Raw genomic sequence first — 55636 nt, forward strand, 5'->3', positions numbered from 1 at the left:
GAGATCATGACCGATCCCTCCTACGCGGGCCAGATCGTCACCTTCACCTTCCCCCATGTCGGCAACGTGGGCGTGAACCCCGAGGACGACGAGACGGCGGACCCGGTCGCCGACGGCATGGTGGTGAAGTGGGACCCGACCGAGCCCTCGAACTGGCGCTCGGCCGGTGAGCTCTCGGACTGGCTCGCCTCGCGCGGGCGCATCGCCATCGGCGGCGTCGACACCCGGCGCCTGACGCGGGCGATCCGCCAGCAGGGCGCGCCCCACGCGGCGCTGGCCCATGACCCCGAAGGCAATTTCGACATCGCCGCCATGGTCGCACGCGCCCGCGCCTTCCCGGGCCTCGTCGGCAAGGACCTCGCACGCGACGTGACCTGCGCCCAGAGCTACCGCTGGGACGAGATGAGATGGGCCTGGCCGCAGGGCTATGCCCGGCAGGAGAACGCGCGCCACAAGGTCGTCGCGATCGACTACGGCGCCAAGCGCAACATCCTGCGCTGCCTTGCCTCCGCGGGCTGCGACGTGACCGTCCTGCCCGCCTCGGCCACCGCCGAGGAGATCCTGGCGCATGATCCCGCGGGCGTGTTCCTGTCGAACGGCCCGGGCGATCCGGCGGCCACGGGGGCCTATGCCGTGCCGATGATCCGCGAGGTGCTCGAAAAGCGCGCCGACCTGCCGGTCTTCGGCATCTGCCTCGGCCACCAGATGCTGGCGCTGGCCCTTGGCGCGACCACGGTCAAGATGAACCACGGCCATCACGGCGCGAACCATCCCGTCAAGGACATCGAGACCGGCAAGGTCGAGATCACCTCGATGAACCACGGTTTCGCGGTGGACAGCCAGACCCTGCCCGCGGGCGTGATGGAGACCCATGTCTCGCTCTTCGACGGGTCGAACTGCGGCATCCGGATGACCGACCGGCCCGTCTTCTCGGTGCAGTATCACCCCGAGGCGAGCCCGGGCCCGCAGGACAGCTTCTACCTCTTCGAGCGTTTCGTCGCCTCGATGGACGCCGCCTGAGCCTGTCTACCTTCATAAGCGTTAACCGCCTTCTGCGGCGGTTAACGCTTTGTTAGGACGTCATTAGTCCAACGTATACCTTCCTTCGACAAGGTCGCCCCGAGCCGTTCACACGCCTGGGGGCATGATGTCATCCGCCGAAAGCCGCAGTTTCTTTTCACACGAGGCCGCTAGGGCCGCGCCCCGCGCACTGGCCGAGGCGGCGGCGCCCTTCGTGCTGCCGGCCGGGACCGCAGGGCGGACCGCCCCCCTGCCCTCCGCGCTCTTCGACGAGATGGTCGGGTCCGGTCGGCTGACCGAGGATCAGGCGCTCGAGATCCTGGCGCGCAGGATCGGCGCGCCGCGCGTGTCGCTCGCCCTCTGGCCACCGGACCCGGCGCTGTCCGACCTGCTGCCCGCGGCGCTCTGCCTGCGCCACGCGATGGTCCCGTGGCTGCGGGAGGAGGACGGGATCGTCCTTGCCACCGCCCGGCCCGAGGTTGCCGCCGACCCTGATCTCTACCTGCCCGCGGGGCTGCCGCCGGCCCGTGTCGTGCTCGCGTCGCTGGCCGAGGTTCAGGACCACCTCGCCGCCACGCACCGCGCCGCCCTCACCCGCCGGATGTCTGCCCGCCCCCGGTCGCAGGACAGCTTCCGCGGCTACGTCCCGACCCGGCGCCTCAAGGTGGTGCTGGGGCTGGCCGCGCTTGCCGGCATGTCGGTTGCCGCGCTTGCACCCGGGGCGGCCTTCCTCGCGCTGCTGGTGCTGGCGGCGGCGACGCTGTGCCTGGCCTTCACCTTCAAGACCCTCGCCATGATCGCCTGCCTCCGCGCACCCGGCGGCGCGGCGCCGCCCGAGGTGCCCGCCGTCACCGACCTGCCGGTGATCTCGATCCTCGTGCCGCTCTTCCGCGAAAAGGACATCGCCGGCACGCTGGTCCGCCGGCTGCAGCGGCTGGATTACCCGCGCGGGCGGCTCGAGGTGCTTCTGGTGCTCGAGGAAAGCGACGCCCTGACCGCCGAGGTGCTGAACCGGACCGAGCTGCCCCCCTGGGTGCGGATCGTGACGGTCCCCGAGGGCCAGCCGAGGACCAAGCCGCGGGCGATGAACTACGCGCTCGATTTCTGCCGGGGCGAGATCATCGGGGTCTACGACGCCGAGGACGCGCCGGCGCCCGACCAGCTGCTCGCGGTCGCCGCCCGTTTCGCTTCGGCCCCGGGCCGGCTCGCCTGCCTGCAGGGGGCGCTTGATTACTACAACCCGCGGGACGGCTGGATCGCGCGCTGCTTCACCCTCGAATACAACACCTGGTTCCGGCTCTACCTGCGCGGCATGGCGCGGCTCGGCCTGCCGGTGCCGCTTGGCGGAACGACGCTCTTCGTGCGCCGCGCCGCGCTCGAGGCCGTCGGCGCCTGGGATGCGCACAACGTGACCGAGGATGCCGATCTCGGGCTCCGCCTCGCGCGCTACGGCTGGCGGACCGAGGTCATCGACAGCACGACCGGCGAAGAGGCGATCAGCCGCGCGGTGCCGTGGATTCGCCAGAGGTCGCGCTGGCTGAAGGGCTACATGGTCACCTACATGGTCCAGATGCGCCGCCCCCGGGCGCTCTGGCGCCGGCTGGGGCCGCTCGCCTTCATCGGCATGCAGGCACATTTCGTCACGGCGCTCATGCAATACGTGCTGGGCCCGCTGCTCGGCTGTTTCTGGCTGGTCGCGCTCGGTCTGGTCCGGCCCTTCCCCGACATCGTGCCGGACGCCGCGATCACGCTTTTCGGGCTGCTCTTCGCGTTGTCGGCGATCGGAGAGGCGACCTATTGCATGATCGCCACCCGGGCCCCCCGGCACCGACATCTCTGGCCGTGGGTGCCGATGCTCCTGCTCTATTATCCGATGGCGTGGATCGCGGCCTACAAGGCGCTGTTCGAGCTGCTGGTCGTGCCGTTCTACTGGGACAAGACCCCGCACGGGCTGACCGGCACCGGACCGGCGGAGGAGCCCACACCCCCCGGCCCGCGCTGAACCGGCGTGGCCCGGGCCGTCATCGGCCCGGGCCCCTGTCTCAGGCCATCGAGGGCAGCCAGAGCACGATCTGCGGGAAGGCCACCAGAAGGGCGATGGTGATCGCGTCCGCGATGAAGAAGGGCGTCACGCCCCGGAACACGTCCTGCACGGACAGGTCCGGCCGCACGCCCGCCACCACGAAGCAGTTCAGCCCGATCGGCGGGGTGATGAGACAGAACTCCGCCATCTTCACCACGAGGATCCCGAACCAGATCGCGCACATCGGCCCCGACATCCCGAAGGCCGAATCCGCGGCCGAGACGAACTCGCCCCCGTTCAGCGCCATCACCGCCGGGTAGACCACCGGCAGGGTCAAGAGCAGCATCCCGATCGCATCCATGAACATGCCGAGCACCGCGTAGGCCAGCAGGATCATGATCAGCGTGATCATCGGCGAATGCTCGAGCGAGGTGATCCAGTCCGAGAACGCCCCCGGCAGGTCCGCGAAGCCAAGGAAGCGGACATAGATCAGCACCCCCCAGATGATCGTGAAGATCATCGTGGCGAGTTTCGCCGTCTCGAGAAGCGCGTCCTTCAGCTGGTGCCACTTCATCCCGTGCACCAGCGCCATCACGAAGACCACCGCCGCGCCGAGCGCCCCGCCCTCGGTCGGCGTGCCGAAGGGATCGCCGCCGAACGGGTTGTAGACGAAGAAGATGATGATGAAGATCACGAAGAAGATCGGCAGCGCCTTGGGCAGCGAGGCGAAGCGCTCGCCCCATGTGAAGCCGCCGACGGGCGGGCCGAACCTGGGCATCACCATCGCGAGGATGACGATGAGGCTCGCGTAGACCACCGCCGAGAAGGCGCCCGGGATGAAGCCCGCGAGCAGCAGCTTGCCGACGTCCTGTTCGACGATGATCGCGTAGATCACGAGGATCGCCGAGGGCGGGATCAGCGAGGCGAGCGTGCCGCCCGCCGCCACGACGCCCGCCGCGAAGCGCTTGTCGTAGCCGACCTTCAGCATCTCGGGGATGGCGATGCGCGCGAAGACCGCCGAGGTCGCCACGCTCGCGCCCGAGACGGCCGCGAAACCGGCCGTCGCGAAGACGGTGGCCACCGCCATGCCGCCCGGCAGCCAGCCGACCCAGCGTTTGGCGGCCTCGAACAGCGCCTTCGTGAGCCCGGCGTAATAGGCGAGATAGCCGATCAGGATGAAGGTCGGGATCAGCGACAGCTCCTGGCTCGCGATCTTGGAATGGGGCACCTGCCCCGCCGTCTTCACCGCGACGGTGATCGCCTGCATGAAGCGGTCGGGCGCGTAGCCGAACTTGGCCCAGAAGATCCAGACGAGGCCGACGAGCCCCGCGACACCCGCCGCGAAGGCCACGCGCATGCCGAGCAGCACGAGGACGAAGAGGAAGCCGGTGGTCCAGAGACCGATCTCGATGGGTGTCATCGCGTGGTCTCCCCGTCATCCGCGCCCTGAACGTGTTCGGCCTCTTCCGCGGCCAGTTCCGCCGCGCTCTTCACCAGCGGCACGGCGATCGGCTGATCGGTGCCCTCCGCGAAGGCCCTTGCATAGCCCCAGAGCTGGAGCACGAGGCGCAGGGCGAGAACCGAGAAGCAGATCGGCACGATGATCTTGGCGGGCCAGAGCGGCATGCCGATGTCGATCGTGCTGTCGGCCGAGCAGAGCGGACGCGCGCAGTCGAAGCTGCGGTCGAAATGCGCCCAGCTTCCCCAGATCAGCAGGGCGATCAGCGCGAGCGTCACCAGCGTGGTGACGAATTCCGCCGCCCAGAGCGGGCGGCCCCGCAGCTGGCCGATCAGGATGTCCATCCGGATGTGCCCGCCGTCCCGCATCGCGTAGGAGATGCCGAGGAAGGCGATGAGCGGCATCGTCAGCTCCATCCAGTCGACATAGCCCGGCAGCGGCGCGTTGAAGAGGTTGCGCCCCCCGACCGAAATGACGGCGAGGAACATCAGCCCCAGCACCGCGGCCCCGGCCACGAAGGCCATCACCTTTTCAAGACCATACAACCGCCGGTCGATCCTGCTGAGCAGGCTCTCGTCCGACAGGACGGATAGCGATCCCGCCATGCGGTGTCCCCCTGTTACCCGACTTCTTTACGAGAGCAGGCGGTAGGGGCCCGTTCCGACCCCCGCCGCCTGCATGCGTGATGTGGTGGGACCCGGCAGCACGTCTGCCGGGCCCTGAGATCAGTTGGACGCGCGCTCTTCTTCCAGCGCGTCCTTGATCGTGGTCAGCAGCTCCTGGCCCGGGATGCCCTGCGCATCCATCTTGGCGATCCATTCGTCCTGGATCCCCTGGGTGGCGTCCCGGAACTTGGCGAGCTCCTCTTCGGAGAACTCGACCTTCTGGATGTTCTTCTCCTCGAGGACGTCTTCCCAGCGTTCCATCAGCTTGCCGTAGGTCTCGATGTAGTAGTCGATGGCCTCGTCGACCGACCCTTCCAGCGCCTCGCGCTCCGCGTCGGACAGGGCCGCGTAGGCGTCCTTGTTCACGACGATCGGGCAGTTGACCGTGCCGGGGTTCAGGTTCTCGGTCCACCAGTCGGCCTGGTCGATGGTGCGGAACGACAGGTGCGCGTGCGGCGCGAAGGCGACCGTGTCGACCACGCCCGATTCCATCGCGTTGTAGGCCTCGTTCGAGGCGACCGAGGTCGGCACGGCGCCGACCGCCTTGAACGCGTCGCCCAGACCGCCCGTCGCGCGGACACGCATGCCGTTGAAGGCGTCCACGGTCGAACGCGGATCACCCCGGCCGACGAGGTTGTACTGCGGCATCGGCGAGGACATCAGCAGCTGCGCGTTCCAGCGCTCGAGGTCCTTCTGCACGGCCGGGTGCGCGTAGAGCGCATCGCTGATCGCCACTTCCTCGCGGAGGTTCTTCACGCCGAGGAACGGCAGCTCCGCCGCGGTCAGCGTCGGGTTCTTGTCCTCGTGGTAGCCGGCGCAGATCTGTGCCATCTCGAAGGCCCCGATGGAGATCCCGTCGAGGTTCTCGGTCGGCTTGGAGAGGCCGCCGTAGCTGACGTTGATGGTGAATTCGCCGTCGGTCTTTTCCTTCACCAGCTCGGCGATCTTCTCGACATGCTCGGTGAATTCGCGGCGCTTGCCCCAGACGGAGGCGTTCCATTCGGTGGCCATCGCCGGGGCGGCGATGCCGAAGATGACGGCCGTGGCGGCGGCCCTGGTCACGAAAGTTGTCATGATAGTCTCCCTGCTTGCGACCTCTCCCCGGCCGCTTGAGGGGGTAAGCTATCCGACGCCCCCGTGGATGCAAGCAGAATCCTGCCGCCCGTCGGGCAGTCTTTCGGGCAAAAACATGACATTAGCATGCAATCAGGCCGCACGCCCCGCGCTCTCGCACCCGTCGTGACGCGGCGCTCAGGCGCGCGGGACAGGTGTTTGGCTCTGGCTTTTTCTGCAGATGCAGTATAGGCGGGCGCGAAATCCCGAAAGAGAGCTCCATGGACCTGCGCAACATCGCCATCATCGCCCACGTCGACCACGGCAAGACGACACTCGTGGACGAGCTGCTGAAACAATCCGGCGCCTTCCGCGCCAACCAGGCCGTGGCCGAACGCGCGATGGACAGCAACGACCTCGAACGCGAGCGCGGGATCACCATCCTCGCCAAGGCGACGAGCGTCGAATGGAAGGGCACGCGGATCAACATCGTCGACACCCCCGGCCACGCCGATTTCGGCGGCGAGGTCGAGCGGATCCTCTCGATGGTCGACGGCGTGGTCCTGCTGGTCGACGCGGCCGAGGGGCCGATGCCGCAGACCAAGTTCGTGACCTCCAAGGCGCTCGCCCTCGGCCTGCGGCCCATCGTGGTGCTGAACAAGGTCGACAAGCCGGATGCCGAACCCGACCGCGCGCTCGACGAATGTTTCGACCTCTTCGCCAACCTCGGTGCCGATGACGACCAGCTCGACTTCCCCCACATGTACGCCTCGGGCCGTTCCGGCTGGGCGGATGCCGAGCTCGACGGCCCGCGCAAGGATCTCTCGGCGCTGTTCCAGCTGATCGTCAACCACGTGCCGAAGCCGAAGCAGCTGAAACACATCGACGACGATTTCCGGATGCTCGCCACCACGCTCGGCGCGGATCCCTTCGTCGGCCGCATCCTGACCGGCCGGGTCGAGTCCGGCCGCCTCAAGGTCGGCGCCACGGTGCAGGCGCTCTCGCGCATCGGCCAGAAGATCGAACAGTTCCGCGTGACCAAGATCACCGCCTTCCGCGGCCTCGGCCAGCAGGACATCGAGGAAGCCTCGGCCGGCGACATCGTCTCGATCGCCGGCATGTCGAAGGCGACGGTGGCCGACACGATCTGCGCGCTGGCCGTGGACGAGCCGCTGGAAGCCCAGCCGATCGACCCGCCGACCATCACCGTGACCTTCGGCATCAACGACAGCCCGCTTGCGGGCCGCGACGGCAAGAAGGTCCAGTCCCGCGTCATCCGCGAGCGGCTGATGAAGGAAGCCGAGACCAACGTCGCCATCAAGATCAAGGACACCCCCGGCGGCGAGGCCTTCGAGGTCTCGGGCCGCGGCGAGCTCCAGATGGGCGTGCTGATCGAGAACATGCGCCGCGAGGGTTTCGAGCTCTCGATCTCGCGCCCGCAGGTGATCATGAAGGAGATCGACGGCGAGACGATGGAGCCCATCGAGGAGGCCACCATCGACGTCGACGACGAATATTCCGGCGCGGTGATCGAGAAGATCACCGGCGCGCGCAAGGGCGAGCTGGTCGAGATGAAACCGGCCGGCGCCGGCAAGACCCGCATCGTCGCCCATGTCCCCTCGCGCGGCCTGATCGGCTACCACGGCGAATTCCTGACCGACACCCGCGGCACCGGCGTGCTGAACCGCGTGTTCCACGGCTGGGCGCCCCACAAGGGGTCGATCCCCGGCCGCCGCGCGGGCGTGCTGATCTCGATGGAGAACGGCGAGGCCGTGGCCTACGCGCTCTGGAACCTCGAGGATCGCGGCAGGATGTTCCTCGGCGCCCAGGCCCCGGTCTACACCGGCATGATCATCGGCGAGCATTCGCGCGAGAACGACCTCGAGGTGAACCCGCTCAAGGGCAAGAAGCTGACCAACGTCCGCGCGTCCGGCACCGACGAGGCGGTCCGCCTGACGACGCCCATCACGCTGACGCTCGAAGAGGCCATCGCCTACATCAACGACGACGAGCTGGTCGAGGTCACCCCGAACGCGATCCGCCTGCGCAAGCGCTACCTCGACCCGCACGAGCGGAAACGGCAGGCGCGCTCTTCCTGAGCGCGTGACGGGGGTCCGGACCCTCTGTCAGTTGCAGTGCCACCGCCTGCGCGACGCTGCTGCTCGGGGCTTGATCTGCCTTCGATGCCCGACGGCGATACAAATAGCGGCGCTTGGACAGGGGGCTCTGCCCCCGCCGGGCCTCCGGCCCGACTCCCCCGGGATACATTGACCAGAGGAAAGCAGAAGCGCGGGTCTCCCCTTTCCTCTGGTCAATGTATCCTGGGGGGAGCTCGAGGGGGGCAAAGCCCCCCTCGTCAGCAACAAATGGATAGAATGCGCCGCAGGCGCTCCGTCAGGTCAGGCCACGCGCGCGCCCTGGACCCAGAGGCCGCGCGTCACCGGCACGTTGCTCACCAGCCGGAACCGCAGCAGGTCCGCCCGCAGCCCTTCCGCGATCTCGCCGCGGTCGTCGAGCCCCGTGGCCCGCGCCGGCGCCCGAGTGACCGTGCCGAGCCCGCGAGCCATGTCGTCCCAGGCCTCTCCGAGCTGCACCGCGGCGAGCAGCAGCGCGCCCGGCACGTAATCCGAGGACAGGATGTCGAGCAGATCGCGCTCCGCGAGGTCCATCGCCGAGACATTGCCCGAATGCGAGCCGCCCCGCACCACGTTGGGCGCGCCCATGATCACCGCGATCCCCGCCTCCCGGCAGGCGGCCGCTGCCTCGATCGTGGTCGGAAACTCCGCCAGCCGTGCGCCGTGGCCATGCGATACCGCGACCTGATCCGCCGTGCTGTCGTCGTGGCTCGCCAGCACCGCGCCGAAGCGACGGGCGGCGGAGACGGCGCCCGCCTCGTGGCGCGCGCCGAAACGCTCGTAGAGGCCCGCGAGGAAGACGACGTAATCGTCGAACGCCTCCTTCCCGATGCCGTGCTTCGAGCGCACGTAGGTCTCGAACTTCGAGATGTCAGTGAATTGCCGCTGCCCGGGCGTGTGGTCCATCAGGCTGACGATACCCACCCGGTCCTGCGCGCCGAACTCCGCCAGCTCCTCGAGCAGCGTCTCGGAGCAGGTCTCGGCCCTGAGATGCAGGTGGTGGCTGATCTTCAGGGCGCCCGCCGCCCGCATGGCGAGGATCTCGTCCGCCATCGAGCGCGCGTAGCGGCGATAGCCCACACCGGCATTCGACACGATGGAGCCGACACGGATCGCGTCGAAAACGGTGGAGATGCCGCAGCCCGCAAGCTCCGCGTCATGGGCGACGATGGCGGCGTGGTGCGGCCAGGCCACCTTGGGACGCGGGGTGATGTGGCGCTCGATATTGTCGGTGTGAAGCTCGATCAGCCCGGCGCAGAGGAAATCGCCCTCGCAATCCTCGGCCCCCGCGGGCAGCGCGCCGGTGCCGATCTCGGCGATATGTCCATCGCGGATCACCAGATGGCCCGTCACCACCTCGTCGGCGAGCACCATCCGGGCGTTCCCGAGGATCGTCTCGGCGTGGCTTGTGTCCTTGGGCATGGGTCAGACCTTCGCGGGCTGGAGGTGGGAGAGGATCTCGGCGACGGTCGCGTCGAGCGATCCGGTGTTGTCGACGGGGATCGCCGCGATGCCTGCGGGCATGGCGTGATCGGCCCGGGCCAGACGGCGGGCGATCTCGTCAGGGTCCTCCCGGCCCCGCGCCGCGAGGCGGCGGGCGAGCGTCCCGGGATCCGCGGTGAGCTGGAAGACCACCAGCCCGGGGAAACGGGCCGCCGCCTCCGGCAGGACCGCGCGGGAGAGGTTCACAACCGCGTCGCGGCCCTGTGCCAGCACCGCCTCGACCGGGCGCGGGATGCCGTAGGAGAGCCCGTGCGCCTGCCAGGAGAGCGCGAAGGCGCCCTGCCGCTCGCGGGCCGCGAAGGTCTGCTCGGTCACGCCCTCGAAGTCCTCGCCGCCCGCCTCCTCCGGCCGGGTGATGACCCGCCGCACCGGCGCGATCCCGGGCGCGGCGGCCACCAGCGCGGCCATCACGCTGTCCTTGCCGACCCCCGAGGGCCCGACCACCGCGATCAGCCGTCCGCTCATGCCGCGCGCTCCGGGCGGAAGGCGGTCACGTCGACCTCGCGGTCGCAGAGCCTCTCGCGCGCGGCCTCGTCGTGGAAGATGCCGACGATGGCGGCGCCGCGGTCCCTGGCCTCCTCGATCAGCCGCAGCACCGTCTCGCGGTTCTGCGCGTCGAGGCTCGCGGTCGGCTCGTCCAGAAGCAGCGCCGGGTAGTCGTAGGCGAAGCCGCGCGCGATGTTGACCCGCTGCTGTTCGCCGCCCGAGAAGGTCGTCGGGCTGAGCGACCAGAGCCGCTCGGGGATGTTCAGCCGCGCGAGCAGGCTCTCGGCGCGTGCGAAGGCGTCCTGCCGGCCCGTGCCGGTCACGAGCAGCGGCTCGGCCACCACCTCGCGGGTCGGCACGCGGGGCACGACACGCAGGAACTGCGAGACATAGCCGAGCGTGTGCCGCCTGAGCCGCAGGATCTCGCGCGGGGTGGCGGTGACGATGTCGGTCTCGCCGATATGGATCGACCCGGCGGCGGCGAGGTAATTGCCGTAGATCATCCGCATCAGCGTGGACTTGCCCGCCCCGCTGGAGCCGGTGAGCGCCACGCATTCGCCCGGCGCGACCGAGAGATGGGCCTTCGCCATCACCGGGATCACCGCGCTTCCCTGGTTGTGGAGCGTGAAGGTCTTGGAGAGGTTCTCGATACGGATCATGTCACTGTCCCCTTCACACCTGCAGCACGGAGCTGACGAGGAGTTGCGTGTAGCCGTGCTGCGGATCGTCGAGCACCTGGTCGGTGAGCCCGGTCTCGACCACATGGCCGTCCTTCATCACCATCAGCCGGTCCGCGAGCAGCCGCACCACGGCGAGGTCATGGGTGACGATGATCGCCGAGAGCCCCATCTCGCGGACCAGCCCGCGCAGGAGATCGAGCAGCCGCGCCTGCACGCTGACATCGAGGCCGCCGGTCGGTTCGTCCATGAACACGAGCCGCGGCCCGGTCACGAGGTTCCGCGCGATCTGGAGCCGCTGGCGCATGCCGCCCGAGAAGGCCGTCGGCCGGTCGTCGATCCGGTCGCCCGGGATCTCCACCCGCTCGATCCAGTCGAGCGCACTTGCGCGGATGTCGCCGTAATGCCGGGCGCCCACGGCCATCAGCCGCTCGCCCACGTTGCCCCCGGCGCTGACATTCATCCGCAGCCCGTCGGCGGCGTGCTGGTGCACGAAGGCCCAGTCGGTCCGGCCGAGCTTCCGCCGGGCCGGCTCGCTCATCGTCACGGTGTCCACGGCCTCACCGTCGAGATCGAAGAGCACCCGGCCCGCATCGGGTGCCAGATGCCCCGCGAGGCAGTTGAGCAGGGTCGTCTTGCCCGACCCGCTCTCACCCACGATCCCCATCACCTCGCCCGGCCAGAGGTCGAAGCCCACGCCCTCGCAGCCGATCCGGCCGCCGTAGAACTTCGTCAGCCCCTCGACCCGCAGCAGCGGCCGGTCCTGAACGCTCATGTCCTTCATGCGAAGGCCTCCCCTTCCCCGGCCATGGCACCCCTGTGCCCGGCCTCGCGCCGCGCGCGGCAGTAATCGGTGTCGGAGCAGACGAACATCCGGGCGCCCGCGTCATCCATGATGACCTCGTCGAGATAGCTGTCCCCGGCGCCGCAGAGCCCGCAATCCTCCTGCGCCCGGGTGCGTTCGAACGGGTGATCCTCGAAATCGAGCGACACGACCCTGGTATAGGGCGGCAGCGCGTAGATCCGCTGTTCGCGGCCCGCGCCGAAAAGCTGGATCCCCGCCATCTCGAGCTTGGGGTTGTCGAACTTCGGGATCGGCGAGGGGTCCATGACGTAGCGGTCCTCGACCTTCACCGGGTAGGCGTAGGCGGTGGAGATCTCGCCGTGCCGCGCGATGTCCTCGTAGAGCTTCACGTGCATCAGCCCGTATTCCTCGAGGGCGTGCATCTTCCGGGTTTCGACCTCGGACGGCTCCAGGAACCGCAGCGGCTCGGGGATCGGCACCTGGTAGACGAGGATCTGATCCTCGGTCAGGTCCTCTTCGGGGATCCGGTGGCGGGTCTGGATGATCGTCGCCTCCGCCGTCCGCTCGGTGACGGCCACCTTGGCCGTCTTTTCGAAGAACTTTCTGATCGAGACCGCGTTGGTCGTATCATCGGCCCCCTGGTCGATGACCTTCAGCGTGTCATCTGGCGTCAGCGTCGCGGCCGAAACCTGGACCCCGCCCGTGCCCCAGCCGTAGGGCATCGGCATCTCGCGGCTCGCGAAGGGCACCTGGTAGCCGGGGATCGCGAGGCCCTTCAGGATGGCCCGGCGGATCATCCGCTTGGTCTGTTCGTCGAGATAGGCGAAGTTATAGTCGGACATGATGGCCTCCGGGCCGGGAAACGGGAGTGCGGAGATGGGTTTCGTGATCGTGGCGGTCTTCGTCGTGGCGCTGGTCCTGGTCCTGTCGGGGCGGCTCGGCCCCGCGCGGAAGTCGCGTCTGAACCAGCGGCCGCCGGACGATCCGCATGGCGACGGGGACAGCTAGCGCGCTCACCCGCCCGCCCCCTTCGAGAGTTTCAGCAGCGCCGCGCCCAGCACGGTGGTCACGGTCGAGGCGACCTTGGCGAGGCTGAGGCGCTCGTGCAGCACGCCCACGCCGATCAGCAGCGCGAAGATGATCGAGGTCTCGCGCAGCGCCGTGACCAGCGCGATCGGGGCCAGCGTGAAGGCATGGACGACGAGCGCGTAGGCCGCGAAGCTGGCGCCGCCCCCGATCAGGATCTCGCGTTTCAGGCGGAGTGCCCTGCGGAAGGCCTGCGGCGCGGCGATCGCGACGAGGCCCGGAAAGACCAGCCCCTCGACCACCGCGAGCGCGGCGTAGAAGCCGAGGCCGGTGCCCGCCACCCGCGCGCCGATGCCGTCGTTCAGCGAATAGGCCGCGATGAAGCCGCCGGTGCAGAGCGCCAGGACCGCCGCCTTGCCCTGGAAGATGCCGTCCGCGCGCCGGACGAGGCTGATCGAGCCGATGCCGATGGCGATCAGGAGGATGCCGAGCGTCTGGACCTCTCCGTAATGCTCGCCGAGGAAAAGGACGCTTGCGCCCGCGACGAGCAGCGGCGAGACGCCCCGCGCGATCGGGTAGACCTGCGTGAGGTCTCCGATCCGGTAGGCCGAGACGAGGAACAGCTGGTAGCCCGCGTGCAGCGCCACGCCGCCGAGGAACCACGGCCAGGCCTCCCAGGCCGGGAACGGCGCGAAGGCGAGCGCGACGAGGCCGAAGAGCCCCTGTCCCAGCACCACCGCCGTCATCGCGGAGACCTTGTCGGCCCCGCTTTTCACCAGCGCGTTCCAGCCTGCGTGAAGGGCGGCGGCGAGAAGGACGATGAGGAAGACGCCGAGGCTCATTCCGCGGCTTCCTGCCGGGTGGCCTGCCCGGCCTCGCGGCGGAGCTTGCGTATCAGTTCAAGTTCGGACTGGAAGTCCACGTAATGCGGGAGTTTTATGTGCTCGAGGAAGCCCGACGCCTGGATGTTGTCACTGTGGTAGAGAACGAATTCCTCGTCCTGCGCGGGGGCGCCCACATTGTCCTCGCCCAGTTCCGCCCAACGGAGGGCCCGGTCGACCAGCGCCATGGAGATCGCCTTGCGCTCGGTCTGCCCGAAGACCAGCCCGTAACCCCTTGTGAACTGGGGCGGTTCGGTCTTCGAGCCGGTGAACTGGTTGACCGTCTCGCATTCGGTGACGGTGACCTCTCCGATCTCGACCGCGAAGCCGAGCTCGGGCACCTCCATCTCGACCGCGACCTTGCCGATCCGCAGCTCGCCCACGAAGGGGTGGTTGCGGCCATAGCCGCGCTGCGTCGAATAGGCCATGCCGAGCACGAAGCCCTCGTCCCCCCGGCTCAGCGCCTGCAACCGCAGCGGACGCCCGGCCGGCAGCTTCAGCGGCTCGCGGGTGAGGTCCGGCGGCGTCGCGTCGCTCTCCGCCTCGGGCTGGATCAGCCCCTCCCGGTCGAGGAATTCGGTGACGTGCGGAACCGGCTCCTCGCGCGGCGTGCCCTCGGGCGCCGCCGCCGGCTCCAGCCCCTCGGCGGCGAGCGCGAAGTCCAGCAGGCGGTGCGTATAATCGAAGGTCGGCCCCAGCACCTGCCCGCCGGGCAGATCCTTGAACGTGGCCGAGACGCGGCGGTCGACGGCCATGGCGCCGGTGTCCACGGGCTCGGAGAGCCCCAGCCGGGGCAAGGTCGTGCGGTAGGCGCGGATCAGGAAGATCGCCTCGATCAGGTCGCCGCGGGACTGCTTGATCGCCAATGCGGCGAGGTCGGGATCGTAGAGCGAGCCCTCGGCCATCACCCGGTTGACCGCGAGGGCGAGCTGTTCGCGGATCTGCGCGACCGTCAGCTCGGCGACGGAGACATCCCCCCGCCGCTCCTCGGCCAGCCAGTCGTGGGCGTTCTCGATGGCGCGCTCGCCACCCTTCACCGCGACATACATCAGCCGATCCTCGTGCTGCGCGGCAGGGCGGCGATGCGGCCCGCCTGGGTGAAATAGCAATCGACGCCGAGCGGGAAGAGCGCGGCATTGCGGCGGAACGCCTCGACGTCCGGAAGATCGAGGAAGGCCTCGTCCTTCACCCCCGGGCCGGTCAGCCGCGCGCCTTGGTTGGAGAGGGCCTCCACCTCGACGATCAGCGTGGCCGAACGGTCGGGATATTCCGGCTCGCCCTGCGGGTAGTCGGTGAGCGCGCCGAGCGCCTCCCAGGTCCCCAGGGCGAACATCGCGTCGCCGCGCCCGACCAGCGGGCTGCCGAGGTGGAAGGCGATCCAGTCGCGCACCGCGGCGCAGTCATGCGCCCCGGCAAGGTGCAGCGGCGTCTCGCGGTCGCAGAGCGTCAGCAGCAGCGAGGCCGCAGCGCCCGAGACCGGCGCGGGCGCCCTGCCCCCGCCGATGTCGTGGACCCGCCCCGGCCGGGCCATCGCGTTCATCGCGGCGCGGAAGGCGTGGGATGCCTCGACCGCCGCATCGGCGAAGCCGCCTTCCAGCACATCCGTCCCGGTCATGCGTTCTCTCCCCGCACCATGGTGAAGAATTCGACCCTGGTCGCCGCGGCCTTGGCCGCCCGCGCCCTGGCCCTGTCGGCCAACCCGGCCTCCAGCGGATCCAGCACGGCGGCGCGCAGGGCCGCGGCCCCGCCCGTCTGCATCAGCGCATCGACCAGCGCGGCGATCCGGGCCTTCTCCTTGTCGCGCCCCTGCACATAGGCGTGCCCGACCGCGCCATCCTCGAGCCGGAGAGAGCAGCGCGTGACGCTCATCTCGCCGAGGTTGAAGGGCGCGCCGACGGCGCCCGCGCGGCCGCGGACCATCACCGCGCCCACCTCGGGCGCGCGCAGCCAGCGGAAGGCCGGTGCGGCGCCGTGCGCCTCCCACAGGCGGAAGAGCTCGGCCGCCGGCGCCTTGGCCAGCAGCGACATCCACGCCTTGCGGTCGGTCTGGTCGGGGGAGAGCTCGGTCATGCGACACCTTGCGGATTTGTCTATTTTACTATACAACTAGACAAATCCATAGCGACAACCGCCGAGTCGCACAAGGCCCAGGGGAGTGAAGATTTCATGACAGGGACGGAGGCACCTGCCGGAGCGAAGAAGACACCGCTCTGGCGCTCCATCGCGCAGGCGCTGACCGCGGACATCGCCGAGGGCCGCTATGCGCCGGGCGACAAGCTGCCCACGGAGGCCGAGCTTTCGGCCCGGTTCGGCGTCAACCGCCACACCGTGCGGCGTGCCCTGGGCGAGATGGCCGCGCAGGGCCTGACCCATGCCCGCCGCGGTGCCGGCGTCTTCGTCACGCAGGCGCCCACCGATTATCCGATCGGGCGGCGGGTCCGCTTCCACCAGAACCTGCGCGCCGCCGGACGGCTTCCGAGCCGCGAGATCCTGTCGGGCGAGACCCGGGCCGCCGCCCCGCGCGAGGCCGAGGCGCTGCACCTGCCGCCCGGCGCGCCGGTCCATGTCAGCGAGGGGCGGTCGCTGGCGGACGGCCAGCCGATGGCGCTCTTCCGGTCGGTCTTTCCGGCGGAGCGCTTTCCCGAACTCCTGTCGCTGCTGGCCGAGAGCGGCTCGGTCTCGGCGGCGCTGGCGCATTACGGTGTCGGCGACTTCATCCGCGCCTCGACCCGGCTCACCGCGAAGCAGGCGACGGCGACACAGGCGCTCCATCTCAGGCTGCGCGAGGGCGATCCGATTCTGCGCACGGTCGGGATCAACGTGGACAGCGACGGCCGCCCGGTCGAATACGGCCACACCTGGTTCGCGGGCGACCGTGTGACGCTGGTTCTGGATGCCGGGTGAACGCGGATTTCACGAGGGTTAAACCGCCCTGTCACGGCGGCGATACATATTCAGGTTATCCACAGGCCCAGACCGAGGAGCAGATCCCATGCATCGCACCCTGCCCGCCCTGCGCCTGACCGGCGCCGAGACGTTGCGCGACGGACGCCTGCAGTGCCGCCCGATCGGGCTGGCCGGCGGGCGCCTGACCGACCACCCCCTGCTGCCCGAGGTCGACCTGAGCGGATACCTCGTCCTGCCGGGGATCATCGACCTGCACGGCGACGCCTTCGAACGCAACATCGCGCCCCGCCCCTCGGCCCCCTTCCCGCTGCAGAGCGCGCTGGTCGCCACCGACCGCGACGCCGCCGCCAACGGCGTGACCACCGCGTGGATGGCCCAGGGCTGGTCATGGGAGGGCGGCATGCGCGGGCCCGAGTTTGCCTGCGCCCTGCTGGCCGCGCTCGAAGGCTACCGGGCGCGGATGCTGACCGACCTGCGGGTGCAGATCCGCTGCGAGACGCATACCGTGGGCACCGGCGACGCGCTTCTCGCCGCCATCGCCGCGCATGGCATCGACTACGTCGTCTTCAACGACCATCTGGACGAGGCCTTCGTCACCGCCTCGACCCGGCCCGCCGTCTTCGCGAACTGGGCCGCGCGCGCCGGGCGCAGCGTCGAGATGCACCTTGCGACCGCCACCGCCGCCCGGCGGCAGGCCCGCGACGTGCCCCGCCACCTCTGCCGCCTGGCCGACCGTTTCGACGCCCTCGGGGTGATCTACGGCAGCCATGACGATTGCGATGGCGAGACGCGGGAGCGCTATTCGATGATCGGCGCGAAGATCTGCGAATTCCCCACCTCGCGCGCCGCGGCCGCGCTGGCCAAGGCGGTCGGCGACCCGGTCCTGATGGGCGCGCCGAACGTGGTGCGCGGCGGGTCGCAGGCGGGCAACATCGCGGCCGTCGACCTGATCGCCGACGGGCTCTGCGATGCGCTGGTCTCGGATTACCACTACCCCGCGCTTGCGGCCGCCGCGTTCCGGCTGGTGCAGGACGGGATCATGGACCTGCCGCGGGCCTGGGCGATGATCTCGGAGACGCCCGCCCGGATTCTGCGCCTGGCCGACAGGGGCCGGCTGGAGCCCGGCCTGCGCGCGGATCTCACCGTGATCGACCCCGCCACGCATTGCGTCGAGGCGACGATCTCGGGCGGGCGCATCGCGCATCTGTCGGGCGCCGTGGCCGACCGCTTCCTCGCCGCCACCGGCGGGGCGATCGCCGCGGAATAGGCCGGGCGGCAGGCGGTCAGAGCCGGGAGGACACGATGCCGGTGTTGAAGCCGCCCATCCTCAGTTCGCCGAACAGCCGCTGGTACTCGATCTTCGGGCAACGGTTCATGATGACGTCGACCCCCCGCGCGCGCGCCTTCTCGGCCGCCTCGGCATGCTCGACGCCGATCTGCATCCAGATCGTCCTGAGCTCCGGGAAGGCCTCCAGCGCCTCGTCGACCACTTCGGGCACGTGTTCGGACCGGCGGAAGATGTCCACCATGTCGACGGGCGCGTCGATCTCGGAGAGGTCGGCGCGGACGGTCTCTCCCAGCAGGACCTTGCCGGCATGGACGGGATTGACCGGGATCACCCGGAACCCCTTGAGCCCGAGGTAGCGGGCCACGTAGTAGCTCGGGCGGGTCTCGTTCGGGGACACGCCCACGACCGCGATGACCCGGGTCCGGCCCAGCACGTCGCGCAGGAAGGCGTCTGAATAGATTTCGCTCATGTCGCCGAGACTAGCCGCGGCGCCGGGTGCGGCAAGGGAAATCCGCCGGACGGAGCGCCAAAAAAAAAAGCGCCCGGCAACCCGGGCGCAGTCACGGAACGAGGGACAGTGATAGAAGCGCTGATGTTCCGGATCGGCGCCTCGCTTACTCACTTAGGAGTGCGGGGCAGCCTAGGAAGACCTTGTAAAACGAATGTGAATGGGGAGTCGCGCCCGATCACGCCGACGTGCGCGTCGCGTAGAGCGCCACCGCCGCCGCGTTCGACACGTTGAGCGATCCGAAATCGCCCGCGGCGGGGATCTTCACCAGCGCATCGCAGGTCTCGCGCGTGCGCTCGCGCAGCCCCGGCCCCTCGGCACCAAGCACCAGCGCCACCGCCCGGCCGCCCTGCCCGGAGAGCGCCTCGCCCACCGTCTGATCCGCCTCGCCGTCGAGACCGAGCGCGAGATAGCCCATGCCCTTCAGCTCTTCCAGCGTGTCGGCGAGGTTGCGGACCCTGAGATAGGGCTGCCGTTCCAGCGCGCCGCTCGCGGTCTTGGCGAGCGCCCCGGTCTCGGGCGCCGCGTGGTGACGCATGCCGATGACGGCGAGCGCCCCGAACACCTCGGCCGAGCGCAGGATGGCGCCCACGTTGTGCGGGTCGGTCACCCGGTCGAGCAGCACCACCAGCGGCGGGTTCTTCCCGTCCCCGAGGCAACGGTCGGCCACCGTGCCCCAGTCGAGCGGCTTCACCTCGAGCGCCGCGCCCTGGTGCACCGAGCCGGGATCGAGCGGTGCGGTGAACTTGCGCGGATCCGCCATCTCGGGCTCGATCCCGCCCGCGGCGATCGCCTCGGCCAGCTTGTCGGCGGCGTTCTTGGTGACGATCAGGCGCAGCTTCTCGCGGGCCGGGTTCTCCAGCGCATCGCGCACGGCGTGCAGACCGAAGAGCCACACGGTCTCCGCGCTCGCGACCTTTTTCGACCGCTCCTTCTCGACCACCCATTTCGGCTTCTTCATCGCGTATCCATCCGGCTGATCCCCCGCATGTGGCACCCCCGCGGCGACGGCGCAAGGCCCATGCGTCAAGGTCGGATTTTCCTGTTGACCCTCCGCGGGGCCGCAAGTATTCAGCGCCTCACGATCCGCGGGGCTCTTCGCTCCGGCCGATCGGGGCGACGAGCTGCAAGGTGCGGCAGCGGACTGTAACTCCGCCGGGGAGACCCATGCCTGGTTCGATTCCAGGGTCGCCCACCACTTCCCCCTCCGACATCGCAGGTCTGGAACGTGGCGGGCCCGTCGGCTCAGCCCTTGCCCGTCAGCGCCTTTTCCGACCCGGCGCGGGCGCGGGCCATCGAGCCCAGGCGGATGGTCGAGCTCGACTTCGCGAGGACCTGGCCGTCGACGGTCTTCAGCTGGCCCTCGGCGAAGCATGTCGTGCGGCCAGAGCGTTCGATCCAGGCCTCGGCCAGCAGCGTGCCGGGGCGCGCGGGGGCGAAGTAGCTGACCTTGATCTCGAGCGTCAGCGGAACCACGTCCTCCATCCCGAGCGAGCGGACCGCCCGGGCCATCGCCGCGTCGATCCAGGCGGTCACGAAACCGCCCTGCACGATGCCGCCGGAATGGCACATGTGCATCCCGGCCTCGTATTCCTGCACCGCCCGGCCCGCGCCGACCTCCACGTCGCGCCGGAAGCCCAGGGTTTCGCCAAGGGCGGTCGGGGGCGTGGTCTCGATCCGGGGGTCCAGGGTCATGGCGGTCCTCTCTCTGGTAGGTGGTCCGGGACAGCTTTCCGCGGGCCGCGCCATCCGGGCAAGCGCGGCGCGCATTCCTGCAGAAGTGCAGAGAGATTTGCCCCCCGCCCTGCCGCCGGTCAGAGGCCGGCGAGGAAGCCGGTCATCTCCTCCTCGATGAAATCGAGCACCGCCTCGTCCGCGAGCCGGCCGTCCTTCACCTTGGCATTGGCCTGCCCGACGATGATCTCCTTGCCGATATGCACCCGGGCGAGCATCCCGTTCAGGACGTATTTCAGGTGCGCCTGCGCGCGCACGCCGCCCATCACCCCGCCCGAGGTCGTGACCACGAAGCAGGGCTTGCCCTTGAAGACCGAGGCATAGGCGGGGCGCGAGGCCCAGTCGATCGCGTTCTTCAGCACGCCGGGGATGGAGTAATTGTATTCCGGCGTCACGAAGACCACGCCGTCCGCCGCCTCGACCTGCGCGATGAACGCGGCCACCGCCGGGTCATCGGTGGTGTCGGCGTTGTAATGCGGCAGGCGGCCCACGTCGGCGGTGACGCAGCTGGCCCGGTCGCCGATCCGCGCCTCCATGGCGCGCACGGTGGCGCGGGACGAGGAGGCCTCGCGCAGGCTTCCGGGGATCATCAGGAGTTGGGGCATGGGGTGTCCTCAGATACGGGCAAGCCAGGTGGCTATCGAGGGGAATAGGATGATCACGGCCAGCGTCGCAAGCATCGCGAGGATGAAAGGCACCGCGCCGCGGAAGATCTCGCCCACCCGGAGCGTGGGGTCGTCCATCGCCGACTTGATCGTGTAGACCGAGAGGCCGAAGGGCGGGGTCAGCAGGCCGATTTCGGTCGCGATGACGGTGATGACGCCGAACCAGATCAGGTCGAAGCCCGCCGCGTCCGCCACGGGCAGCGCGATCGGCAGGACGATCAGCATGATCGAGATCGAATCGATCAGGCAGCCGAGCGCGATGATCAGCAGGATGAAGACGCAGAGGAATCCGTAGGGGCCGATCCGGTCCGACAGGAAGAACTCGGCCAGCTCGCGGGGGACGCCGGTCAGGGCCAGCATCCGGCTGAAGAAGGTCGCCGCGAGGATCAGGAACAGGACCGAGACGGTGATGAGCCCGGTCTCGACGAGGATCCGCCAGAAGGTGACCCGGTCGAGGGACCGCCGCATGAGCGCGATGACGAGCGCGCCGAAGGCGCCGGCCGCGCCCGCCTCGGTCGGGTTCAGGAAGCCGCCGTAGAGCCCGCCGAGCACCACGGTGACAAGGGCGAGGATCGGGATCGACTTGCGGAGCACGTCGCGGCCGCGGATGTCGTCGTAGCCGGTGGCGTCGTCGGTCCGCTCGAAGACGAAGCTCTTCCGCGTGGTGGCGAGGATCCAGATCGTGAGCGTGAAGGCCAGCGCGAGCACGAGGCCCGGGCCGACACCCGCAAGGAACATCCGGCCCACGGATTGCTCGGCCAGCACGGCATAGACGATCATCAGCAGCGAGGGCGGGATCAGCATGCCCAGCACCGAGGAGCCCGCGACGACGCCCGTCGCGAAGCGGTTGGTGTATCCGTGGCGGCGCATCTCGGGCACCGCGATCCGGCTGAAGACGGTGGCCGAGGCGATGGAGATGCCGGTGATCGCCGCGAAGACCGCGTTGGCGAAGACGGTGGCGACGCCGAGGCCCGCGGTCACCCGCTTCAGGAGCTTCTGGAACACGTCGAACGTGTCCTTGCCCACCCCCGAGACGGTCACCAGCAGCCCCATCAGCACGAAGAGCGGGACGACCGCGAAGAGGTATTCCTCGAGGCTGTCGTTGGCGACCTGCGTCATCATCCGGATCGCGACGGTCTCGTTCCGCAGCAGCGCGACGGCGCCGACCGAGACGGCGAGCATCCCGATCCCGATGGGCATCCCGATGAGGATGAGCGCGACGAGCAGCATGACCGCCCCGCCGCCGATCTCGAACGGGCTCATGCGCGGCCTCCCATGCTGCGGAAGGCGCCGATCAGGCGGACCGCGAATTCGACGGCGGCCACCGCGAAGCCGGCCAGGATCAGCGCCCGGAAGGGCCAGGTCGGCAGGGTCGCGATGCCGGTGATGCCGATGAACTCGGCCGCGTTCAGATCCTTTTCGATGACCCGGAGGCTGGCCCATGCGATCATGCCCAGAACCACGGCGCCGGTCAGGTCGAACAGCCCCTCGAGCGCGGCACCCGCGCGGGGGTGGCGTTCGGTGAAGGGCAGGATGAAGACCTCGGTCCGGGCCAGCCGCCCGGCCCGCACGGTCGCGCCCAGTTGCAGCGCGACGAGGGTCACGACCAGCAGCGCGCCGCCTTCCGAGACCAGCGGCAGCGAGGCCCCCCAGATGTTCCGCGCCAGGATGTCGGCGCAGATGATGAGCATCAGGACACCGATCAGGACGGTGCCGACGGCGGCGAAGGTCTCGACCAGCCGGTGCCATGCGCGCAGCGGCGCCGGCTCGTCCGCCCTCCCCGTCGCGGGGAGGGCGGCGTCTGTGTTCTGCGCGTCCAAGGGATGGGCCTTACTTGTCCCAGTCCCGCGCCGGGGTTTCGCCCGCGGCCCGGAGCCCTTCCATGTAATCGGCAAGGAAGGCCTTCGCGGGGATCCCGCGCTCTTCCAGCGGGGCCGCCCAGTCACCGGCCACGTCGGGCAGCATGCCGACCCATTTCTCGGTCTCGCCGTCCGGCATCTCGATGATCTCGGCGCCAAGCTCGACCATCTTGTTCAGCGCCATCTCGTGCCGGTCGACAAGGTCCTGTCCGTGGCTCTCGGTGTAGTACTTCCCGGCCTCGACCATCGCGTTCTGCACCTCTTCGGGCAGCGCGTCCCAGCTGTCGCGGTTGATCGCAACCGCGCCCGAGAAGACCGCGCCCCCGTCGAAGCGCGCGATATAGGGCGCGACCTCGTAGAGCTTGATCGGCAGCGCGCCGAGCGCGAGCGACAGGACGCCATCCGACACCCCGGTCTGCACGTCGGTGTAGTAGGAGGTCAGCGAGCCATCCACCGCGTTCGCCCCGGTCCCGCGCAGCCAGTTGCCGAGCACGCCCGGGGCCGAGATCTTGCGGCCGTCGAGATCCGAGATCCCCTCGATCGGTTCCTTCAGGTAGAAGTCGTAGAGGTCGGTGGCGGTGAGTCCGAGGACCTTGAGGTTATGGCTCTCCCACTCCTCGCGGAAGGCCTCGTTGGTCTCAAGCAGATCCTCCATCACGTCGAGCAGGACCGGCGGATTCGACGTCGCGAAGGGCGCGTTCGAGGACCCCTGGCTCAGCGGCAGTTTCGCCTGTTCGAGGAACGAGAAGACCCAGCCCACGTCGGTCACGCCTTCCTCGACCGACGACAGCGTGGCGTTCGCCTTGTATAGCTGCCCGCCGAACGCCTCGTTCCAGTCGATCTTGTAGGTCCCGGTCTCGGCCAGGATCTCGTCGGTCTTGGCCATGAAATGCGTCTGGATCATGCCGACCCAGGGCACGACGGTCGGATGGCTCGAGGCCACGGTGAGGTTGATCGTCTCCTGCGCGTGGACAGGGACGGCCAGCATCGCGCCGAAAAGCGCGCCTTGAATGATCTTCATTGTCTTCCTCCCTAAGCGCGGCCTCCCCCGGCCGCTTCGTGTCGGTCTCTAGCCGACCTTTTTCCGCGCCAGCTCGGCGCGGATATCGTCTCCGTGTTCATCAAGCACCGGCGGAGCGGTCACGTCCAGTTCCGGTTTCCCGTCGAAATTGTAGGGCGGCCGCACGGTCGTGAAGGTCCCGAGCTCGCGCGAGGGCGCCTCCACCTTGATCTTCAGGTGCTGCGCCTGCGGGTCCTCCAGCGCCTCGTCGGAATCGTAGGCCGGCGAATAGGGGACCTCGTGCTCCTCCAGCAGGTCACACCATGCGTCGCGGCTCTTCTCGCGGAAGACCGGGGTGAAGATCCCGATCAGCTCGTCCTGATGCCGGATGCGTTCCAGCCGCTCGTTGAAGCGGGGATCGTCGTTCAGCTGCTCCTGCCCGGTCGCGGCCAGCAGCCCCTCCCAGAATTTCGTGGGCGAGGACATGTGGATCGCGATCCATTTCCCGTCGGCGCATTCGAAGGTGTAGGATTGCGACACCACGGGCCGCGAGAGCGGGCCCATGACCTCGCCCACGGAATAGTAGTGGGTGAAGCTGTCGAGGTTGAAATGGCACATCGCCTCGAGCATCGAGATGTCGATGCGGCGGCCCTCGCCGGTCTGCGTCCGCTCCATCAGCGCCGCGAGGCAGGCCATCGCCGCGTATTGCCCGGTGACGGAATCCGCGATGGCGGGGCCGATGACGCGCGGGTTTTCGGGCGGGGTCAGCAGGCGGAGATAGCCGCTCGCCGCCTGCGCCACGGTGTCGTAGGCGGGGCGGTCGCGGGCGGGGCCGGAGGGGCCGAAGCCCGAGATCGCGCAATAGATCAGGTCGGGGCGGTGCTTGCGCAGCTCCTCCTCCCCTGCCCCCAGCTTCTCGGCCACGCCCGGGCGGAAGTTCTGGATGAAGACGTCGGCCGTCGCGATCAGCGCGTGGAAGGTGGCAAGGTCCTCGGGGTCCTTGGTATCGAGCGCGATGGAGCGCTTGTTCCGGTTGTAGGTCTGGTAATGCGGCGAATAGAGCCCGCCCTTGAAGGCGCGGAACGGATCGCCGGTGCCGGGGCGCTCGACCTTGATGACCTCGGCGCCCAGATCGGCAAGGTGCATCCCCGCGGCCGGTCCGGTGATGTAGGTGCCAAGCTCGACGACACGGATATGGCTGAGGGGTTTCGGCATCTTACTCGGCCGCCTTCGCCCTGGAGGAGATCTTGCCGTCGTAGGAGATCGCCTCGTCCCCCACGTTCGACATGATGAAGCCGATGGAGCGCGTCGCCTCCTCGAAGAGATGCGCAGAGAGCCCCGCCGCGCGCGCCACCAGCGGCACCGCCTTCAGCGCGTCGAGCGGCCAGCCCGCGTCGAGGATCACCGCCGGGATCGCGCCCGAGACGTTGATCGGCAGCGGGCGCTCGATGATGTCGGTCGCGTGCTTGTCGAGGATCCGCAGCGTCTCGACATACTTGCCCGAGACGCCCAGCTCGTCGGCGATGGCGAGCAGCCGGTCCGCGCGCGGATCGCCGCCCGAATGTTGCGGATGGCCCAGACCCGCCACCTTCCGGCGCTGCGCCTTGTGGTCCTTGAGGCTCGCGATGGCCGCTGATTCCACGTCGGTCCCGTCAGCCTCGGCCTTCGCCAGCACCTCGGCCAGATACCGCCCGGCGCTCTCGGTGCTGCCGGCGACCACGCTGCCCATTCCGAGGAGCCCCGCCGCCATCGCGCCCTGCCACGCCTCCGGCCCTGCCGCGAGCGTCATCCGCGCGGCCTGGACGGAAGGCACCAGCCCGTGTTCGGCAATCGCCACGAGGCAGGCGTCGAGCACCTGGCGCTGCGTCTCGTCGGGCTTTTCGCCCAGCACCAGCAGCCAGAGATAATCCGTGAAGCCGATCCTGCCGATCAGCTCGTCGCAGAGGTCGTAGCCGCGGACCGTGATGCTCTCGGCATCCGAGGTCGCGATGGCGGTGTACGCTTGATCCTGTTTGCCGATCCGCATGAGGTCCTCCCAGACTTTTCGCTGTGCGAAACTTTTTCCTCTTGTCGAAAAGTAGAGAGCAGCGTAGCGTCCCGTCAAGAGGAATTGTCGCGGGTGCCGCGGCAGCGCAGGGATCAGGGAGGGAAACCATGCGTGATATCAACCAGTTCACCATCACGCAGGCGGTGAAGGATACGTTCAAGACCGAGCCGGGCAGCCGGTTCGAGACGCTGCTGCACGGGCTCATCGAGCACCTGCACGACTATACCCGCGAGCATAACCTGACCCACGAAGAGTGGATGGGCGTGCTGAATTTCCTGTACGATTGCGGGCAGATCTCGACGCCCGAACGGCATGAGTTCATCCTGCTTTCGGACGTCCTCGGGTTCTCGGCGCTGGTCGACATGATCAACACCAAGGGCGGCGCGACCGAAGGCTCCAACCTCGGGCCGTTCTACCTGGACAACGCGCCGCGCAAGGCGCTCGGCTCGGACATCTCGGACGGGCGCGACGGGGTGACGGTGCTGGTCCACGGCCGCGTCATGGACACGCTGAAGAACCCGCTGCCCGGCGCGGTCCTCGACACCTGGCAGGCGGATTCGGCCGGCACCTATCCGATCCAGGAACAGGCGTCGGGCCAGGACAAGTTCGACCTGCGCGCGATCTTCGAGGCCGACGATCAGGGCCGCTATTACTACACGACCGTGCTGCCGAAACCCTACACGGTGCCCTATGACGGCCCCGTCGGGGTGCTGCTGCGGGCGGGCGACCGTCATGCCTGGCGGCCGGCGCACCTGCATTACATCGTGCGGCACCCGGGGATGAACGCGATCACCACCGAGATCTTCTTCGAGAACACCGAATACGTCGACAACGACGCGGTCTTCGGGGTGCGGAAGTCGCTCCTGGCGAAGATCGCGCCGGCCAAGGACATCGACGCGCTCGGCTACAAGCTCGACAAGACACCCGACGCGGTCTGCACCTACGACTTCATCCTCGCCCCGGCGAGCTGACCCTTGGGAGAGGCACGCGAGAAACCGGCGGAGTTCGTCGAGGCGCTGGCGAAAGGCATCGCCATCCTCGAGGCCTTCGACGCCGAGACCCCCGAGATGACGCTCTCGGAGGTCTCGCGGAAGGTCGGCCTCTCGCCCGCCGCCGCGCGCCGCTCGCTGATGACGCTGGAAACGCTCGGCTACATCGGCCGGCGCGAGAAGCGGTTCCACCTGAAGCCGAAGCTGATGGCGCTCGGCTCGGCCTTCTACTTCTCGGCCCGGATCGACGAGATCCTGCAGGAGGACGTGCAGGGGATCGTCGAGAAGTTCGGCGACGCCTCGTCGGTCGGCACGCTCGACGGGCACGAGGTGATCTATGTCGCGCACCGCTCCGTCCAGCGCGCCCGGCGCGCGGCCGCCGTGGCGGGCGCGCGGTATCCGGCCTATGCGACCTCGATGGGCCGCGTGCTGCTTGCCGCGCTGCCCGACGCGGAAATCGACGCCTATCTGGCGAGCTACGACCCGAAGCCGCTGACCTCGAAGACCTGCACCAACCCACAGGCGCTCCGGGCCGAGATCATGACCGCGCGGCGCAACGGCTATGCCACCACGGTGGACCAGCTCGATTACGGCATCACCGCGCTCGCGGTTCCGATCCGGGCGGCCGACGGGAGCACGGTCGCGGCGCTCAACACCTCGGGCTACACCGGCATGGTGACCCCCGACCAGCTGATCGCGGAGCGCCTGCCCGAACTGCAGCAGGCCGCGTCCCATATCGCGCATCAGCTGACCCGCTACCCGACCCTGAGGGCGGTGCTCGGCGGATAGGAAAAGGGAAACTCTGGGAGGAGGAGACACCCATGTGCAGACTTTGCAGCCCCGCAACCCCACGCGCACTCTGTCCGGAGGCGAGTCCGCTGCTGCGGACGCCCGAGACCGGGTCCGGTTCCGCCGCGGCGGAGGCCGTCCGCACCAAGATCAGCGCCGCCCCCCTGCCCGAGCTCTCGGGCCAGAAGGGCACGCGGATCCTGCTCAAGGGCGGCGTGATCCTCTCGATGGACGACGAGGTGGGCAACTTCGAGACGGGCGATGTGCTGATCGAGGGTGAGAAGATCCGCGAGGTCGCCGCCAGCATCGACGCCACGGACGCCCACGTGATCGACGCCTCGGGCAAGATCGTGATGCCCGGCTTCATCGACACCCACCACCACCAGTTCGAGACCGGCCTGCGCTCGTCTCTGGCCGACGCCATCGTGGTCAACGACGGCAAGCCCGAGAACGCGCGGAACTACTATGAATCCATGCTGCTGAACTTCTCGCAGCACTACCGGCCCGAGGACGTCTACATCAACGAACTCTACGGCGGTCTCGCCCAGCTCGACGCGGGCGTGACGACGGTGATGGACGTGAGCCAGATCCACCATTCCGCCGAACATTCCGAGGCTGCGATCGAGGGCCTGCGCGACGCCGGACGCCGCGGTGTCTTCGGCTATTTCGAAGGGTGGTGGGACGGCAAGGAATACCCGGGCGGCGCAAAGCGCATCCGGGAGAAATACTTCGCCTCCGACGACCAGCTTCTCACCATGGTGATGGGCGGGGAGATCTACATCGAGGGCTACGAGGAGGCGTGGAAGATCGGCCGCGATCTCGACCTGCAGGTGGCTTTGCACGTCGTGACCACCTTCGGCATGACCCCGACCTTCGACGAGCTGGCCAGGAAAGGCGTCTTCGGGCCCGACAACATCTTCATCCACATGACCGGGATGACCGACGACGCCTGGAAGGCCGCGGCCGATGCGGGCGCCCATGTCTCGCTCTCGGTCCCGATCGAGATGCACATGCGCCACGGCGAGCCGCCGATCCAGAAGGCGCTGGACCTCGGGATGGGCGTCTCGCTGTCGTCGGATGTGGAATGCACCATGTCGGCCGATTTCTTCACCCAGATGCGCGGGATGCTGACGCTCCAGCGGATGCGGGCGAACGAGCGGGCGCTGAACGGCGAGGAAGACCACCCCAAGCTCCTGCGCTGCGCCGAGGTCATCCGGCACGCCACGATCGAGGGGGCGAAGGGTCTGCGCCTCGACCGCCAGACCGGGTCGCTGACGCCGGGCAAGGACGCGGACATCCTGATGCTCGATGCCGAGGCGATCAACGTGGCGCCGCTGAACAACGCGGCTGGCGCGGTGGTGACGCTGATGGACCGTTCGAACGTCGACACGGTGATGGTGGCGGGCCAGATCCGCAAGTGGCAGGGGCAGCTGCTCGGGCACGACATGGCCAAGCTGGGCCGCGAGCTTGCGGCGAGCCGCGACTACATCTTCGAGAAGGCGGGCATTGACCGGAATCTCTTCGAATGACGTAAGGTAAGCGGAGCCGCGGCGCTGTTGCCGCGGTTCTGTCTGTTGGAGGAGATCAGATGAAGTCCACAGCCTGCGCCATCGCGGCGCTGGCCGTTTCGACGGCCACAGCCATGGCCGCTCCCTCGGTGGAGCGTGGAGACTACCTCGTCAATTCGATCATGGGTTGCGGCAATTGCCACACCCCCCTCGGGCCGCAGGGCCCGGTCCGGGACCAGGCGCTCTCGGGCCGGCTGGTCGAGGAGTCGGATTTGATGACGGCCGTCGCGCCCAACATCACCCCCGCCAGCCGCATCGCGGAATGGAGCGACGCGGAGCTTGCCACCGCGATCCGGGAAGGCGTCCGGCCGGACGGCACGATCATCGGCCCGCCGATGCCCTTCAAGGCCTACCGCGCGATCTCGGACGACGACCTCGCGTCGATCGTGGCCTACCTGCGCACGGTGCCCGCGGTCGAGAACGACGCCGGCGCCTCGCGGTACAACATCCCCCTGCCCCCCGCCTACGGGCCGCCGCTCGAAACCGTCTCGGCTCCTGCCGAGGGGGTGACGGCCGGTTACGGCGAATACCTCTCGTCGCTTGGCCATTGCATGGAATGCCATTCGCCGCTGACCCCGCAGGGCCCGGACTGGGGCGAGGGCTTCGCGCGCGGGGGTGCGGAGTTCCACGGGCCGTGGGGCACCTCGACCGCGCCCAACCTGACGAACCACCCGGACGGGCTGGCGGCGTATTCCGACGCCGAGGTGGAGGCCATGATCACCCAGGGCAAGCGGCCCGACGGGTCCGACATGCTGCCGCCGATGCCCTACGGCTACCTCGCCCGGATGACCGCCGAAGACCTCGACGCGCTGGTGCTCTACCTGCGTTCGATCCCGGGCCAGCCCGACATGTGACACCCACCTCCGGCGCGGCCATCCCGGCCGCGCCAACCAGAAAGGCCAGATTATGCTCTTCCCCACCACCCTCGTCGGCAGCTATTGCCAGCCCGACTGGCTGATCGACCGCGAGAAGCTCAAGGGCCAGTTCCCGCCCCGGACCCGCGCGAAGGAGCTCTGGCGCATCCCCGAACCGTTCCTCTCGGAGGCGCAGGACGACGCGACCCGCGTCGCGATCCGCGAACAGGAGGAGGCGGGGCTCGACATCCTCACCGACGGCGAGATCCGGCGCGAGAGCTATTCCAACCGCTTCGCCACCGCGCTCGACGGGCTGGACCTCGACAATTACGGCACCGTCATGACCCGTTCCGGCGCGCCGGTCCCCGTGCCGCGCATCACCGGCCCGATCCGCCGCGCCCGCGCGGTCGAAGTCGAGGACCTGAAGTTCCTGCGCGCCCATACCGACCGGAAGGTGAAGATCACCCTGCCCGGCCCCTTCACCATGAGCCTGCAGGCGCAGAACGATCACTACGCCTCGACCGCCGACGCCGCGATGGATTACGCGCAGGCGGTGAAGGAGGAGATGGCCGAGCTCTTCGCCGCCGGCGCCGACATCGTCCAGCTGGACGAGCCCTGGCTGCAGGGCAAGCCGGACATCGCGATGGATTACGGCATCGAGGCGCTGAACAAGGCGCTCGAGGGCGCGGCAGGCACGACCGCGGTGCATATCTGCTTCGGCTACGCGGCGCTGACGAAGGAGCGCCCCGAGGGCTATTCCTTCCTGCCGCAGATGAAGGATTGCACCTGCGACCAGATCAGCATCGAGACGGCGCAGGCCAATCTCGACACCTCGGTGCTGGAAGAGCTGCGCGGCAAGACGATCATGGTGGGCGTGCTCGACCTGTCGGACATGACGATCGAGACGGGCGAGGTCGTCGCCCAGAGGATCCGCCGCGCCCTGCCCCATGTCGACGCCGACAAGGTGGTGATCGCCCCGGATTGCGGGCTGAAATACCTGCCCCGCGACGTGGCCTTCGGCAAGATGCGTGCGATGGCCGAGGGCGCGAAGATCCTGCGCGCCGAACACGGCTGAGCCCAAACGGAAAACGCCACCCCCGAGGGGGTGGCGCTCCGATGTCCGCAAGGACCTTCCGTCTTACTGGACGACGCCCAGGTTGTTGAAGCTGCCGACCTGCACGAAGTTCGTGAGGTTGTTCGCGCCAACCTGGGTGACCACGGCCTGGTTGTAGTTCCCGCCCGAGATCGACCCTTCGATCGTGTTGCCCGACCCGCTCTGGCTGAAGGCGAACAGGTTGCCGTCCGATTCCGAGGCACTGCCGACGGTCAGCGAGATGCTGTTGCCCCTGCCAGCCTGGAACATGTCGCCCGGGTTCAGAGAACCGGCTGCCGCGAAGGCTGCGTCGCCGCCGAAGGCGCCCGATGCGTTGTTGTTGTCGCCGTAGATCGACGCGGTCAGCGTGTTGGCGCCGGACTGGTCGATGTTCAGAACGTTACCGTCGCCGCCGCCCGAGAGCCAGCTGCCCGAGATGGTCACGGTCGAGGTGTTGCCGCCATCCTGGGTGACGGTGACGGTGTTGTCATCGCCGTAGATGTCGACCAGCGAGTCATTGCTCTGACCGAAGACGCTGGACAGGATGTTGCCCTGGCTGACCGTGACGGTGTTGTCGTCGCCGCTGAGGAAACCGTCGATCGACACGGTCGAGCTGTGGTTGCCTTCCTGCGTGACCGACACGAGGTTCCGGTAGCCGAGGATGTCGACATCGGAGTCGTTGGTGCCGAGCTGCGTCACCTCCACGTCGTTCCGGACGCCGAGAATGTCGACGTCGGAGGTGTTGTCCGTCGTCTGGTCCACATCGACGTCGTTGCTGCTGCCGAGAATATCGACGGTCGAAACGTTCTCGGTGCCGACGTAGGCGGTCAGACGGTTGTCCTGAAGGACATCGACGTTGTTGTCGTCACCGACGATACCGACATCTGAGGTGTTTTCACCATCCTGCGTGACATTCACGTCGTTGTCGTTGCTCCGGCTGAAAATGCCAGCCGAGATCCGGACGTCGGAGTCGTTGCCGCCGTTTGCGGTGCCGCGTTGTTCGACATCGACATCGTTGCGGTTGCCGCCATCGATTTCCACTTCGGAAATGTTGTCGTTGTATGCCTGGGATACACCGACAGCGTTGTCGTCGCCGCGGATGTTGACCTTGGACAGGTTGTCGTCCCCGCCATCAGCATATGGGAAAATGCCCAAGAAGTAGGCAGTCCCGGGCTCCTGATCGACAGTCACGTCGTTCCCGTCACCAGTGACGATGTTGTACGACTCGTTCGCATTGCCATTCTGCGAGGTTGAAAGCGCGTTACCGTTGCCGGTCGCACTGCTGGATGCGATGTTGCTGTCGCCGTCCTGGGTCGTGCCGATGACGTTGTCGTCCCCGTTAACGTAGTCGGACGCCGTGTTCCCGTCGCCGTTCTGGGACAGCGCGGTCTCGTTGCGATCGCCGTAGACGGTCATCTTGGCCTTGTTGTCATCGCCGTCCTGGTCGATGCCGAAAAGGTTTTCGTCGCCGCTGGCCGCGTACTCGGCCGAGTTGCGCTTGCCGTTCTGGCGCACGGCTGCCTGGTCGACACCCACGTTGGCCGAAGCTGCACCCGAGAACGCACCGGTTCCGAAGCCGGCGCCGGTCGCGCCGTTGGAGCCGTTGCCCGAGCCGGATTGGCTGACGTCGATCGAGTTGCCATAGCCACGCTGCTTGATCGCATCGGTGGCCGCGCCGTTGACCTGGCCCAGCACGTTGCCGCTGCCCGATTGCACGATCGTGACCGCGTTCGCCGCACCGTTGGAATTGGTGTTGGTCTGAACGGTGTCGCGCACGACGTTGCCGTCACCGCCGCTCTGGGTCACATCCAGGATGTTCTGGGTCGCTCCCGCGCCGGCCTTGCCGGTCTGGCGTGCGTCGCCAACGAGGTTCGAGTTGCTCGTCTGCTCGATGTCCGCATCGTTGCGGTCCCCGCTCTGGGTCAGCGTCGCAGCGTTCCCGGAACCCAGGTTCTGGGTGATGGCGGCCGTGTTGTTGTTGCCGTCCTGGTCGAGGAGGGCGTCGTTGTTCGAGCCGGCGATCGCGCCGGAGGCGCCGAGCAGCGCAACGCTGGACACGGTCGCACGAAGGATGTGCTTCAGTTTCATGGTAGTTCGTCCCTGATTAAATAGATCCGGAGATGCGCCTGGCGGTTACTGGATGATGCCGGCGATGTTTCCGTTGCCTGTCTGCGCCAGGTAGGCGGTGTTGAGCGTGCCGTCCTGAACAAGAGCGGCCTGGTTCGATTTGCCTGAAATAACTGCTACGAAAGTATTGGAAGCTCCTGTCTGCAGGGCCGCCAGAAGGTTGGCGTCACCCGTGATCGTCGCCTCGATCGCATTGCCGGTCCCGACCTGCCGGATAACCCCGGCCACGAGACCGCCGATCGCGGCATCCCCGGCGAGAATGGCGCCGGAATTGTTGTTGAAGTCGCCCTCGACGGTGAAGGTCGCGGTGTTCGTCCCCTCCTGCAGGAGGTCGAAAACGTTGTCGGACCCGATCACGCGGAACTCGGCCGCGTTCCCGCCGCCCATGCCGCTGTCGTAGTCCTGCTTGGCCGACGCGCGGTTGCGGTCGCCCTCGACGTAGAAGCGCAGGTCGTTGGTGCCGATCTGGATGCCGAGGATGTCGTTGTCGTCGCTCTGGCCGACCAGGTCGAGGAACGCGCGGTTGGTCCCCATCTGGTCGATCCCGATGCGGTTCTGGTCGCCCGAGATGACCGAGGTGGTCAGGTCGTTCTCGTAGCCGTCCTGCCGGATGCCGAGCTCGTTGCTGTCGCCCGTGATGGTGATCAGGCCGACCGAGTTCAGCTCGCCGCCCTGGTAAATGCCGAAGCCGTTGAAGCCGCCCGTCACCGCGACGTCGATCTGGTTGCCGTTCGCGCCCAGCCCGTTCGCCCCGGTATCCTGGATCAGCGCGGCATCCGGGACGCCGCTGATCAGCGCGGGGCCGGTCAGTGCGCGCAGGCCGTTGAAATCACCCGAGAAACGGGCTGTGATCGTGTTCTCGCCGTCCTGCTTGGACGAGATCGAGCGCTGCCGCAGGAGCGCGATCCTGTTGCCTTCGCCGGATTGCGTGATGTCGGCGATCTGGCCCGGCATCGCGTTTTCCTGGATCTGGTAGACCACCGAGACCCGGTTGCCCTTGTCGCCTTCCTGCAGGACGATCAGGCGGTTCGCCTCGCCCGGGATGGCGCCGAGCGCGCTCTGGAGAACCTCGCCCACGATGTTCTCGCTCGAGCTCTGCTCGATCGTGATGATGTTGTGGACCGAGGGGCTGGCCAGCTGGCCGTTCTGCTCGAGCCCGTCCCCCTCGGTGCCGACCCGGTTGTCGGCGCCGGTCTGGCGGACGGTGAGCGCGTTGTAATAGCCGTTCTGCAGCGCCGCGTCGTCTTCGAGACCCACCCTATTGCGCGCGCCGACCTGGTCGATGAGCGCGGCATTGTCGGCGCCGATCTGGTCGATGTGGGCCACGTTGTCGTCCGCCGCGTAAAGCGCGGAAGCCGGCAAGATGGCCAGGGCGGTTGCCGAGAGCAATCTGGTCGCGAGCTTCATGACATGTGCCTTCCGGTCTCCGGCCGCACCCGCTGCCTTAGGGCATGGACCGCAAATTCGATTTCGATGGAAAAGAGTGCCGGATCAGACAATGCAGCCAGCGACGACGCAGAAAGCCGTGCGCGATCCGGCTCTCGCCGATCCGCGTCATTCAGGTTGAAACAAGGAGGCGCGTTTCGCGTCCTTATCCGATTGCCTTAATGTCTTTACGGTTCTGCTGGCGGCATTCAAATTCCGGGCCGCTTCGCCGTTATATGCAAATTAGTCGATCTAAACCTTCACTCCGTTCCCTTATGCGGGCAGACAATGGGGCGAAAACGTGGCATAAACAAGAAGGATGTTTGCACGCCAGACGTGTTCTCATGACTTCCGGACAATCGGCGACCGTTAACCTTTTGTTTACAAGTTGTTTTTGGGACCGTTTCCATTCCGGACCCAGTGCGGCAACGTTCGGTCAGGTCGCCCAAATGCCGTCACACTTCATTAATAATACACCTGCGGTTGCGCTGCCTTACGAGAGACCGCGCCGGCGTTCTCCGAATCACCATCACGCAGCGCGAATCCTGCGTTGACCGGCGCCCGAACATCATGCATCCAAGCCACAATCGATTAGAATGAAGCGGGTGCGGTTGATTCTGCCTCGCGCCATCGGCACACGACGTGTCAGTTAGTTCGCATATTCAATCACAGGGGACGACGTCGCGGCCCACTCTGGCAGGGACGGTCGTGGGAACGGAAACCTAATGAGAGCTTCGACAATTTATTTCAGCGCCATCATGTTGACCTCCACTTCGGCATTTGCCGGCGATCTCGTCTACACGCCGATCAACCCGTCCTTCGGGGGCAACCCTCTGAATGCATCGCATCTTCTGGGCATCGCCAACGCGCAGCGGGACGCGACCGCGAGCGATGCGAACGACGGCACCGGCTCGACCGGCGGCACCGGCGGGAGCGAGACGACCGATGCCGAGCTCTTCGTGCGCCAGCTCGAAGGCCGGCTCCTGTCGGCCCTTGCAGGCCAGGTGACCTCGGCGATCTTCGGCGACAACCCGCAGGACAGCGGCACGGTGACCTTCGGCACGACGACCGTCGCCTTCGACCGCACGCTCGAATCGATCCGGCTCGTCATCACCGATTCGATCGACGGCACGGTGACCGAGATCGTGGTGCCCCAACTGGTCACCAACAGCTGAGCGGCATCGCAACGATCGCTCTTCGAGAATTACAGGCGAAGACAGGACATATCATGAAATTGCCTTTCCCGACCCATTTGGCCAGGAAAGCGGCGATTGCCGCAGCCCTGCTTGCGACCGCCGGCTGCGCCGACATGCAATCGAGCTATTTCGACACCGTCGATCCGACGCTTGTGACCGTGACCACCCAGAACCGCGCGCTGCGGTCCCTGCCCGCGCCGACCGGGCGGATCAACATCGCGGTCTACGACTACCCGGACCTCACCGGCCAGTACAAGGAACGCGACAACGTGCAGTCGCTGTCCCGCGCCGTGACGCAGGGCGGCTCTGCCATGCTGATCAAGGCCCTGCAGGATGCCGGCGAACGCCGCTGGTTCTCGGTCCTCGACCGCTCCGGGCTGCAGGACCTCGTGCGCGAACGCCAGATCGTGACCGAGATGCGCCGCCAGTACCGTGGCGAGGAAAACGTCGATCCCTCCGCGCTGAAGCCGCTGCTGCATGCCGGTATCCTGCTGCAGGGCGGGATCGTCGGCTATGACACCAACGTGCAGACCGGCGGCGCCGGGGCGCGCTATCTCGGGATCGGCGCGGACGGCCAGTGGGTGCTCGACACCGTCACCGTCAGCCTGCGCGCCGTGTCGACCGATACCGGCGAGGTGCTGGCGACCGTGATGGCGCAGAAATCCATCGCCTCCTCCTCGATCCGCGGCAGCGTGTTCCGCTACATCATGCTGGACGAACTGCTCGAGATCGAGGCCGGCACCACCACCAACGAGCCGAAGCAGATCGCCGTGCAGCAGGCGATCGAGAAGGCCGTCTATTCGCTGGTGATCGAAGGCGCCGAGCTGGGGATCTGGAAATTCGCCAACCCCGCCGCGGGCGCCAAGCTGATCGCCGAATACCGGAACGAGAAGTACAGCGGCGCGATCCCGGCGACGGCGCAGAGCGTCCTGCCGCCGATGACGGCCGGAGCCGCCTACATCACCCAGACCCACCCGCGGGCGCGGCCCGCCGCGCGCCGCACCACGGTGCGCCAGCTTCCGCCCGAACCCAAGGAAAGCGCGCCGCCCGCGCCCCCCGCGGCCGGGGACGAAGAGGTCCTGGGGTAAGACACCGCGCCACGGCCGGAACGAACAAAGGGGGCGCGAGCCCCCTTTCCTTTTCCAGGCCGGAAACACTGAGCCCCCCGCGCCGTCGAGGCCGCAAAATGAGCGCGGCATGGGTCCGAAATTATCCGATCCGAACCACAATCCTGCCACGCTGTCTGCCCATCGTCCGACTCGAAAGCGCCCCTCGGGGTTGCAAAAGGAGTCAGACCGATGACCTTCAGGCAGATCGCCCTCGCCGCCGTCGCGCATGTCGCGCTTGGAACCGCAGCCCTCGCGAACCCGAGCTTCGACAACACCCTGGCGCTGAACGACGGCGGATTGGGAAACGTGCTCGAGATCATGCAGCCCGCCACAATGTCCGGAAACAGCGTCTCGATCACGATCGAGGGAGAAAGCAACGGCGGCCTCGGCGGGGAATGGCGCACGCCAGAGTTGTTCTCGGGCTTTCTTGAACCCGGCAACATCGAACAGACCGGAAACGGCAACGTCGCGCGGCTCGAGGTCTTCGGAACCTCGAACCTTTTCAGCGTCTTGCAGACCGGCTCGCAAAACAGCGTTTCCGGCTTCATTTCCGGCTCCAATAATGCCGCGGCCGTGATGCAGGTAGGCATGGGCAATGTCGCTCAATTTCGGCAGGTCGGCACCGGAAATACTTTGGCAATCTCGCAGTCGTCGTGGTAAGCCGTCCCCATACAATTGAGGACGCACGCAATGATTTCAATGCGCAAGACCGGTGCGGCGGCTCTGGCTGCTGCGGTCGTTTTTGGAAGCCCGGCGTTCGCCGGTAACGACAACACCCTTTTCATCATCCAGGAGTCCTCCAGCGGAGGCATCGGCAACACTCTTTTCGTCGACCAGCAGAACGCCAGCAACTCCGTCGTGGCCGGCGACGCGCAGGGCACCACGCCCGCGCAGCAGACCGGCTTCGGCAACGCGGCGACCGTGACCGTCACCGGTGACGGCGGCTCCGTCGCCCTGCTGCAGAACAATCCCGTCGTTTCCGGCAGCGCCGCCGACGTCAACAGCGCGACGCTCAGCGTGGGCGCGCTGGCCTCGGTCCTGCTGCGCCAGGACGGCTTCGGCAACGACGGTTCGGTGGACGTGGCGGGCGTGGGCGCCTTCGGCAGCCTGACCCAGATCGGCAACGGCAACTTCGGCGAGGTCTCGGTCACCGGCAATGGCGCCAGCGGCGCGCTGTCCCAGGAAGGCAACAACAACACCTTCGGCCTGCAGGTGACGGGCGCCAATGTGACCTACACCCAGGTCGGCAACAACCTCAGCACGGCGACGCTGCCGACCGTGGTGTCGAACGGCGGCACCGTCAGCATCACGCAGACCCGCAACTGACGGCCGCCGCCGTGACAAGGCTGCTTGCCCTATTGTCCGCCCTTCTCTTTCCCGCCGCCGTTTCGGCCGGCACCGCCCTGCCCGTGATCAACGTGACCCCGACCGAGTCGGGCTACGAGATCAGCGGCGAGGTCCTCGGCACCGGCGAGGGCGAGGTCGAGGCCCGGCTCACCATCCGCCGCAGCGGTTCGGGGGGCAACATGTCGACCTCGCAGGGCCGGACCGTCTCGGTCCGCTCCGGCAGCCGCGAGCAGATCGGGCGCACCACCTTCAACGCCGGGCCCGATGCCCGGCTCGACATCGCCATGCAGGTGCTGACCGCGGGCCGGCTCGACGCGGAGGCCACCCTCCGCCTCGGCCCCGGTCTGGACGACTAAGACACGCTCAAGGACGACACCGAGGACACAATGACCAAGACCCGACGCACCCTGATGGCCGCCCTGGCCCTGACTCTCTGCGTCGCGGGCGTCTCCGCGGCCCGGGCGCAATCCGCGGAGGCCTTCGTCAAGGCGTTCTCCGGCCAGTGGTACGTCTTCGACAATGCCTATTCCTCGGGGCCCGAGCCCTGCGGCCTTCAGCTGGGCACCGAAGGTGCCGGCGACCCCAAGCGATACGTGGCCAAGGCCGAAAGCTGCACCGCGCCGCTGTCGGCCCTGACGAAATGGCATATCGAGGAAGGCCAGCTCCAGCTCCTCGATGCCGAGGGCACGACGATCGCGCAGCTTGGCGGCAACCAGCTCCGGGTGACGGGCGATCTGGGCGACGGCAGCCGCGCGGTGATCGCCGAACGCGGCGCGGGCAACCAGGACACCGCGGCGCTGGCCGCCGCGATCCGCAAGCACCGCTGCGTCTATTCGGGCTTCACCTCGACCTGCGCCGAGAAGGCCGACCTGCAGGCCCCCGAGATGACCGGCGACGACGGCGCCTTCTCGAGCGTCGGTGTCCTGGTGAAGCTGAACGTCCGCAACCAGCCGCGCAACGACGCGCCGGTGATCGGCGTGCTGAACGAAGGCACCTGCCTGAAGGTGAATTACTGCACCACCGCCTCGGACGGCGTCTGGTGCCGCGCCCGCTTCGGCGCGCAATCCGGCTGGGTCAAGAAGACCGCGCTGCGCCAGTCCGAATGGCCCGTGATGACCTATGCCAATTCCTGCACGGCAGAGCCCGAAACCAAGACCGACGGGTGAGACATCTTTCCGCTGCGCCGGCCGGGCGCGGCGGGATTTTCGCCATTCACGCTGCGGGCCAAAGGTCTCGCCCCCGCGCCATCAAGGTGTCGTTCGGCTTGGATGGTGGGTGATGAGGGACTCGAACCCCCGACATCTTCGGTGTAAACGAAGCGCTCTACCAACTGAGCTAATCACCCGTGCGCGTCCGTCTATCGCAAAGCCCGCGCGGGGGGCAAGGGGTACATGAGCACGCCGCCGTTCGTCGTCTTCTCCGATCTCGACGGGACCCTGCTGGACCACGAGGACTACACCTGGACCGCGGCGCTGCCGGCGCTGGCCAAGCTCCGGGCGCATGGGGTGCCCGTCGTGCTCGCCTCGTCCAAGACGGCGCCCGAGATCGCACCCTTGCGCGAACAGTTGCGGCTGACCCACTGCCCCGCCATCGTCGAGAACGGCGCCGGGATCCTGCCGCCAGGCACGGCGCCCGACACCAGCAACGCGGCCTATCTGCGGCTCCGGCGCATCCTCGACGCGATGCCGCCGGGCCTGCGCCGGCATTTCGAGGGCTTCGGCGACTGGAGCGCGGACGAGGTCGCCGAGCGCACCGGGCTGCCCCCCGAGGACGCGCGCCTCGCCCGGCAGCGCGGCTTCTCCGAGCCCGGCGTCTGGACCGGCCCGGCCGAGCTCAGGAGCCGCTTCCTCGCCCAGCTCGAGGCCGAGGGCGTCAGCGCCCGGCTGGGCGGCCGGTTCCTGACGCTCTCCTTCGGCGGCACGAAGGCCGATCGCATGGCGGAGGTGCTGGAGGGCTACGCCCTCGGCGGCGCGCCCCCGCCTGCGGTGGCGCTCGGAGATGCGCCGAACGATGTCGAGATGCTGAATGCCGCGGATCACGGGGTCATCGTGGCGAACCCGCACGGGAGCGAACTGCCGGTTCTGGCGGGAGAACGGGCAGGACGCATCCGGCGGAGCACGAAACCGGGTCCCGCGGGTTGGAACGAGATGATCCTCAGGCTAGTTTCCGAATTGACAGCCCGCAGCGGCGATTAGAAGGGGATATCGGTGGCGGACTTTCATCAGAACGGCAATATCGCGACGATCCACAATCTCCGCACCACCACCGACGAGGATCTCACCAGGGAGCTCGTCACCTTCGCCAACACCCGCAAGATTTCCCTCATCCTGCCCTCGCTCTATTCCGAGCTCGAGGGCGAGGCGCTGCCCAACATCCTCAAGGAACTGGCGCAGGTCCCCTACCTGCACCGCATCATCATCGGCCTCGACCGCGCCGACGAGGCGCAGTACCGCCACGCGCGCGATTTCTTCTCGGTCCTGCCGCAGAACCACGTCGTGATCTGGAACGACAGCCCCCGGATGCTCGAGATCCAGCGGCGGCTCAACGATCTGGGCCTCGCGCCGAACGAGCCCGGCAAGGGAAAGAACGTCTGGTCCTGCCTCGGATTCCTGATCGCCTGCGCCGATACGGCGGTGGTGGCGATCCACGATTGCGACATCGTCACCTACGACCGCGAGATGCTCTCGCGCCTCGTCTACCCGGTGGCGAACCCGAATTTCCCCTACCAGGTGGCCAAGGGCTATTACGCCCGCATCGGCAGCGGCAAGATCAACGGGCGGGTCAGCCGGATGCTGGTCTCGCCCCTGCTGATCGCCCTGAAGCGGGTGATCGGGGACCGCGACTACCTCGATTTCCTGCGCGCCTTCCGTTATCCGCTCTCGGGCGAATTCGCGATGCGGACCTCGATCCTGCCCGACCTGCGGATCCCCTCGGACTGGGGGCTCGAGATCGGGGTGCTCTCCGAAGCCTGGCGCAACCTCGCGCCCAAGTCGGTCTGCCAGGTCGAGATCTCGGACGCCTATGACCACAAGCACCAGGAGCTGTCGCCCGAGGACAAGTCGAAGGGCCTCAGCCGGATGTCGATCGACATCTGCAAGGCGGTGTTCCGCAAGCTCGCCGCCGACGGGACCGTGTTCAACGAAGAGGTCTTCCGCACGCTCAAGGCCACCTACTACCGCTCCGCGCTCGACCTGCTCGACAGCTATTACAACGATGCACGGATGAACGGGCTCTATGTCGACCGGCACCAGGAAGAGGCGGCGATCGAGATGTTCGCCGAGAACATCATCGCCGCCGGGCACGTGTTCCTCGACAACCCGGCCGAGACGCCCTTCATCCCCACATGGAACCGCGTGCATTCCGCCGATCCCGACCTGATGGCCGACATGCTGAAGGCCGTGGCGGCCGACCTGCGGGAATACGGCATCTGAGCGGTTTCGGCGGTCCGCCGCCCGAGACCCGCGCGGGCTTCCGTTGCGGCAGGCCTTCCGGCTAGGCTGACCGGAGCGGCGGGCATCCCGACCCGCCCGGACAGGAGGCCCCCATGACATCCCGCTTCGCGCCCCTCGCGCTCTCCCTCATCCTCGCCGCGCCGCTGCACGCCCAGCAGGCGGCGGACAGCGTGGCCCCCGAGGCCGCCGGGACCGCAGAGACCGGCTTTGCCGCCCTGCCGGACCGCGTGCAGGCCGCGCTCGACGCCAAGGCGCAGGGCAGGCCGAGCGAGGCACAGGAGTGGATGATCGCCGCCGCCAACCCGCTGGCGGTGGAAGCGGGCGCGAAGGTGCTGGAGGCCGGTGGCAGCGCCGCCGACGCGATGATCGCCGTGCAGAGCGTGCTGGGACTGGTCGAACCGCAGAGCTCCGGCCTCGGCGGCGGCGCCTTCCTGGTCTGGTACGACGCGGAGAGCGGGGCGCTGACCACGCTCGACGGACGCGAGACGGCGCCCCTGGACGCCACCCCGCAGCTCTTCCAGGACGGGAGCGGCCAGCCGCTCGGCTTCTTCGATGCCGTGGTCGGCGGCCGCTCCGTCGGCACGCCGGGCACACCACGCCTGCAGGAGGAGGCCCACCGTCGCTGGGGCCGCGCCAACTGGGGCAGCCTCTTTGCCGACGCCATCACGCTGGCGGAGGATGGCTTCACCGTCTCCCCGCGCCTCGCCGCGCTCGTGGCCGAGGATCCCGAGCGGCTCCAGCGCTTCCCCGAGACGGCCGCCTATTTCTTCCCAGAGGGCACGGCGATCGCCGCCGGAGACCGGCTGACCAACCCGGCCTATGCCGACACCCTCCGCCAGATCGCCGCCAGGGGGGCGGACGCCTTCTACACCGGGCCCATTGCCGAGGACATCGTCGCGCGCGTCCGCGGGGCGGACGGCAACCCGGGCGTCCTCTCCACCCTCGACCTCGCGCTCTACCAGGTGAAGGAGCGCCCGGCCGTCTGCGCCCCGTACCGCGCCCACGAGATCTGCGGCATGGGCCCGCCCTCCTCCGGCGCGCTGACGGTCGGACAGATCCTCGGCATGCTCGACAGCTACGACCTCGCCGGGCTCGGTCCGGACGATCCCGAGGCCTGGCGCCTGATCGGGGACGCCTCCCGCCTCGCCTTCGCCGACCGCGGCCGCTACATGGCCGACAGCGATTACGTCCCGATGCCCACCGAAGGGCTGGTGGCGCCCGCCTATCTCGCCGGACGCGCAAAGCTCCTCGACACCGACATGGCCCTGACCGAGGTCGGCCCGGGCGCGCCCGAATGGGACCACGCGATGCTCTGGGGCGATGACGACGCGATCGAGCTGCCCTCGACCTCCCACATCTCCATCGTCGACGCGGACGGCAACGCGCTCTCGATGACCACGACGATCGAGAACGGCTTCGGCTCGCGCCTCTTCGTCCGGGGGTTCCTGCTGAACAACGAGCTGACGGACTTCTCCTTCTCGACCCATGACGAGGGCCGAGCGATCGCCAACCGGGTGGAGCCCGGCAAGCGCCCGCGCTCCTCGATGGCGCCCACCATCGTGATGCAGGACGGCGCGCCAAGGCTCGTCATCGGCTCACCGGGCGGCAGCCGGATCATCGGCTACGTCGCGCAGGCCATCATCGCGCATGTGGACTGGGGGATGGACGTGCAGCAGGCCGTCGCGATGCCGCACATGGTCAACCGCTTCGGCACCTTCGATGTCGAGGAGGGCGCCGACGCCGGGGCCATGGTCACGCAACTGACGAACCTCGGCTTCGAGGCCGCGGCGCGCGAGCTGAACTCGGGCCTGCACGCCATCGCCATCGGCGAGACCCTCACCGGCGGCGCCGATCCCCGACGCGAAGGCATCGCCCTCGGGGACTAGCCCCGATCTTCATCTTTCCGGAAATACTCCCGCCGGAGGCTTCGCCCGCCCCCGGCGGGCGAAATCTGCCCGGCGCTCCGCGCGTTCGGCCCTGAAACGCTCCACCGGAGCGTTTCCGAGGTGGGCGGCGCTCCGCGCGTTCGGCCCTGAAACGCTCCACCGGAGCGTTTCCTGGACGGGCCTCACCCCCTGTTCGTGATCCAGCGGCACTGGTAGGGCGCGAAGCCGATCGGGCCGCCCGACGGCTCGACCCGCTCCCCGCTGAGCAGGTCCACCCATTCCTCGCCCTCGATCAGGTTGATCGCCAGCGGGTCGATCTCGACCGTCTCGGCACTCACGTTGTGCAGCGCGAAGATCGACTGGTCCCGGTCGAGGCTCTGGCGCCAGAGCCCGAAGACCCGCTCGTCGAGCTGCAGGGTGAACTGCGTCGCATTCGGATGGAACGCGCGCTGACGGCGCCGGATGCCGATCCGGCGCAGCATCTCCTGCAGGACCACGTGCTGGTCGCTCTCCGGGTCCTCCAGCAGCGCCTGCAGCCGTCCGTAATCCCAGCGGTGCCGGTTGATGGCGCGGTTGTGGCCGGTCTTCTCGACCGCCTCGCGGTCATTGGGCGTGGCCAGCAGCGCGTGGATGTAGAAGGCGGGGATCCCCTCCAGCGCCATCACCAGCGTCTGGCTGGCGAGGAACCGCGCGACCTGGTGGCCGTCCTCGCCGGCGAAGGTCCCCTTCATCGCCTCGAACCAGGTGATGTTCAGCTCATAGGGCGATTGCCCGCCCCCCGGCAGCGCCCGCATCGAAACCTCGCCGCCGAAGCTGCGCACCGCGTCGATGACCTTGCCGGTGTCCTCACCCGAGAGGATCCCCTCCGCCGGCCGCATCCCGATCCCGTCATGGCTCGCGGTGAAGTTCAGGTACGCGCATCCGAGCTGCGCGGGCGGCATCCCGCCCTGCCAGCGGATCAGGCGCTTCGCCGTGCCCGCGAGCATCGCGTGCAGCACCAGCGGGGGCAGCGAGAAGTTGTAGACCGCATGCGCCTCGTTCCGGTTGCCGAAATACGAGAGGTTCTCGGCATTGGGCACGTTGGTCTCGGTCAGCAGGATCAGCGGTTCGGCCGCGTAATCCGCGAAATGCCGCATCAGGCGGACGATGGCATGGGTCTGCGGCATGTGGATCGACCTGGTGCCGACCTCCTTCCAGAGGAAGGCCACGGCGTCGAGCCGCACGATCCGCACGCCGTTGTCCATGTGCAGCCGCATGATCCGCAGGAATTCCAGCAGCACCTCCGGGTTGCGGAAGTCGAGGTCCACCTGGTCGTGGCTGAAGGTGCACCAGACATGGCGCGTGCCCCGGCTGGTCTCGACCTCGCGCAGCAGCGGATGGGTGCGCGGGCGCACCACCTCGGACAGGTCGTCCTCGGGCGAGGCCTCGAAGAAGAACCCGTCGTAGGGCGCGTGCCCCTGCCGGTAGGAGGCGAACCAGTTCGACTGCGACGAGACGTGGTTCAGCACGAGGTCCGACATCAGCAGGAATTCCGACCCGATGCGCGAGATGTCGGCCCAGTCGCCCAGCACCGGGTTCACCGCCCGGTAATCCGTCACCGCGAAGCCGTCGTCCGAGGTATAGGGGAAGAACGGCAGGATATGCACGCCGTTGATCGTGCCGACGAAATGGCTGTGCAGGAAGTCCCGCAGCAGGTCGAGCGGCTTGTGCTGCCCGTCCACGATGGAATTGCCGTAGGTGATGCAGAGCGCATCGCGCTCCGACCATTGCCGGTTGCCGGGCACCCGGCCCCGCTTGCGCATCGTCGCACCCTCGGGCCAGAAGGCCTCGACAAGGCGGGGGCCCAGCTCCTCGGCGGCGTGGTCGGGATAGATCTGCTGGATCAGGCCGTTGAGCTTGGCCCAGAACGGCGATCGGGCATCGGACATCAGGGAGCGCCTCGCTAGCTTCTCCCCTGTTTCAAGGATCGGCGGGAGGGTTTCAACCCCGACGACCGGCCCGGGCCGCGAAGGGCGCCGCCGTCCGGTGCCGCGCGTCTAATTGCCGGTCACCTGATCGATCGACTGCTTCAGCTGGTAGAGGGAGCGGGCATGCACCTCGGTCAGGCCCGTGGTGCGGACCCCCCGCAGGTCGTCGACCCGGGACAGGACGGTCCGCAGCCACGTGTCCTGCGCGACGTCCCCGCCGGCATGGGCCGCCAGCGTGCGGGCAGCGCCACGCAGCGCCTCCTCGAATCTCGAGAGCCCGAGACACGGAGACGCCCGCGGCACATCCGCGGCAGTCCCCCTTGCGGAAACCTGAACATAGGCGTCGGCGAGCGCGTAATAGGCTTCCACCATCGCCTCGCGCGCCACGCCGATATCCGGTGCGCCAGCATCGCACCGGACCAAACACTCGGACCGTTTCAACTCGTACCCCTTGAATTCCCGAACACTCGGAAAGCTGAGCGTGGGATGCCGGATTAACCCCGGATTGACGAGGTCCCGCATCGGTTTTGCGGAAGACCGTGGCGCCGGGGCAACCATTTCCGAAATGGTTGCCGCACGGGCGTCGAGGCGGGTCGCCCGAGGACGCGGGCAAGGCCAGCCGGGCGAAGCGGCGCGAGATGCGATCGGAAGGAAGGAAGTGGTGGGTGATAAGGGATTTGAACCCCTGACATCTTCGATGTGAACGAAGCCGCGTAGCCTCTGCCGCAGCTTGACGCGTCAGGCTCCCTCGCCTCTGTTAATCTTCAAATTGAATATGTACCTTGTCCGGAAGAATTGAAGGACAACGCCGTGACGACCGAAGATCTGAACACCATTGCGGCCACGGTCGCTCGCCTCGAAACAATCGACACTGACCTACAGCGGCGCATCGCCTGCCTTTCCGACCGCGCGATCCGACCGTTGGAGCTGATTGAAGATGCGCTGTTGCTCATACCGGAGGGCTTCGAATGGGGCGCCGGATCTGGTGAGGACCCTGGCTTCTGGGCGTGGGTCGCGCCTCAAGCCCATGCTGAGGAGATCGTTACCGCGTCCCGCCTCACATTTGCGATCACCGCGGCCGCGCTCTGGGCGATTTCCAACGCGCGGGAACAGGTCGCTTGATGCTGCGCTACCCCTACACATTCGAGTTCAGCCCGGCCATAGAAGCCTTCTTCGTCGAGAATAACATATTTTTGTCCCACCCATTGAGGATTGCCGGCGTGCACAAGCCGGGGGAGCGTCTGACCATTCAACGGCAAGCCCTGGTCGAGCCGTATTCGGCGATGTGCAAGGGCGTCTTCGTTTCCATGGGGGCCTTTTCTTTCAACCAGTCGCGGATCTTCCCTCCGAACCGCATCGGCCGCTACTGTTCCATCTCTTGGTCTGTCTCCATAATGGCAGGCGATCACCCGATCGAACACGTCAGCACGCATCCCTTCACCTACCGAGACTATTACGAGCGGCGCATCAAGCAGGACTGCGGAGCGGCTCCGGCGATCGCACCATTCACCCCTGACCGGGGGCCCGTCGAGATCGGCAACGATGTCTGGATCGGCCAGAATGTCCTGATACGGAACGGCCTGAGCATCGGCAACGGGGCTGTCGTGGCAGCCGGCGCGGTCGTAGTGAAGGATGTGCCGCCTTACGCAATCGTGGGCGGCAATCCCGCCAAAGTCATCCGGTATCGCTTCGATCCGGAGGTCATTGCGAAACTGCAGCATTCGGAATGGTGGCGATACCACATCAAGGATTTCGAGGGTCTTGACGTCGCAGACCCTGGCGCCTTCGTCGACGGTCTGGCCGCCCGCGTGGCAGCGGGTGACGTTCAGCCCTACCGACCGCAGGTCATCGACCTGGCGCAGGAGATCGATTCTGTGGTGAAATCTGACGCAGCCGTCATATAGGCTGCATCAGCGGCGCGCGCATGCTGGACCTGCGGCACACGGCGGCGGTCACGATGCCGGCGAGCGGCGTAGCGCTGGAGAAGGTCAGCCAGGTTTCCGGGCACAGCAATACCGCTGTGACATTTTCGACGTTGGGGCCATATCTGCCAGAGCACATGCAGGATGCGGTCAACGTGCCCGTCTTCATGAAACTGAAGGCAAGCCTTGGGTTCAGGGAACCGGGAACACTTCGCAGGAACGCGCAAGAGGTTGGGAAAATGGTGGGTGATAAGGGATTTGAACCCCTGACATCTTCGATGTGAACGAAGCGCTCTACCACTGAGCTAATCACCCAACGGAGGGCTATCTAGCCTCCCTCGCCGCGCTCTGCAAGCGCCTCTTTCACCTTCAGCGGCAGGAAATGTCCCGGGCGACGCAGTGTCACCACCGCCCGGCGGTCAAGGGCGCGCGGCATCCGGCGCCGGCATTGCGGGCTTGACCTCAAGTGCGCTTGAGCTCGCATGGTGCCGGGCAGGTTCAGAATCGGAGACCTTCATGATCGCGCCCGACCACGCCATGCCGAACGCCCCTGCGCCCCGCGACCGCGGCCTCCTGTCCCCGGAATACCGCGGCCCGGTGATCGTCATCTCGACCGGCATCGGGATGCATGCCTTCAACGACCTGTCGATCGCGGCGTCGATCCCGGTGGCCTTCGACGCGCTCGGCAGCCTCGCCATGCTGCCGCTGGCCTATGCGCTCTTCTTCATCGGCATCGTCGCGGGCGGCGTCCTGTCGGCCCATCTCCGCGGCCTGTTCGGGGCACGGGCCACCGCGCTCGGGGCGGCCGCGGTCTTCCTCGCCGGCATGGCCCTGACCGCCGCGGCGCCCCTGCCCTTCGTCTTCGCCCTCGGCCGGTTCCTGCAGGGCATCTCGGACGGGGTGATCGCCGCGCTCTGCTATTCGCTGATCCCGGAGCTGTTCGCGGCCCGGCTGGTCGCCCGGGTATTCTCGATCGAGGCGGTGGTCTGGGCCTCGGCCGCCGCGCTCGGACCGCTGACCGGCGGCTACGCGACCGAGGCGCTCTCGTGGCGGGCCGCAATGCTCGTCGGGCTGCCGCTGGCGCTCCTGTTCCTCGTGACGGCGGTCTTCGTCCTGCCGGCCCGCGCCCGGGATGCCCAGAGCGCGACGCGCCGCGTGGTCGCCCTGCGCCCGGTGGCGATCTGCCTGGCCGGGGTCGCCCTGCTCGCCCTGCCGACCGCGCTTCCCGGGCAGCAGGTGGCAGTGCTGGGCCTGCCCCTCGGCCTTGCGCTGGTGGCGCTCGCCCTCCGGGTCGACGCGCGGCAGGCCGAACGGTTCTTCCCGCGCGAGGCCTTCTCGCGCAGCCTCGTCGGGCGCGGGACCTGGATCATGTTCCTGATGCCGGTGGCGCAGGCGGTCTCCACCGTCTTCCTCGCGCTGGCGCTCCGGGCGGTCTGGGGCCTGTCGCCGATCTGGACGGGATGGATCGTCGTCACCATGGCCCTGTTCTGGTCCGGCTCGGCCTTCACCGTGGCCCGCGTCTCGACCGTGGCACGGCGGAGGCTCCTCGCCGTGGCGCCGGGCTTCCAGGCGGCGGGCGCCCTGCTGATCGCGCTCGGGCTGACGACGGGCGTCCTGCCGCTGGTGATCCTCGGCCACGCGCTGTCGGGCTGCGCCTTCGGCTTCAGCTGGGGCCCCGCGAACGAGCGGGTGATGGAGGCGACGCCCGAGGCCGAAAAATCCCGCACGGCCTCGTTCATGCCCACGGTGCAGACGACGGGCTTCGCCGTCGGCGCGGGGCTCTTCGGCTGGCTCGCGACCGCCACCGGTCTGGTCCCGGCGCTGGAGGGGGGCACGGGTCCGGCCGCCGTCTGGGCGCTCTGGGGCGGGGCGGCTCTGGTGGCGCTCCTGGCGCTGCCGGTGGCGCGCGGGCTGGGGCGGGAGGGGTAGCGCGCTCCGGCGGCGGGGCGCGCCCGGGCCGCCAAGCGAAACCCGCCAAACGAAAACGGCGCGCCCGGAAGGGCGCGCCGCTGTCGTTTCACATCATGTCACGCTCAGTGCGCGACGGTCTCGGAGCTGCCGCCCTTGTCCTTCGCCAGGGCCGCCGCCGCTGCGGCTTCCTCGGCCGCCTCGTCCCAGTCCACGGCCTCGGGCTGGCGCACCAGCGCCTGTTCGAGCACCTGGCGCACGTGGGTCACGGGGATGATCTTGAGCCCCTGCTTCACGTTGTCCGGGATCTCCGAGAGGTCCTTCTCGTTCTCCTCGGGGATGAACACCGTGGTGATCCCGCCCCGGAGCGCCGCGAGCAGCTTCTCCTTCAGCCCGCCGATCGGCATCGCGTTCCCGCGGAGAGAGACCTCCCCGGTCATGGCGATGTCCTTGCGGACGGGGATCTGCGTCAGCACCGACACGATGGAGGTGACCATGGCGAGACCGGCCGACGGCCCGTCCTTCGGGGTCGCCCCGTCCGGCACGTGCACGTGGATGTCCCAGGCGTCGAGGCGCGGGGGTTTCACCCCGATCGACGGCGCGACGGACCGGACGTAGGAGGCCGCCGCGTCGATCGATTCCTTCATCACGTCGCCCAGCTTCCCGGTCGTCTTCATCCGGCCCTTGCCCGGCAGGCGCAGCGCCTCGATCTGGAGGAGGTCGCCGCCCACGGAGGTCCAGGCCAGCCCGGTGACGACACCGATCTGGTCCTCCTTCTCGGCGAGACCATAGCGGAATTTCTTCACGCCGAGGTATTCGTCGAGGTTGTCCTCGGTGATCCGGACCTTGTCCTTCTCCTTCTTGACGATCTGCGTCACGGCCTTCCGCGCCAGCTTGGCGATCTCGCGCTCGAGGTTCCGCACCCCCGCCTCGCGGGTGTAGCGGCGGATCATCTCGTTCAGCGCCTCGTCGGTGATCTCGAACTCGCCCTTCTTCAGGCCGTGGTTCTTGACCTGCTTGGCCACGAGGTGCTGCTTGGCGATCTCGCGCTTCTCGTCCTCGGTGTAGCCGGCCAGCGAAATGATCTCCATCCGGTCCAGCAGCGGCCCCGGCATGTTGTAGGAGTTCGCCGTGGTCAGGAACATCACGTTCGAGAGGTCGTATTCCACCTCGAGGTAATGGTCCACGAAGGTGCCGTTCTGTTCGGGATCGAGCACCTCGAGCATCGCCGACGCCGGGTCGCCCCGGAAGTCCTGGCCCATCTTGTCGATCTCGTCCAGGAGGATCAGCGGGTTCGTCGTCTTCGCCTTCTTCAGCGCCTGGATGATCTTGCCGGGCATGGAGCCGATGTAGGTCCGGCGGTGGCCGCGGATCTCGGATTCGTCACGCACGCCACCAAGGCTGATGCGGATGAACTCGCGCCCCGTCGCCTTGGCCACGGACTTGCCCAGAGAGGTCTTGCCGACGCCCGGAGGGCCGACGAGGCACAGGATCGGCCCCTTCAGCTTCTGGCTGCGCTGCTGCACGGCCAGGTATTCGACGATCCGCTCCTTGACCTTCTCGAGGCCGTAGTGATCGGCGTCCAGCACCTCCTCGGCCTTGGACAGGTCCTTCTTCACGCGGGATTTCGTGCCCCACGGGATCGACAGCATCCAGTCGAGGTAATTGCGCACGACGGTCGCCTCGGCGCTCATCGGGCTCATGTTCTTGAGCTTCTTGATCTCGGCATCGGCCTTTTCGCGGGCCTCCTTCGAGAGCTTGGTCTCGGCCACGCGGGCCTCCAGCTCGGCGACCTCGTTCTGGCCGTCCTCGCCGTCGCCCAGCTCCTTCTGAATGGCCTTCATCTGCTCATTCAGGTAATATTCGCGCTGCGTCCGCTCCATCTGGGACTTCACGCGCGTCTTGATCTTCTTCTCGACCTGCAGCACCGACATCTCGCCCTGCATCAGGCCATAGACCTTCTCCAGCCGCTCGCTGATGCTGAGCGTCTCCAGCAGGTCCTGCTTCTGGTCCACCTCGATGCCGAGATGGCCCGACACGAGGTCGGCGAGCTTCGCGGGCTCGGTGGTCTCGGACACCGCGCCGAGCGCCTCCTCGGGGATGTTCTTCTTGACCTTGGCGTAGCGCTCGAATTCCGCGCCGACCGAGCGCAGCAGCGCCTGGGTCGTGGCCGCGTCACCCGGGACTTCCTCCATCAGCTCGGCGCTCGCCTCGAAATACTCGGGGTTCTCGATGAACTCGAGGATGCGCACGCGCGCCTGGCCCTCGACCAGCACCTTCACGGTGCCATCGGGCAGCTTCAGAAGTTGCAGCACATTGGCCAGCACGCCGGTGCGGTAGATGCCCTCGTCGGTGGGATCGTCCTCGGCCGGGTCGATCTGGCTCGACAGCAGGATCTGCCGGTTGTCCGACATCACTTCCTCGAGCGCGCGCACCGACTTGTCGCGGCCCACGAAGAGCGGGACGATCATGTGGGGGAAGACCACGATATCCCGCAGGGGGAGCACGGGATAAGACGGGTTGAGGGATTGGGTCATGCTCTATCCTTGGCTCTGGCAGAAGGCTCCGGCCCCGATTGCGGCGGCTCTGGCCTCCTCCGGTTTATGGAGAGTAAATCTGGGGTGCCTGCGACCCGGATTCAACCTCGTGTGCCCCAACATGCCTGCAAGCGCCGGGACGAGGCAAGCGCCGAATGCCTGCATTTGGGGGGAACACGCGGCAATCGGGGACGGTCGCACAGCTCTTCCTCTGGTCCATGTATCCTCGGGGGGAGTCGCGGCCCGGAGGGCCGCGGCGGGGGGCAGACAGCCCCCCTCCCCGGCCTGCCGCCGGCGCGCCGGGGCCTACCGCGTGCACACCTCCCGCGGGCGGTTGCCGTAGGGCTGGAAGGTGCAGTCCGAGGCCCGGAACGAGCGGTAGAAGCGCGAACAGGCCTGCACGTTGCAGGTGTTCGACGCGCTTTCCTCGCCGCGCGCCTTCGAGCGCAGGACGCGGGACAGCTCGCCCACCGTCAGCTTCTGCTCCACCGCGCTGTTCAGAAGCTGCCGGACCGCGTCCCGGTCGGGGCGCGGATCGGTGCCCGGCCGCGAGGTCACGGTCTGGAACTTCGCCCCGCCCGCCTCCTCGCGCTCGACCGCCGTGCTCCCGGGCAGGCCCTCACTGACGATCACGGTTTCGACAGGATCCTCCGCCCGGGGCGTGTCCTCCACGAGGATCTCCTCCGAGGCGGGCGCCTCCCCGGCCTGGAACCGGGCCCAGATCTCGGCCGGAAGACTGCCGCCGGTCACTTCGTCCATCGGGCTGTTGTCGTCGTTGCCGACCCAGACCCCGACGATGAGGTCCTCGTCCCAGCCGACGAAGAGCGCATCGCGGAAGGACTGGCTGGTGCCGGTCTTGCCGACCGCGCCCGGAACCGCGCCGACCGCCTCGCCGGTGCCCTCCGTCACCACGGCGCGCAGCATCTCGGTCATCTCGCCACGATGCGAGAGCAGCCGCGCGGCGAGGCCCGAGGGCTCCGGCAGCTGACGGTCGAGCGGGCGGATCGTGGCGCTCGACAGCGCGAGCCCCTCGACCCCGTGCGCCTCGACCGGCGCGCGGCCCGTCGCGATGGCGGCATAGGCTTCGGTAATGTCCATCAGCGACATGCCCGAGGCGCCCAGGGACAGGGCGGGCGTCTCGCTCAGCTCCGCCTCGATCCCGAGCGCGCGGGCGGCCTCGGCCACCCGGTCGATGCCGATGTCCATCGCAAGCTGCACGGCGGCGGCGTTGTAGGAGTCCGCGAAGGCCTCGCGCATTGTCACGTCGCCATGGAAGCGGCCGCCGAAATTCTCGGGCGCGTAGCCGTCGATGTCGAGGGGCCGATCGGGCAGCAGGGTGTCGGGCCCGTATCCCGCCTCAAGCGCGGCGAGATAGACGATCGTCTTGAAGGTCGAGCCGGGCTGGCGCACGGCGTCCGTGGCACGGTTGAACTGGCTGGTGGCGTAATCGCGCCCGCCCACCATCGCGGCGACCGAACCGTCGGGGCGCAGCGCGACCAGCGCCGCCTCCATCGTCGAGCCCTCGAGCACCGCGTTCACCGACGCCTCGGCGCGTGCCTGCAGCGCGGGATCGAGCGTGGTCCGCACCGTGACCGCCCCGTCGATCCGTCCGGCGATCTCGGCCGTCTCCGGCTGCACCCAGTCGGCGAACCAGCCGCCGTAGGCCGGGCTGCGGCGATGGAAGCGCATGGTCGCCAGCGCGATCCGCGCATCGTCGGCGGCGTCCGCCTCGACCAGCCCCTGCTGCTGCATCAGCGTCACCACCAGCGTCGCGCGGTCACGCAGCGCGTCGGAATTGTTGAACGGATTGATCTCGGACGGCGCCCGGATGATCGCCGCGAGGATCGCGCTTTCGGCCAGCGAGAGCTCCGCGGCGGATTTGCCGAAGTAGAGCTGCGCCGCGTCCGCCACCCCGTGCACCCCGTTGCCGAGATAGACGGTGTTCAGATAGCGCTCGAGGATCTCGTCCTTGGAATAGCGCGCCTCCATCTGCCGGGCCAGCAGCGCCTCGTGCAGCTTGCGGGCATAGCTCTTCTCGGGGCTCAGGTAGGAGGTCTTGATGAGCTGCTGCGTGATCGTGCTGCCGCCCTCGACGATGCCGCCCGAGACGGTGTTCACGGCCAGCGCCCGCGCGATCGAGCGCAGATCGACGCCGCCATGATCGCGGAACCGGCGATCCTCCAGCGCGATCACGGCCTGCGGCAGAAGCGGCGCCATCTCCTTGAGCGAGGTCCCCGAGGAGGTCACGCCCCGCGCCATCAGGAGCGGCGCGCCCGCGCTGTCCTGATACCGGGGCCGGGCTTCGGCGGAGGCGACCACATCGTCCAGCGTCGGGCGGGTGAGCACCCAGAGCGCCGTCGCGCCCGCCCCGAGGGCGATGACCGTCACGCCGGCCCAGGCCGCCGCGCGCCGCGCCGGGAACCGGCCGATCCCCCGGGCAGAGGCAGAGAGTGCGGATTTCAGACGTGTGCCGGCGGACTTCCAGTCTTTCATGCTCGAGCCTTCCCTGTGCTTGGCAGAGAAATGCCCGACCTGCGCCGCCGGTTCCGGAAAACATCACAAGAGCGGAATGTCGCCCTCGGCCCGGGTGGCATGGAACCCGGCCTCCCAGGTATCGAAGCGCCCCGCGGCAATGGCCTCGCGCATGCCCTGCATGATCTCCTGGAAGTAATGCAGGTTGTGCCAGGTGAGCAGCATGCCCGAGATCATCTCGCCCGCGCGGAACACGTGGTGCAGGTAGGCGCGCGAATAGTTCCGGCACGTGGGACAGGTGCAGTCCTCGTCCAGCGGGCGCGGATCGTCGGCATGGCGCGCGTTCTTGAGGTTGACCTGTCCGCGCCGGGTCCAGGCCTGCCCGGTCCGGCCGGAGCGCGAGGGCAGCACGCAATCCATCATGTCGACGCCGCGCTTCACCGCACCGACGATGTCGTCGGGCTTGCCGACGCCCATCAGGTAGCGCGGCTTGTCCTCGGGCAGCATCGCGGGCGCGTAGTCGAGCACGCCGAACATCGCCTCCTGCCCCTCCCCGACCGCGAGGCCGCCGATCGCGTAGCCGTCGAAGCCGATGGCCTTCAGCGCCTCGGCGCTCTCGCCGCGCAGCGCCTCGGTCACGCCGCCCTGCTGGATGCCGAAGAGCGCATGGCCCGGCCGGTCGCCGAAGGCCTCGCGCGAACGGGCCGCCCACCTCATCGACAGGCGCATCGACTCGGCCACGCGGGCCTCGTCGGCCGGAAGCGCCGGGCATTCGTCGAAGCACATCACGATGTCCGAGCCGAGCAGGCGCTGGATCTCCATCGAGGTCTCGGGGCTGAGGAAATGCTTCGAACCGTCGACATGCGAGCGGAAGGTCACGCCGTCCTCGGTCAGCTTGCGCAGGTCTGCAAGGCTCATCACCTGGAAGCCGCCCGAGTCGGTGAGGATCGGCTTGTCCCAGTTCATGAAGCGGTGCAGCCCGCCCAGCCGGTCGATCCGTTCCGCACCGGGGCGCAGCATCAGGTGATAGGTGTTGCCCAGCAGGATGTCGGCGCCGGTGGCGGCCACGCTTTCGGGCATCATCGCCTTCACCGTGGCGGCGGTGCCGACGGGCATGAAGGCGGGGGTGCGGATCTCGCCGCGCGGCGTCCGGATCACGCCCGTGCGGGCAGAGCCGTCGGTGGCGTTCAGCGCAAAGGAAAAGGCGGTGGTCATGCCACCGCCTTTAGCGCCATCCTCGCGGCCGCGCAAACG

At 68.1% G+C, this 55636-nt stretch carries 51 protein-coding genes and 3 tRNA genes (1 of these 54 running past the window's edge); 24 read left to right on the forward strand and 30 right to left on the reverse strand.

The features are described from left to right. Both carA and Q344_RS23505 read left to right on the forward strand, forming a co-directional pair. Positions 1-1020 carry the 3' portion of a glutamine-hydrolyzing carbamoyl-phosphate synthase small subunit gene (carA, locus tag Q344_RS0108640; RefSeq protein ID WP_028286340.1) on the forward strand. Its footprint begins 138 nt before the window's first position, so the window shows 1020 of its 1158 coding nt (coding positions 139-1158); the start codon falls outside the window, past its left edge; the stop codon is at positions 1018-1020. A 127-nt stretch (positions 1021-1147) separates the two neighbouring features. Next, on the forward strand, positions 1148-3022 hold the full coding sequence (locus tag Q344_RS23505; protein WP_244881784.1) for a glycosyltransferase: 1875 nt from the start codon (positions 1148-1150) through the stop codon (positions 3020-3022). 40 nt (positions 3023-3062) lie between these two features. Here the strand turns inward: Q344_RS23505 and Q344_RS0108650 are convergent, their stop codons facing one another. From Q344_RS0108650 to Q344_RS0108660, 3 genes are all read right to left on the reverse strand, one after another. After that, complete coding sequence (locus Q344_RS0108650) at positions 3063-4463, reverse strand: TRAP transporter large permease (protein WP_028286341.1); 1401 nt, start codon at positions 4461-4463, stop codon at positions 3063-3065. Then, on the reverse strand, positions 4460-5107 hold the full coding sequence (locus Q344_RS0108655; protein WP_028286342.1) for a TRAP transporter small permease: 648 nt from the start codon (positions 5105-5107) through the stop codon (positions 4460-4462). Before Q344_RS0108655 ends, Q344_RS0108650 begins: the two co-directional genes overlap by 4 nt. A gap of 120 nt (positions 5108-5227) precedes the next feature. Continuing rightward, a complete protein-coding gene (locus Q344_RS0108660) occupies positions 5228-6241 on the reverse strand; it encodes a C4-dicarboxylate TRAP transporter substrate-binding protein (protein ID WP_028286343.1) in 1014 nt (337 codons plus the stop codon). Between the two features lie 260 nt (positions 6242-6501). Here Q344_RS0108660 and typA point away from each other — a divergent pair, with 260 nt between their 5' ends. Continuing rightward, complete coding sequence (gene typA, locus Q344_RS0108665) at positions 6502-8319, forward strand: translational GTPase TypA (protein ID WP_028286344.1); 1818 nt, start codon at positions 6502-6504, stop codon at positions 8317-8319. Between the two features lie 300 nt (positions 8320-8619). Here typA and Q344_RS0108670 read toward each other — a convergent pair whose 3' ends face one another. The 5 genes from Q344_RS0108670 to Q344_RS0108690 are packed head-to-tail and all read right to left on the reverse strand — an operon-like array spanning position 8620 to position 12668. Further along, positions 8620-9777 (reverse strand): alpha-D-ribose 1-methylphosphonate 5-triphosphate diphosphatase, encoded by a 1158-nt coding sequence (locus tag Q344_RS0108670; RefSeq protein WP_028286345.1) that lies wholly within the window; start codon positions 9775-9777, stop codon positions 8620-8622. A 3-nt stretch (positions 9778-9780) separates the two neighbouring features. Beyond that, positions 9781-10323 (reverse strand): phosphonate metabolism protein/1,5-bisphosphokinase (PRPP-forming) PhnN, encoded by a 543-nt coding sequence (gene phnN / locus Q344_RS0108675; protein ID WP_028286346.1) that lies wholly within the window; start codon positions 10321-10323, stop codon positions 9781-9783. After that, on the reverse strand, positions 10320-11003 hold the full coding sequence (phnL, locus tag Q344_RS0108680; protein ID WP_028286347.1) for a phosphonate C-P lyase system protein PhnL: 684 nt from the start codon (positions 11001-11003) through the stop codon (positions 10320-10322). The genes phnN and phnL overlap by 4 nt, the downstream gene beginning before the upstream one ends. A 13-nt stretch (positions 11004-11016) precedes the next feature. After that, complete coding sequence (phnK, locus tag Q344_RS0108685; RefSeq protein WP_028286348.1) at positions 11017-11805, reverse strand: phosphonate C-P lyase system protein PhnK; 789 nt, start codon at positions 11803-11805, stop codon at positions 11017-11019. Then, positions 11802-12668, reverse strand: coding sequence for an alpha-D-ribose 1-methylphosphonate 5-phosphate C-P-lyase PhnJ (locus tag Q344_RS0108690; protein WP_028286349.1), 867 nt, complete (start codon positions 12666-12668; stop codon positions 11802-11804). Before Q344_RS0108690 ends, phnK begins: the two co-directional genes overlap by 4 nt. A 34-nt stretch (positions 12669-12702) precedes the next feature. Here Q344_RS0108690 and Q344_RS26685 point away from each other — a divergent pair, with 34 nt between their 5' ends. Continuing rightward, entirely contained in the window at positions 12703-12834 is a 132-nt protein-coding gene (locus Q344_RS26685) for a hypothetical protein (protein ID WP_268238620.1), read from the forward strand. Between the two features lie 5 nt (positions 12835-12839). Here Q344_RS26685 and Q344_RS0108700 read toward each other — a convergent pair whose 3' ends face one another. Genes Q344_RS0108700 through phnG form a run of 4 tightly spaced genes read right to left on the reverse strand, consistent with a single transcriptional unit; the run spans position 12840 to position 15803 of the window. Next, complete coding sequence (locus Q344_RS0108700; protein WP_028286350.1) at positions 12840-13694, reverse strand: EamA family transporter; 855 nt, start codon at positions 13692-13694, stop codon at positions 12840-12842. Further along, positions 13691-14782 carry a carbon-phosphorus lyase complex subunit gene (locus Q344_RS0108705; RefSeq protein WP_028286351.1) on the reverse strand — a complete coding sequence of 364 codons (1092 nt, stop codon included), beginning with the start codon at positions 14780-14782 and terminating at the stop codon, positions 13691-13693. Before Q344_RS0108705 ends, Q344_RS0108700 begins: the two co-directional genes overlap by 4 nt. Then, a complete protein-coding gene (phnH, locus tag Q344_RS0108710; RefSeq protein WP_028286352.1) occupies positions 14782-15348 on the reverse strand; it encodes a phosphonate C-P lyase system protein PhnH in 567 nt (188 codons plus the stop codon). The genes Q344_RS0108705 and phnH overlap by 1 nt, the downstream gene beginning before the upstream one ends. Next, entirely contained in the window at positions 15345-15803 is a 459-nt protein-coding gene (phnG, locus tag Q344_RS0108715; protein WP_028286353.1) for a phosphonate C-P lyase system protein PhnG, read from the reverse strand. Before phnG ends, phnH begins: the two co-directional genes overlap by 4 nt. Positions 15804-15899: 96 nt before the next feature. Between phnG and phnF the strand changes: the two genes are divergently transcribed. Together phnF and Q344_RS0108725 are read left to right on the forward strand one after the other, a co-directional pair. Next, positions 15900-16637, forward strand: a complete 738-nt coding sequence (gene phnF, locus Q344_RS0108720; RefSeq protein ID WP_028286354.1) for a phosphonate metabolism transcriptional regulator PhnF — start codon at positions 15900-15902, stop codon at positions 16635-16637. Positions 16638-16725: 88 nt separating this feature from the next. Next, entirely contained in the window at positions 16726-17907 is a 1182-nt protein-coding gene (locus tag Q344_RS0108725) for an alpha-D-ribose 1-methylphosphonate 5-triphosphate diphosphatase (protein ID WP_028286355.1), read from the forward strand. A gap of 16 nt (positions 17908-17923) precedes the next feature. On the opposite strand, the gene Q344_RS0108730 is transcribed toward Q344_RS0108725, so the two are convergent. Together Q344_RS0108730 and rlmB are read right to left on the reverse strand one after the other, a co-directional pair. Then, complete coding sequence (locus Q344_RS0108730) at positions 17924-18397, reverse strand: CoA-binding protein (RefSeq protein ID WP_028286356.1); 474 nt, start codon at positions 18395-18397, stop codon at positions 17924-17926. A gap of 217 nt (positions 18398-18614) precedes the next feature. Further along, a complete protein-coding gene (rlmB, locus tag Q344_RS0108735) occupies positions 18615-19397 on the reverse strand; it encodes a 23S rRNA (guanosine(2251)-2'-O)-methyltransferase RlmB (RefSeq protein ID WP_028286357.1) in 783 nt (260 codons plus the stop codon). 153 nt (positions 19398-19550) lie between these two features. Here rlmB and Q344_RS26080 point away from each other — a divergent pair. Continuing rightward, a tRNA-Tyr gene (locus Q344_RS26080) sits at positions 19551-19634 on the forward strand. 47 nt (positions 19635-19681) lie between these two features. Here Q344_RS26080 and Q344_RS0108740 read toward each other — a convergent pair. From Q344_RS0108740 to Q344_RS0108770, 7 genes are all read right to left on the reverse strand, one after another. Then, positions 19682-20131 carry a PaaI family thioesterase gene (locus Q344_RS0108740; RefSeq protein ID WP_051630416.1) on the reverse strand — a complete coding sequence of 150 codons (450 nt, stop codon included), beginning with the start codon at positions 20129-20131 and terminating at the stop codon, positions 19682-19684. Between the two features lie 119 nt (positions 20132-20250). Further along, positions 20251-20775: an NADPH-dependent FMN reductase gene (locus tag Q344_RS0108745; protein WP_028286359.1), complete on the reverse strand. Its 525-nt coding sequence runs from the start codon at positions 20773-20775 to the stop codon at positions 20251-20253. Positions 20776-20784: 9 nt separating this feature from the next. Then, entirely contained in the window at positions 20785-22098 is a 1314-nt protein-coding gene (locus Q344_RS0108750) for a TRAP transporter large permease (protein ID WP_028286360.1), read from the reverse strand. Beyond that, complete coding sequence (locus Q344_RS0108755; protein ID WP_051630418.1) at positions 22095-22655, reverse strand: TRAP transporter small permease subunit; 561 nt, start codon at positions 22653-22655, stop codon at positions 22095-22097. Before Q344_RS0108755 ends, Q344_RS0108750 begins: the two co-directional genes overlap by 4 nt. Positions 22656-22665: 10 nt before the next feature. Further along, positions 22666-23715 (reverse strand): C4-dicarboxylate TRAP transporter substrate-binding protein, encoded by a 1050-nt coding sequence (locus Q344_RS0108760; RefSeq protein WP_028286362.1) that lies wholly within the window; start codon positions 23713-23715, stop codon positions 22666-22668. Positions 23716-23763: 48 nt separating this feature from the next. Beyond that, positions 23764-24909, reverse strand: a complete 1146-nt coding sequence (locus Q344_RS0108765) for a CaiB/BaiF CoA transferase family protein (protein WP_028286363.1) — start codon at positions 24907-24909, stop codon at positions 23764-23766. 1 nt (position 24910) lies between these two features. Next, on the reverse strand, positions 24911-25720 hold the full coding sequence (locus tag Q344_RS0108770) for a citryl-CoA lyase (protein ID WP_028286364.1): 810 nt from the start codon (positions 25718-25720) through the stop codon (positions 24911-24913). A 128-nt stretch (positions 25721-25848) separates the two neighbouring features. Here Q344_RS0108770 and Q344_RS0108775 point away from each other — a divergent pair, with 128 nt between their 5' ends. Genes Q344_RS0108775 through Q344_RS0108795 form a run of 5 tightly spaced genes read left to right on the forward strand, consistent with a single transcriptional unit; the run spans position 25849 to position 31016 of the window. Beyond that, positions 25849-26712, forward strand: coding sequence for a dioxygenase family protein (locus Q344_RS0108775; RefSeq protein ID WP_028286365.1), 864 nt, complete (start codon positions 25849-25851; stop codon positions 26710-26712). Between the two features lie 3 nt (positions 26713-26715). Continuing rightward, entirely contained in the window at positions 26716-27519 is an 804-nt protein-coding gene (locus tag Q344_RS0108780; protein WP_028286366.1) for an IclR family transcriptional regulator domain-containing protein, read from the forward strand. Between the two features lie 32 nt (positions 27520-27551). After that, complete coding sequence (locus Q344_RS0108785) at positions 27552-29048, forward strand: amidohydrolase family protein (RefSeq protein WP_028286367.1); 1497 nt, start codon at positions 27552-27554, stop codon at positions 29046-29048. A 59-nt stretch (positions 29049-29107) separates the two neighbouring features. Further along, the gene (locus Q344_RS0108790) at positions 29108-29941 is read left to right on the forward strand and encodes a c-type cytochrome (RefSeq protein WP_051630421.1); all 834 of its coding nucleotides are present in this window, start codon (positions 29108-29110) and stop codon (positions 29939-29941) included. Positions 29942-29993: 52 nt separating this feature from the next. Then, positions 29994-31016: a uroporphyrinogen decarboxylase family protein gene (locus Q344_RS0108795; RefSeq protein WP_028286369.1), complete on the forward strand. Its 1023-nt coding sequence runs from the start codon at positions 29994-29996 to the stop codon at positions 31014-31016. Positions 31017-31079: 63 nt separating this feature from the next. Here the strand turns inward: Q344_RS0108795 and Q344_RS0108800 are convergent, their stop codons facing one another. Further along, on the reverse strand, positions 31080-33122 hold the full coding sequence (locus tag Q344_RS0108800) for a beta strand repeat-containing protein (RefSeq protein ID WP_028286370.1): 2043 nt from the start codon (positions 33120-33122) through the stop codon (positions 31080-31082). A gap of 45 nt (positions 33123-33167) precedes the next feature. Then, positions 33168-34568, reverse strand: coding sequence for a hypothetical protein (locus Q344_RS0108805; RefSeq protein ID WP_028286371.1), 1401 nt, complete (start codon positions 34566-34568; stop codon positions 33168-33170). A gap of 776 nt (positions 34569-35344) precedes the next feature. On the opposite strand from Q344_RS0108805, the gene Q344_RS0108810 reads away from it, so the two are divergent. From Q344_RS0108810 to Q344_RS0108835, 6 genes are all read left to right on the forward strand, one after another. Further along, positions 35345-35761: a curli assembly protein CsgF gene (locus tag Q344_RS0108810; RefSeq protein ID WP_036538522.1), complete on the forward strand. Its 417-nt coding sequence runs from the start codon at positions 35345-35347 to the stop codon at positions 35759-35761. 53 nt (positions 35762-35814) lie between these two features. Beyond that, positions 35815-36870, forward strand: coding sequence for a CsgG/HfaB family protein (locus tag Q344_RS23510; protein WP_084178338.1), 1056 nt, complete (start codon positions 35815-35817; stop codon positions 36868-36870). A gap of 210 nt (positions 36871-37080) precedes the next feature. Next, positions 37081-37551 carry a hypothetical protein gene (locus Q344_RS23515; RefSeq protein WP_036538525.1) on the forward strand — a complete coding sequence of 157 codons (471 nt, stop codon included), beginning with the start codon at positions 37081-37083 and terminating at the stop codon, positions 37549-37551. A 30-nt stretch (positions 37552-37581) separates the two neighbouring features. Beyond that, positions 37582-38217: a hypothetical protein gene (locus Q344_RS25085; RefSeq protein ID WP_156954652.1), complete on the forward strand. Its 636-nt coding sequence runs from the start codon at positions 37582-37584 to the stop codon at positions 38215-38217. Between the two features lie 11 nt (positions 38218-38228). Beyond that, on the forward strand, positions 38229-38594 hold the full coding sequence (gene csgH, locus Q344_RS0108830) for a curli-like amyloid fiber formation chaperone CsgH (RefSeq protein ID WP_156954653.1): 366 nt from the start codon (positions 38229-38231) through the stop codon (positions 38592-38594). Between the two features lie 30 nt (positions 38595-38624). Beyond that, positions 38625-39404 (forward strand): SH3 domain-containing protein, encoded by a 780-nt coding sequence (locus Q344_RS0108835; RefSeq protein ID WP_028286374.1) that lies wholly within the window; start codon positions 38625-38627, stop codon positions 39402-39404. A gap of 103 nt (positions 39405-39507) precedes the next feature. Here Q344_RS0108835 and Q344_RS0108840 read toward each other — a convergent pair. After that, positions 39508-39583 (reverse strand) — tRNA-Val (locus tag Q344_RS0108840). Between the two features lie 46 nt (positions 39584-39629). On the opposite strand from Q344_RS0108840, the gene Q344_RS0108845 reads away from it, so the two are divergent. From Q344_RS0108845 to ggt, 3 genes are all read left to right on the forward strand, one after another. Next, complete coding sequence (locus Q344_RS0108845; RefSeq protein WP_028286375.1) at positions 39630-40433, forward strand: HAD-IIB family hydrolase; 804 nt, start codon at positions 39630-39632, stop codon at positions 40431-40433. Positions 40434-40445: 12 nt separating this feature from the next. Further along, a complete protein-coding gene (locus Q344_RS0108850) occupies positions 40446-41669 on the forward strand; it encodes a glycosyltransferase family protein (RefSeq protein WP_028286376.1) in 1224 nt (407 codons plus the stop codon). Positions 41670-41782: 113 nt separating this feature from the next. Continuing rightward, complete coding sequence (gene ggt / locus Q344_RS0108855) at positions 41783-43576, forward strand: gamma-glutamyltransferase (protein ID WP_028286377.1); 1794 nt, start codon at positions 41783-41785, stop codon at positions 43574-43576. 182 nt (positions 43577-43758) lie between these two features. Here ggt and Q344_RS0108860 read toward each other — a convergent pair whose 3' ends face one another. Both Q344_RS0108860 and Q344_RS0108865 read right to left on the reverse strand, forming a co-directional pair. Further along, positions 43759-45504 (reverse strand): sugar phosphorylase, encoded by a 1746-nt coding sequence (locus Q344_RS0108860; protein ID WP_028286378.1) that lies wholly within the window; start codon positions 45502-45504, stop codon positions 43759-43761. 108 nt (positions 45505-45612) lie between these two features. Next, the gene (locus tag Q344_RS0108865) at positions 45613-45930 is read right to left on the reverse strand and encodes a hypothetical protein (RefSeq protein ID WP_028286379.1); all 318 of its coding nucleotides are present in this window, start codon (positions 45928-45930) and stop codon (positions 45613-45615) included. A 423-nt stretch (positions 45931-46353) separates the two neighbouring features. Between Q344_RS0108865 and Q344_RS0108875 the strand changes: the two genes are divergently transcribed. Beyond that, positions 46354-46665 (forward strand): hypothetical protein, encoded by a 312-nt coding sequence (locus Q344_RS0108875; RefSeq protein WP_028286380.1) that lies wholly within the window; start codon positions 46354-46356, stop codon positions 46663-46665. After that, positions 46665-47447, forward strand: a complete 783-nt coding sequence (locus Q344_RS23525) for a CatB-related O-acetyltransferase (protein WP_051630426.1) — start codon at positions 46665-46667, stop codon at positions 47445-47447. The genes Q344_RS0108875 and Q344_RS23525 overlap by 1 nt, the downstream gene beginning before the upstream one ends. A 258-nt stretch (positions 47448-47705) precedes the next feature. Here Q344_RS23525 and Q344_RS0108885 read toward each other — a convergent pair. Beyond that, positions 47706-47780: transfer RNA gene (locus Q344_RS0108885), tRNA-Val, on the reverse strand. Between the two features lie 201 nt (positions 47781-47981). Between Q344_RS0108885 and Q344_RS23530 the strand changes: the two genes are divergently transcribed. Continuing rightward, on the forward strand, positions 47982-49394 hold the full coding sequence (locus Q344_RS23530) for an MFS transporter (protein WP_036538526.1): 1413 nt from the start codon (positions 47982-47984) through the stop codon (positions 49392-49394). A gap of 104 nt (positions 49395-49498) precedes the next feature. Here the strand turns inward: Q344_RS23530 and lon are convergent, their stop codons facing one another. The 3 genes from lon to tgt form a co-directional block, all read right to left on the reverse strand. Beyond that, positions 49499-51910: an endopeptidase La gene (gene lon, locus Q344_RS0108895; protein ID WP_028286381.1), complete on the reverse strand. Its 2412-nt coding sequence runs from the start codon at positions 51908-51910 to the stop codon at positions 49499-49501. Positions 51911-52216: 306 nt separating this feature from the next. After that, complete coding sequence (locus Q344_RS23535; RefSeq protein WP_051630427.1) at positions 52217-54403, reverse strand: transglycosylase domain-containing protein; 2187 nt, start codon at positions 54401-54403, stop codon at positions 52217-52219. A gap of 63 nt (positions 54404-54466) precedes the next feature. Then, positions 54467-55597, reverse strand: coding sequence for a tRNA guanosine(34) transglycosylase Tgt (gene tgt / locus Q344_RS0108905; protein ID WP_028286382.1), 1131 nt, complete (start codon positions 55595-55597; stop codon positions 54467-54469). Positions 55598-55636 lie beyond the last annotated feature (39 nt).

It is taken from the genome of Pseudooceanicola nanhaiensis DSM 18065, from assembly GCF_000688295.1.
GTDB classification, from domain to species: Bacteria; Pseudomonadota; Alphaproteobacteria; order Rhodobacterales; family Rhodobacteraceae; genus Pseudooceanicola; species Pseudooceanicola nanhaiensis.

What these genes read in the sequence shown, in the direction of transcription:
- Q344_RS0108860 (WP_028286378.1), bottom strand. Translation starts at nt 45,504, where the DNA reads ATGTCCGATGCCCGATCGCCGTTCTGGGCCAAGCTCAACGGCCTGATC.
- Q344_RS0108655 (WP_028286342.1), bottom strand. Translation starts at nt 5,107, where the DNA reads ATGGCGGGATCGCTATCCGTCCTGTCGGACGAGAGCCTGCTCAGCAGG.
- Q344_RS26685 (WP_268238620.1), top strand. Translation starts at nt 12,703, where the DNA reads ATGGGTTTCGTGATCGTGGCGGTCTTCGTCGTGGCGCTGGTCCTGGTC.
- Q344_RS0108775 (WP_028286365.1), top strand. Translation starts at nt 25,849, where the DNA reads ATGCGTGATATCAACCAGTTCACCATCACGCAGGCGGTGAAGGATACG.
- Q344_RS0108810 (WP_036538522.1), top strand. Translation starts at nt 35,345, where the DNA reads ATGTTGACCTCCACTTCGGCATTTGCCGGCGATCTCGTCTACACGCCG.
- Q344_RS0108705 (WP_028286351.1), bottom strand. Translation starts at nt 14,782, where the DNA reads ATGTATGTCGCGGTGAAGGGTGGCGAGCGCGCCATCGAGAACGCCCAC.
- Q344_RS0108670 (WP_028286345.1), bottom strand. Translation starts at nt 9,777, where the DNA reads ATGCCCAAGGACACAAGCCACGCCGAGACGATCCTCGGGAACGCCCGG.
- Q344_RS0108730 (WP_028286356.1), bottom strand. Translation starts at nt 18,397, where the DNA reads ATGAGCGAAATCTATTCAGACGCCTTCCTGCGCGACGTGCTGGGCCGG.
- phnK (WP_028286348.1), bottom strand. Translation starts at nt 11,805, where the DNA reads ATGAAGGACATGAGCGTTCAGGACCGGCCGCTGCTGCGGGTCGAGGGG.
- lon (WP_028286381.1), bottom strand. Translation starts at nt 51,910, where the DNA reads ATGACCCAATCCCTCAACCCGTCTTATCCCGTGCTCCCCCTGCGGGAT.
- Q344_RS23535 (WP_051630427.1), bottom strand. Translation starts at nt 54,403, where the DNA reads ATGAAAGACTGGAAGTCCGCCGGCACACGTCTGAAATCCGCACTCTCT.
- Q344_RS0108745 (WP_028286359.1), bottom strand. Translation starts at nt 20,775, where the DNA reads ATGCCCCAACTCCTGATGATCCCCGGAAGCCTGCGCGAGGCCTCCTCG.
- Q344_RS0108790 (WP_051630421.1), top strand. Translation starts at nt 29,108, where the DNA reads ATGAAGTCCACAGCCTGCGCCATCGCGGCGCTGGCCGTTTCGACGGCC.
- Q344_RS0108660 (WP_028286343.1), bottom strand. Translation starts at nt 6,241, where the DNA reads ATGACAACTTTCGTGACCAGGGCCGCCGCCACGGCCGTCATCTTCGGC.
- Q344_RS0108690 (WP_028286349.1), bottom strand. Translation starts at nt 12,668, where the DNA reads ATGTCCGACTATAACTTCGCCTATCTCGACGAACAGACCAAGCGGATG.
- phnG (WP_028286353.1), bottom strand. Translation starts at nt 15,803, where the DNA reads ATGACCGAGCTCTCCCCCGACCAGACCGACCGCAAGGCGTGGATGTCG.
- ggt (WP_028286377.1), top strand. Translation starts at nt 41,783, where the DNA reads ATGACATCCCGCTTCGCGCCCCTCGCGCTCTCCCTCATCCTCGCCGCG.
- Q344_RS0108795 (WP_028286369.1), top strand. Translation starts at nt 29,994, where the DNA reads ATGCTCTTCCCCACCACCCTCGTCGGCAGCTATTGCCAGCCCGACTGG.
- Q344_RS0108740 (WP_051630416.1), bottom strand. Translation starts at nt 20,131, where the DNA reads ATGACCCTGGACCCCCGGATCGAGACCACGCCCCCGACCGCCCTTGGC.
- typA (WP_028286344.1), top strand. Translation starts at nt 6,502, where the DNA reads ATGGACCTGCGCAACATCGCCATCATCGCCCACGTCGACCACGGCAAG.
- Q344_RS0108765 (WP_028286363.1), bottom strand. Translation starts at nt 24,909, where the DNA reads ATGCCGAAACCCCTCAGCCATATCCGTGTCGTCGAGCTTGGCACCTAC.
- Q344_RS0108800 (WP_028286370.1), bottom strand. Translation starts at nt 33,122, where the DNA reads ATGAAACTGAAGCACATCCTTCGTGCGACCGTGTCCAGCGTTGCGCTG.
- Q344_RS0108835 (WP_028286374.1), top strand. Translation starts at nt 38,625, where the DNA reads ATGACCAAGACCCGACGCACCCTGATGGCCGCCCTGGCCCTGACTCTC.
- Q344_RS23525 (WP_051630426.1), top strand. Translation starts at nt 46,665, where the DNA reads ATGCTGCGCTACCCCTACACATTCGAGTTCAGCCCGGCCATAGAAGCC.
- tgt (WP_028286382.1), bottom strand. Translation starts at nt 55,597, where the DNA reads ATGACCACCGCCTTTTCCTTTGCGCTGAACGCCACCGACGGCTCTGCC.
- Q344_RS0108785 (WP_028286367.1), top strand. Translation starts at nt 27,552, where the DNA reads ATGTGCAGACTTTGCAGCCCCGCAACCCCACGCGCACTCTGTCCGGAG.
- Q344_RS0108700 (WP_028286350.1), bottom strand. Translation starts at nt 13,694, where the DNA reads ATGAGCCTCGGCGTCTTCCTCATCGTCCTTCTCGCCGCCGCCCTTCAC.
- Q344_RS0108805 (WP_028286371.1), bottom strand. Translation starts at nt 34,568, where the DNA reads ATGAAGCTCGCGACCAGATTGCTCTCGGCAACCGCCCTGGCCATCTTG.
- Q344_RS23515 (WP_036538525.1), top strand. Translation starts at nt 37,081, where the DNA reads ATGACCTTCAGGCAGATCGCCCTCGCCGCCGTCGCGCATGTCGCGCTT.
- phnH (WP_028286352.1), bottom strand. Translation starts at nt 15,348, where the DNA reads ATGACCGGGACGGATGTGCTGGAAGGCGGCTTCGCCGATGCGGCGGTC.
- rlmB (WP_028286357.1), bottom strand. Translation starts at nt 19,397, where the DNA reads ATGAAGAAGCCGAAATGGGTGGTCGAGAAGGAGCGGTCGAAAAAGGTC.
- Q344_RS23510 (WP_084178338.1), top strand. Translation starts at nt 35,815, where the DNA reads ATGAAATTGCCTTTCCCGACCCATTTGGCCAGGAAAGCGGCGATTGCC.
- phnN (WP_028286346.1), bottom strand. Translation starts at nt 10,323, where the DNA reads ATGAGCGGACGGCTGATCGCGGTGGTCGGGCCCTCGGGGGTCGGCAAG.
- Q344_RS25085 (WP_156954652.1), top strand. Translation starts at nt 37,582, where the DNA reads ATGATTTCAATGCGCAAGACCGGTGCGGCGGCTCTGGCTGCTGCGGTC.
- Q344_RS0108725 (WP_028286355.1), top strand. Translation starts at nt 16,726, where the DNA reads ATGCATCGCACCCTGCCCGCCCTGCGCCTGACCGGCGCCGAGACGTTG.
- Q344_RS23505 (WP_244881784.1), top strand. Translation starts at nt 1,148, where the DNA reads ATGTCATCCGCCGAAAGCCGCAGTTTCTTTTCACACGAGGCCGCTAGG.
- Q344_RS0108770 (WP_028286364.1), bottom strand. Translation starts at nt 25,720, where the DNA reads ATGCGGATCGGCAAACAGGATCAAGCGTACACCGCCATCGCGACCTCG.
- Q344_RS0108760 (WP_028286362.1), bottom strand. Translation starts at nt 23,715, where the DNA reads ATGAAGATCATTCAAGGCGCGCTTTTCGGCGCGATGCTGGCCGTCCCT.
- phnF (WP_028286354.1), top strand. Translation starts at nt 15,900, where the DNA reads ATGACAGGGACGGAGGCACCTGCCGGAGCGAAGAAGACACCGCTCTGG.
- phnL (WP_028286347.1), bottom strand. Translation starts at nt 11,003, where the DNA reads ATGATCCGTATCGAGAACCTCTCCAAGACCTTCACGCTCCACAACCAG.
- Q344_RS0108750 (WP_028286360.1), bottom strand. Translation starts at nt 22,098, where the DNA reads ATGAGCCCGTTCGAGATCGGCGGCGGGGCGGTCATGCTGCTCGTCGCG.
- Q344_RS0108650 (WP_028286341.1), bottom strand. Translation starts at nt 4,463, where the DNA reads ATGACACCCATCGAGATCGGTCTCTGGACCACCGGCTTCCTCTTCGTC.
- Q344_RS23530 (WP_036538526.1), top strand. Translation starts at nt 47,982, where the DNA reads ATGATCGCGCCCGACCACGCCATGCCGAACGCCCCTGCGCCCCGCGAC.
- Q344_RS0108845 (WP_028286375.1), top strand. Translation starts at nt 39,630, where the DNA reads ATGAGCACGCCGCCGTTCGTCGTCTTCTCCGATCTCGACGGGACCCTG.